The sequence below is a fragment of the Arenibacter arenosicollis genome (genome assembly GCF_014397245.1).
Classification (GTDB): Bacteria; Bacteroidota; Bacteroidia; order Flavobacteriales; family Flavobacteriaceae; genus Arenibacter; species Arenibacter arenosicollis.
In genome coordinates, this window is sequence record NZ_JACLHY010000016.1 from 57,672 (window position 1) to 115,342 (window position 57,671).

Annotated in this window: 55 protein-coding genes (2 of these 55 cut by a window edge); 45 read left to right on the forward strand and 10 right to left on the reverse strand. The window is 38.9% G+C overall.

Features of this window, described 5'->3' with window-relative positions:
* Nucleotides 1–450, reverse strand: partial view of an NAD-dependent epimerase/dehydratase family protein gene (locus H4O18_RS14950; protein ID WP_187585968.1) — the 5' portion only. It extends 525 nt beyond the left edge of the window; the window shows 450 of its 975 coding nt (coding positions 1–450); the start codon lies at nucleotides 448–450; its stop codon lies off the left edge, out of view.
* Between the two features lie 182 nt (nucleotides 451–632).
* Between H4O18_RS14950 and H4O18_RS14955 the strand changes: the two genes are divergently transcribed.
* Both H4O18_RS14955 and H4O18_RS14960 read left to right on the forward strand, forming a co-directional pair.
* Complete coding sequence (locus H4O18_RS14955; RefSeq protein ID WP_187585970.1) at nucleotides 633–1,094, forward strand: Lrp/AsnC family transcriptional regulator; 462 nt, start codon at nucleotides 633–635, stop codon at nucleotides 1,092–1,094.
* A gap of 83 nt (nucleotides 1,095–1,177) precedes the next feature.
* Entirely contained in the window at nucleotides 1,178–2,170 is a 993-nt protein-coding gene (locus H4O18_RS14960) for a 2-hydroxyacid dehydrogenase (protein WP_187585972.1), read from the forward strand.
* A 20-nt stretch (nucleotides 2,171–2,190) separates the two neighbouring features.
* On the opposite strand, the gene H4O18_RS14965 is transcribed toward H4O18_RS14960, so the two are convergent.
* Genes H4O18_RS14965 through H4O18_RS14975 form a run of 3 tightly spaced genes read right to left on the reverse strand, consistent with a single transcriptional unit; the run spans nucleotide 2,191 to nucleotide 6,346 of the window.
* Nucleotides 2,191–2,481, reverse strand: coding sequence for a Dabb family protein (locus tag H4O18_RS14965; protein WP_187585974.1), 291 nt, complete (start codon nucleotides 2,479–2,481; stop codon nucleotides 2,191–2,193).
* 40 nt (nucleotides 2,482–2,521) lie between these two features.
* On the reverse strand, nucleotides 2,522–4,132 hold the full coding sequence (locus H4O18_RS14970) for a hypothetical protein (RefSeq protein WP_222942427.1): 1,611 nt from the start codon (nucleotides 4,130–4,132) through the stop codon (nucleotides 2,522–2,524).
* Nucleotides 4,133–4,162: 30 nt separating this feature from the next.
* Nucleotides 4,163–6,346, reverse strand: coding sequence for an alpha/beta hydrolase family protein (locus H4O18_RS14975; protein WP_187585976.1), 2,184 nt, complete (start codon nucleotides 6,344–6,346; stop codon nucleotides 4,163–4,165).
* Nucleotides 6,347–6,557: 211 nt separating this feature from the next.
* On the opposite strand from H4O18_RS14975, the gene H4O18_RS14980 reads away from it, so the two are divergent.
* The 14 genes from H4O18_RS14980 to H4O18_RS15045 all read left to right on the forward strand — a co-directional run bounded on the left by H4O18_RS14980 (nucleotide 6,558) and on the right by H4O18_RS15045 (nucleotide 19,451).
* Nucleotides 6,558–7,484 carry a hypothetical protein gene (locus H4O18_RS14980; RefSeq protein WP_187585978.1) on the forward strand — a complete coding sequence of 309 codons (927 nt, stop codon included), beginning with the start codon at nucleotides 6,558–6,560 and terminating at the stop codon, nucleotides 7,482–7,484.
* 4 nt (nucleotides 7,485–7,488) lie between these two features.
* The gene (locus tag H4O18_RS14985; protein WP_187585980.1) at nucleotides 7,489–9,537 is read left to right on the forward strand and encodes a heparinase II/III family protein; all 2,049 of its coding nucleotides are present in this window, start codon (nucleotides 7,489–7,491) and stop codon (nucleotides 9,535–9,537) included.
* 92 nt (nucleotides 9,538–9,629) lie between these two features.
* A complete protein-coding gene (locus H4O18_RS14990; RefSeq protein ID WP_187585982.1) occupies nucleotides 9,630–10,007 on the forward strand; it encodes a nuclear transport factor 2 family protein in 378 nt (125 codons plus the stop codon).
* A gap of 51 nt (nucleotides 10,008–10,058) precedes the next feature.
* The gene (locus tag H4O18_RS14995) at nucleotides 10,059–10,304 is read left to right on the forward strand and encodes a hypothetical protein (protein WP_187585984.1); all 246 of its coding nucleotides are present in this window, start codon (nucleotides 10,059–10,061) and stop codon (nucleotides 10,302–10,304) included.
* Between the two features lie 386 nt (nucleotides 10,305–10,690).
* A complete protein-coding gene (gene yiaK, locus H4O18_RS15000) occupies nucleotides 10,691–11,710 on the forward strand; it encodes a 3-dehydro-L-gulonate 2-dehydrogenase (protein WP_222942428.1) in 1,020 nt (339 codons plus the stop codon).
* A 26-nt stretch (nucleotides 11,711–11,736) separates the two neighbouring features.
* Nucleotides 11,737–12,834: a family 10 glycosylhydrolase gene (locus tag H4O18_RS15005; RefSeq protein ID WP_187585986.1), complete on the forward strand. Its 1,098-nt coding sequence runs from the start codon at nucleotides 11,737–11,739 to the stop codon at nucleotides 12,832–12,834.
* Nucleotides 12,835–12,940: 106 nt separating this feature from the next.
* Nucleotides 12,941–13,705 (forward strand): helix-turn-helix domain-containing protein, encoded by a 765-nt coding sequence (locus tag H4O18_RS15010; protein WP_187585988.1) that lies wholly within the window; start codon nucleotides 12,941–12,943, stop codon nucleotides 13,703–13,705.
* Nucleotides 13,706–13,848: 143 nt separating this feature from the next.
* A complete protein-coding gene (locus tag H4O18_RS15015; protein WP_187585990.1) occupies nucleotides 13,849–14,256 on the forward strand; it encodes a DUF1398 domain-containing protein in 408 nt (135 codons plus the stop codon).
* Between the two features lie 364 nt (nucleotides 14,257–14,620).
* A complete protein-coding gene (locus tag H4O18_RS15020; protein ID WP_246474313.1) occupies nucleotides 14,621–15,259 on the forward strand; it encodes an SRPBCC family protein in 639 nt (212 codons plus the stop codon).
* A gap of 310 nt (nucleotides 15,260–15,569) precedes the next feature.
* Entirely contained in the window at nucleotides 15,570–16,271 is a 702-nt protein-coding gene (locus H4O18_RS15025; protein WP_187585992.1) for a DNA alkylation repair protein, read from the forward strand.
* A gap of 377 nt (nucleotides 16,272–16,648) precedes the next feature.
* Nucleotides 16,649–16,906, forward strand: a complete 258-nt coding sequence (locus tag H4O18_RS15030; RefSeq protein WP_187585995.1) for a hypothetical protein — start codon at nucleotides 16,649–16,651, stop codon at nucleotides 16,904–16,906.
* Between the two features lie 134 nt (nucleotides 16,907–17,040).
* A complete protein-coding gene (locus H4O18_RS15035; protein WP_187585998.1) occupies nucleotides 17,041–18,528 on the forward strand; it encodes a pyridoxal phosphate-dependent decarboxylase family protein in 1,488 nt (495 codons plus the stop codon).
* A 62-nt stretch (nucleotides 18,529–18,590) separates the two neighbouring features.
* A complete protein-coding gene (locus tag H4O18_RS15040) occupies nucleotides 18,591–19,055 on the forward strand; it encodes a hypothetical protein (RefSeq protein ID WP_187586000.1) in 465 nt (154 codons plus the stop codon).
* Between the two features lie 30 nt (nucleotides 19,056–19,085).
* Nucleotides 19,086–19,451, forward strand: coding sequence for a DUF2200 domain-containing protein (locus H4O18_RS15045; RefSeq protein WP_187586002.1), 366 nt, complete (start codon nucleotides 19,086–19,088; stop codon nucleotides 19,449–19,451).
* A 44-nt stretch (nucleotides 19,452–19,495) separates the two neighbouring features.
* Here the strand turns inward: H4O18_RS15045 and H4O18_RS15050 are convergent, their stop codons facing one another.
* Both H4O18_RS15050 and H4O18_RS15055 read right to left on the reverse strand, forming a co-directional pair.
* Nucleotides 19,496–19,717, reverse strand: a complete 222-nt coding sequence (locus H4O18_RS15050) for a hypothetical protein (protein WP_187586004.1) — start codon at nucleotides 19,715–19,717, stop codon at nucleotides 19,496–19,498.
* A 36-nt stretch (nucleotides 19,718–19,753) separates the two neighbouring features.
* Complete coding sequence (locus H4O18_RS15055) at nucleotides 19,754–20,347, reverse strand: lipocalin family protein (protein ID WP_187586006.1); 594 nt, start codon at nucleotides 20,345–20,347, stop codon at nucleotides 19,754–19,756.
* A gap of 539 nt (nucleotides 20,348–20,886) precedes the next feature.
* Between H4O18_RS15055 and H4O18_RS15060 the strand changes: the two genes are divergently transcribed.
* The 7 genes from H4O18_RS15060 to H4O18_RS15090 all read left to right on the forward strand — a co-directional run bounded on the left by H4O18_RS15060 (nucleotide 20,887) and on the right by H4O18_RS15090 (nucleotide 27,811).
* Entirely contained in the window at nucleotides 20,887–21,348 is a 462-nt protein-coding gene (locus H4O18_RS15060; protein ID WP_187586009.1) for a (2Fe-2S)-binding protein, read from the forward strand.
* 1 nt (nucleotide 21,349) lies between these two features.
* Nucleotides 21,350–23,614 (forward strand): xanthine dehydrogenase family protein molybdopterin-binding subunit, encoded by a 2,265-nt coding sequence (locus H4O18_RS15065; RefSeq protein ID WP_222942429.1) that lies wholly within the window; start codon nucleotides 21,350–21,352, stop codon nucleotides 23,612–23,614.
* Between the two features lie 1,001 nt (nucleotides 23,615–24,615).
* Nucleotides 24,616–24,876 (forward strand): hypothetical protein, encoded by a 261-nt coding sequence (locus H4O18_RS15070; protein ID WP_187586013.1) that lies wholly within the window; start codon nucleotides 24,616–24,618, stop codon nucleotides 24,874–24,876.
* A gap of 30 nt (nucleotides 24,877–24,906) precedes the next feature.
* Nucleotides 24,907–25,188: a hypothetical protein gene (locus tag H4O18_RS15075; RefSeq protein ID WP_187586015.1), complete on the forward strand. Its 282-nt coding sequence runs from the start codon at nucleotides 24,907–24,909 to the stop codon at nucleotides 25,186–25,188.
* A gap of 136 nt (nucleotides 25,189–25,324) precedes the next feature.
* Nucleotides 25,325–25,789: a DUF4019 domain-containing protein gene (locus H4O18_RS15080; protein WP_187586017.1), complete on the forward strand. Its 465-nt coding sequence runs from the start codon at nucleotides 25,325–25,327 to the stop codon at nucleotides 25,787–25,789.
* A gap of 94 nt (nucleotides 25,790–25,883) precedes the next feature.
* Complete coding sequence (locus tag H4O18_RS15085) at nucleotides 25,884–26,213, forward strand: hypothetical protein (protein ID WP_187586020.1); 330 nt, start codon at nucleotides 25,884–25,886, stop codon at nucleotides 26,211–26,213.
* Nucleotides 26,210–27,811 (forward strand): sulfatase family protein, encoded by a 1,602-nt coding sequence (locus H4O18_RS15090; protein WP_187586022.1) that lies wholly within the window; start codon nucleotides 26,210–26,212, stop codon nucleotides 27,809–27,811. The genes H4O18_RS15085 and H4O18_RS15090 overlap by 4 nt, the downstream gene beginning before the upstream one ends.
* A 652-nt stretch (nucleotides 27,812–28,463) precedes the next feature.
* On the opposite strand, the gene H4O18_RS15095 is transcribed toward H4O18_RS15090, so the two are convergent.
* Entirely contained in the window at nucleotides 28,464–29,276 is an 813-nt protein-coding gene (locus H4O18_RS15095) for a nickel-binding protein (protein ID WP_187586023.1), read from the reverse strand.
* A gap of 817 nt (nucleotides 29,277–30,093) precedes the next feature.
* On the reverse strand, nucleotides 30,094–31,608 hold the full coding sequence (locus H4O18_RS15100; protein WP_187586025.1) for a Gfo/Idh/MocA family protein: 1,515 nt from the start codon (nucleotides 31,606–31,608) through the stop codon (nucleotides 30,094–30,096).
* Between the two features lie 471 nt (nucleotides 31,609–32,079).
* On the opposite strand from H4O18_RS15100, the gene H4O18_RS15105 reads away from it, so the two are divergent.
* From H4O18_RS15105 to H4O18_RS15135, 7 genes are all read left to right on the forward strand, one after another.
* Complete coding sequence (locus tag H4O18_RS15105) at nucleotides 32,080–32,814, forward strand: DUF2490 domain-containing protein (RefSeq protein WP_187586027.1); 735 nt, start codon at nucleotides 32,080–32,082, stop codon at nucleotides 32,812–32,814.
* Between the two features lie 4 nt (nucleotides 32,815–32,818).
* A complete protein-coding gene (locus H4O18_RS15110; protein WP_187586029.1) occupies nucleotides 32,819–33,838 on the forward strand; it encodes an inorganic phosphate transporter in 1,020 nt (339 codons plus the stop codon).
* Between the two features lie 160 nt (nucleotides 33,839–33,998).
* The gene (locus H4O18_RS15115; RefSeq protein WP_187586031.1) at nucleotides 33,999–34,349 is read left to right on the forward strand and encodes a ribose-5-phosphate isomerase; all 351 of its coding nucleotides are present in this window, start codon (nucleotides 33,999–34,001) and stop codon (nucleotides 34,347–34,349) included.
* Between the two features lie 54 nt (nucleotides 34,350–34,403).
* A complete protein-coding gene (locus H4O18_RS15120) occupies nucleotides 34,404–35,192 on the forward strand; it encodes a polysaccharide deacetylase family protein (protein ID WP_187586033.1) in 789 nt (262 codons plus the stop codon).
* Nucleotides 35,193–35,506: 314 nt separating this feature from the next.
* A complete protein-coding gene (locus H4O18_RS15125) occupies nucleotides 35,507–36,364 on the forward strand; it encodes a mechanosensitive ion channel family protein (RefSeq protein WP_187586035.1) in 858 nt (285 codons plus the stop codon).
* Nucleotides 36,365–36,424: 60 nt separating this feature from the next.
* Nucleotides 36,425–37,489 carry a magnesium/cobalt transporter CorA gene (corA, locus tag H4O18_RS15130; RefSeq protein ID WP_187586037.1) on the forward strand — a complete coding sequence of 355 codons (1,065 nt, stop codon included), beginning with the start codon at nucleotides 36,425–36,427 and terminating at the stop codon, nucleotides 37,487–37,489.
* Between the two features lie 139 nt (nucleotides 37,490–37,628).
* On the forward strand, nucleotides 37,629–40,307 hold the full coding sequence (locus H4O18_RS15135; RefSeq protein ID WP_187586039.1) for a PQQ-dependent sugar dehydrogenase: 2,679 nt from the start codon (nucleotides 37,629–37,631) through the stop codon (nucleotides 40,305–40,307).
* A gap of 27 nt (nucleotides 40,308–40,334) precedes the next feature.
* On the opposite strand, the gene H4O18_RS15140 is transcribed toward H4O18_RS15135, so the two are convergent.
* Complete coding sequence (locus H4O18_RS15140) at nucleotides 40,335–41,048, reverse strand: 3-keto-disaccharide hydrolase (protein ID WP_187586041.1); 714 nt, start codon at nucleotides 41,046–41,048, stop codon at nucleotides 40,335–40,337.
* A 329-nt stretch (nucleotides 41,049–41,377) separates the two neighbouring features.
* On the opposite strand from H4O18_RS15140, the gene H4O18_RS15145 reads away from it, so the two are divergent.
* From H4O18_RS15145 to H4O18_RS15195, 11 genes are all read left to right on the forward strand, one after another.
* Nucleotides 41,378–42,640 carry a hypothetical protein gene (locus H4O18_RS15145; protein ID WP_187586043.1) on the forward strand — a complete coding sequence of 421 codons (1,263 nt, stop codon included), beginning with the start codon at nucleotides 41,378–41,380 and terminating at the stop codon, nucleotides 42,638–42,640.
* Nucleotides 42,641–42,739: 99 nt separating this feature from the next.
* Nucleotides 42,740–43,180: a DUF4174 domain-containing protein gene (locus H4O18_RS15150; RefSeq protein ID WP_187586045.1), complete on the forward strand. Its 441-nt coding sequence runs from the start codon at nucleotides 42,740–42,742 to the stop codon at nucleotides 43,178–43,180.
* A 108-nt stretch (nucleotides 43,181–43,288) separates the two neighbouring features.
* The gene (locus H4O18_RS15155; RefSeq protein WP_187586047.1) at nucleotides 43,289–44,800 is read left to right on the forward strand and encodes a hypothetical protein; all 1,512 of its coding nucleotides are present in this window, start codon (nucleotides 43,289–43,291) and stop codon (nucleotides 44,798–44,800) included.
* 174 nt (nucleotides 44,801–44,974) lie between these two features.
* The gene (locus H4O18_RS15160) at nucleotides 44,975–46,624 is read left to right on the forward strand and encodes a SulP family inorganic anion transporter (protein WP_187586049.1); all 1,650 of its coding nucleotides are present in this window, start codon (nucleotides 44,975–44,977) and stop codon (nucleotides 46,622–46,624) included.
* Nucleotides 46,625–47,199: 575 nt separating this feature from the next.
* Nucleotides 47,200–48,159, forward strand: coding sequence for a c-type cytochrome (locus tag H4O18_RS15165; protein WP_246474315.1), 960 nt, complete (start codon nucleotides 47,200–47,202; stop codon nucleotides 48,157–48,159).
* Nucleotides 48,160–48,335: 176 nt separating this feature from the next.
* The gene (locus H4O18_RS15170) at nucleotides 48,336–48,806 is read left to right on the forward strand and encodes a YybH family protein (protein WP_187586050.1); all 471 of its coding nucleotides are present in this window, start codon (nucleotides 48,336–48,338) and stop codon (nucleotides 48,804–48,806) included.
* A 145-nt stretch (nucleotides 48,807–48,951) separates the two neighbouring features.
* Entirely contained in the window at nucleotides 48,952–50,625 is a 1,674-nt protein-coding gene (locus H4O18_RS15175) for a glycoside hydrolase family 32 protein (protein ID WP_187586053.1), read from the forward strand.
* A gap of 72 nt (nucleotides 50,626–50,697) precedes the next feature.
* The gene (locus tag H4O18_RS15180) at nucleotides 50,698–51,228 is read left to right on the forward strand and encodes a CIA30 family protein (protein ID WP_246474318.1); all 531 of its coding nucleotides are present in this window, start codon (nucleotides 50,698–50,700) and stop codon (nucleotides 51,226–51,228) included.
* Nucleotides 51,229–51,306: 78 nt separating this feature from the next.
* Nucleotides 51,307–51,693, forward strand: coding sequence for a hypothetical protein (locus H4O18_RS15185; protein WP_187586055.1), 387 nt, complete (start codon nucleotides 51,307–51,309; stop codon nucleotides 51,691–51,693).
* A 184-nt stretch (nucleotides 51,694–51,877) separates the two neighbouring features.
* On the forward strand, nucleotides 51,878–53,281 hold the full coding sequence (locus tag H4O18_RS15190; protein ID WP_222942430.1) for a sialate O-acetylesterase: 1,404 nt from the start codon (nucleotides 51,878–51,880) through the stop codon (nucleotides 53,279–53,281).
* A gap of 87 nt (nucleotides 53,282–53,368) precedes the next feature.
* Entirely contained in the window at nucleotides 53,369–54,289 is a 921-nt protein-coding gene (locus tag H4O18_RS15195; RefSeq protein ID WP_187586057.1) for a carbon-nitrogen hydrolase family protein, read from the forward strand.
* 338 nt (nucleotides 54,290–54,627) lie between these two features.
* Here H4O18_RS15195 and H4O18_RS15200 read toward each other — a convergent pair whose 3' ends face one another.
* Complete coding sequence (locus tag H4O18_RS15200; RefSeq protein ID WP_187586059.1) at nucleotides 54,628–55,011, reverse strand: SRPBCC domain-containing protein; 384 nt, start codon at nucleotides 55,009–55,011, stop codon at nucleotides 54,628–54,630.
* A gap of 243 nt (nucleotides 55,012–55,254) precedes the next feature.
* Here H4O18_RS15200 and rlmF point away from each other — a divergent pair, with 243 nt between their 5' ends.
* From rlmF to H4O18_RS15215, 4 genes are all read left to right on the forward strand, one after another.
* The gene (gene rlmF, locus H4O18_RS15205; RefSeq protein WP_187586061.1) at nucleotides 55,255–56,100 is read left to right on the forward strand and encodes a 23S rRNA (adenine(1618)-N(6))-methyltransferase RlmF; all 846 of its coding nucleotides are present in this window, start codon (nucleotides 55,255–55,257) and stop codon (nucleotides 56,098–56,100) included.
* Nucleotides 56,101–56,282: 182 nt separating this feature from the next.
* Entirely contained in the window at nucleotides 56,283–56,405 is a 123-nt protein-coding gene (locus H4O18_RS22395) for a hypothetical protein (protein WP_281387352.1), read from the forward strand.
* A 3-nt stretch (nucleotides 56,406–56,408) separates the two neighbouring features.
* On the forward strand, nucleotides 56,409–56,717 hold the full coding sequence (locus tag H4O18_RS15210) for a nuclear transport factor 2 family protein (protein WP_187586063.1): 309 nt from the start codon (nucleotides 56,409–56,411) through the stop codon (nucleotides 56,715–56,717).
* Between the two features lie 196 nt (nucleotides 56,718–56,913).
* On the forward strand, nucleotides 56,914–57,671 hold the 5' portion of the coding sequence (locus H4O18_RS15215; RefSeq protein ID WP_187586065.1) for a serine hydrolase domain-containing protein. The gene runs 574 nt beyond the window's last position; the window shows 758 of its 1,332 coding nt (coding positions 1–758); the start codon lies at nucleotides 56,914–56,916; its stop codon lies off the right edge, out of view.

Consider the following 57,671-nt stretch of genomic DNA (forward strand, 5'->3'; position numbering starts at 1 on the left):
CCAGTTTTCTCCTGCGGCCTTGCTCATCCCATAAACAGTTGCAGGGTTAAGAAAGGCATTGTTAGGAGTGTTCACCCAAGGAGCGTCTTCACCAAAAACGGCAATGGAACTCGGAAAAAATACCTTATCCAATCCGTTGATCCTAGATACTTCCAAAACATTAAATAGCATGTTCATGTTAATATCCCAAGTGGCTAACGGATTTGCTTCTCCCTTGGCAGACAAAATTGCCGCCAAATGATAAACCTGTGTAATGGTATGTTTAGATACTACATCTTGAATTTGATTCCTGTCAGTGGCGTCCAGCACCTCAAATAAACCATAAAAATTAGGTGCTTCCTGAATATCTGAAGCAATTACATTGTCCAAACCAAACTTATTTTGCAGCGCTTTTGTAAGCACTGATCCCAATTGCCCATTGGCTCCGATAACAAGAATTTTTGCACTCATAATTTTCCGTTTATCTAAAATTAACAAAAGTGTTAATTACTATCAAAATTACAAATAAGGAGTCAATCATTTAAATTATCCTCACATTTAAGTAATTATACCTTAATTATATTACTTTTAAAGCTTATTTTACTTTTATCAATAAAAAATAAACTATTTTAAAGTAATTTTTTAGTCACTTTATGGAGCAACTTGATCAAACTGATATTACCATTCTGAGGATTTTACAAAAAGATTCAAAAAAAACAGCAAAGGAAATTGCAGCCATTCTTAACCTTACCCCCTCCCCTGTATACGAAAGAGTCAGGCGGTTGGAGAAACAAGGGGTCATTAAAAAGTATGTGGCCATTCTGGATAAAAAGCAAATAGACCGGTCTATAACTGTCATATGCCAGGTATCCATGAGATATCACAATGAAGCCTTCATAGAGAAATTTGAGGCACAGGTACAGCATTTGGAAGAAGTACAGGAGTGTTACCATTTGGCAGGTCAGGTAGATTTTATCCTAAAAATCCACACCAAAAGTCTTGAGGAATACCATGACTTTGTAAAGACCAAACTCTCCAAGATCGAAAATATTGGAGTACTAAACAGTACATTCGTATTGAAGGAAATAAAACAATCATCGGAATACTACATTTAATTCCTAGTGCATTTCTGCTATATTTGTTTTAACCAATAATTCGCCAATTTAAGGAAACCAACCATTGCCGATTGTAACATAATATGAAAATAGTAAGAACCGATATGGAGCTCGAAACTCCACTCGTAGACAAAACTCTTAGGGAACAAGGACATAATTTAGTTTTACTCCCCGATGGGGTATCCGAAGCGATACTTACTAAAGAAGTAATGGATTGCGATATTCTATTAATGTGCTACACCCCTATTACCAAAAAAATCATCGATTCGGCAAAAAAACTCAAAGCCATAATAAAGTACGGAGTAGGAATAGATGCCATAGATATCCCTGCTGCTTATGAACGCGGTATTGTGGTAGTCAATATCCCCGAATATGCGGAAGAGACGGTTGCCGAAGGTGCCTTTGCCATGCTCATTGCGCTGGCCAAAAAATTGCCCATACTACAAAAGCAAATGAACAGCAACGCTTGGATATGGCCAAGTCAAGAATGGTTGGGACTTGATATTGCCGAAAAAACGCTTGGCATAATAGGGTGTGGTAAAATTGGTACCAGTATGGCCAGAATGGCGGGTCTGGGTTTTAGGGCGAGGGTTATAGGATACGACCCTAGCAAGACAAAGGAGGAATTGGCAAAAAAGGGGATTCAGAAATATGATGACCTCGCCGAAATGCTTAAGGAGTGCGATTTTATTTCCCTACATGCTGTTTTAAATAAGGAAACCAAACATCTTATTGGTGAAAAGGAATTTTTGGTGATGAAGAAAACCGCTATTATTATTAATTCCGCCAGAGGGGCATTGATTGATGAAATGGCCCTTTTGGAGGCCTTGGATAAAAAACGAATTGCCGGTGCCGGCCTTGATGTCTACAGCCAGGAGCCATTGAACAAAACGGACCATCCGTTAAAAAAGCTTTACGAAATGGACAATGTGATCCTACTGCCCCACTTAACTTTTTACACTAAGGAAGCCATGCATAGGCTTGAAGTGGAGACCATGGAGAGAATTACAGAGGTCATGGAAAATAGGCCAGCTACTATTAAATCCAAAGACCCGCGGCTTCAAAATCAGAAATAGTGTTCTCGTTTACCTCCGAACTAAATTTTCTCGTAATCCAATTCCAAAAATTTCTCTACATACTTGGCCCAATAAGTGGATACAAACTTAGTGTGGTCGGGATGTGAATTATAGGCCTCATAATCCGCTATATTGTCAAATTCCATTGACAAACCATAATCAAAATCATTCTTCTTCCCTATTTGTCGCAAGGATTGAAAATTATGGACTCCAGGTATCAAGGCCAATTTGGCTGCTGCGGAAAGAAACTCTTTTTCTTCAGGCGAGCCTTTTGGGTATTTTAACTTCAGGACTACGGAATGCTGGATCATAAACTGGAATTTAGATTTCTATTTAGGTAAATTTAAGCCGCTAATACACTATTATTCTTTTGTAATGCTCTAATTCAATATCAATGCCACCTATTAGGTGATTGCCTTGGTAATGAGAAGGTCCAGACTGGTCATAATCCACCAATGTATATTCCCGATCCTTATCTGCCGTAAACCACTCGGGAAATTGATTGATTCTGGCCCAATCCATAGGCAATTTCATATTCGCCTTATGTCTAGGTTTATCAAAATATAGCTTTCCTTTCCAAGGTAGTTCAGATTTGATAGAGATCAACAAAGAATCCCCTTTTTGCTCCGCTCCAAGAAACAGGTCATCTCTCCAAGGCTTTACATACAAGCCCTTGCTTTTCCATAAATTATACATAATGGTGGTTCGGGCAAAGTTGCCATCGCCATGCCAGCCTTCTATAATTCCATTTTCCTGCTGCATGGCCCACATTACTTTTATTTCACTGTCCATCCATTTGGCAACGGAGGGATCCGGAATTCGGTTGTACAAATTTAGGGCTCCTTCAATGGCGTCCGCATACCCATCGGCACTGCCATTTTCCCAGTCAAAGTTGGTATATTTATTTAAATTAGAATATATTTTCAATATGGCTTCCTTATATTTCGGATCCTTATCCAATAAATAAACGGCATAAAAGCCGTTAAGTGTATACCCCCAATTATCGGCAGGACGTTCCTGTACAATTTCTCCTGTTTTGGGATTTATGGCGTCATAAAATAATCCATTCCCATTTCTACCCACTTCCAGAATCCTGTCCATCATCTCGTGCAACGGCTTTCTGTAGGCTTCCCTTTTGTTTGGCCTGGCAAAGCTTGTAGAAACGTACAATTCACATAAGCCAGATATCAACTCACACCCATGGTCCCGTAATCTAAGGTAATCCAAGTCCTTTGTGGGGTGGTGGTCGCCCAGCAGATAATAATCTCCAATAGCTACGGCCCAGTCCAAGAACTTTTCATCGCCGGTCATCCAGTATACTCGGGAAAGGGTCTGTAGCAATTCGCCATTCACTTCTTCCCGCGATGCATTGGAACCATCCCTGGATATACCATCGGCTACATTTACTTCATTCTTCATGTCGTACAGCATCTCCATCATTCTTTCAGACCACGGACTTTTCCCTAACCATTCTGTAAGGGGCAGCAAGCCATCCTTAATATATTCCGAAGTCCCAAAAATAATTTCAGCCATATCCAATTTTTCATTTTGAAAATCCTTTTTAGAAAAGGAATAGGTATCCGGAAGGGTGTTGACCCTGGAAGTGAGTTTTTTTTCGGCATATAGCATATCCAACATTGTTCCATCAAATAAATCCTGATCTGTGAAAAAAGAAGTGAGTACCATAAACGGATAATTATCGGCGGCAGCATCTTTCGCATTCCATATGTCCGTATCAGCTTCAAGGTTTCTCGGAATTAGGCCAGATTCGGGATCAGCCTCCTGCAACCAACCATGAACGAAGTCTGCACTCCTATTAAAACCCTCATTGGCTAAAATGGCATTATCATCTGCTTTGGCAAATAGTATACTATCCTCTTCGGACATCTGTATAACGGGATGAGAATCTTTGCAGGCTACTATACACAAAATTCCCAGGGTAAGAAATAAATTTATTTTCATGATACTATTGATTATTTTATGGACAAACCGTTACAGGTCGGATATAAATTTATCTACGGCCTCCATTGCTCCCTCCTCAGAATTTATTTTTTCAACAGAAATGCTATTGGCCTTGTTCATGGATTTATAATGTTCCTTTACAAAATCATATGATTGCAAGTACCCAGAATCCTGGGTTTCGCCATCCGTCCCCAGAACCAGCATTAATTTTCTTGGGGCAAAGGTTGCCGACAAGTCTGGTAGGTCATAATGTGGTAAGGCCCCGGCAACGGTAAAAGGTATTAGGGCAGGGTCATAGTCTTTGTTGGAAACAATGGTTTCAAAGGAAAGCATTGGATCCAAAAGCAACATGCTAGAAAAATTCACTCCTGAAACAGCAGCGTGCAAGAGACTGGAATTAAAGCCCCCTTTAGATATTCCCATAAATTTTTTATCGTCCAAATTCAAATCGGCTTTACATACTTCCAACAGCGTTACTATAGCCTCCACATGCAAGGCAACCGTACTTTTCCCGTTCAATATCCCTGCAAACCATTGATTGTAGGAGGTATTTTCAAAATAGGCATCACCCTTTAAATACCCAGGTCCCAATTCACCGTAGCCAGGCATATCTGGGATAATTACGGTAATACCTTTTTTGACCATTTGTATGGGAATGGCATAAGCCTCGTCCGACTCCTTATTCTCCATATTATCCAAATAAAGTGCCGAGCCACCCATGGATTGTTTGGGTACAAAGGTTACAAACGGAATTATATTATCCCCTTCTTCAACTATCAGATATTTATTTAAAAAAAAGGTTTCAAATTCTGTTTGTCCGGAAAATATCAATTTTGCCTTCTTGGCATTTTCTGAATAACCCGAAATTGCTTGTACTTTTTGTTTTAAATCGATTAAATGTTGGTCCATATTCTGCCTGCTCCCCTTCAATACCTCCATATTTTTCTTGGTCAGATCACTATTCACGTCGAACAAAAATTTGCTCCCAACCGATGTTGAAAGTTGACCCGTTTCCGTAACATACAATTCTTCTACCGGAAAAATAACCACTTCCTCATCCTTGGAATCTCCCGGATTATCTAAATGCTTTTGAAAAAAAGCATACATGGCTTCCCTATTTTTTAGGGTAGATTGATGCCCAGCATTGTCCTCCACCATCATCATATTTTCTTCTTTACCAAAAGCTTTGTACGCCAATCCCGTTTCCTGATAGGTATCCCGTGCTCCCTGAATACTGAACATATCCCGTGTTGTGGTTATCATCAAAGTTGGTTTGGGAGCCCTCACCTCCAAAAGATCTGCATGGTCTAAACCAAGTTGAATACCTCTGGGAAAATTCTGCTCTGCATCCTGTGGCCCTCCAGATTTTAATTGATATTCCATTGCGGTGATATAACATTCCGGTGCTGAAGCTTTAATACGCTCATCAAAGGCCGCAATGTGGGAAGACTGGGTTCCCCCTCCGGACCTACCGGTAATACCAATACGATTGGGATCCACTTCCTTGCGGGTAAGTAAATAATCCACGGCCCTAATCCCATCCCAAATCATATATTTAGCAGTGGATTCCCCGTTGACAAACAACTGTGCCCCGGGATAGGAATGCTCACGCGTTGGACTAAAGCGTGACTTGCCCTGGTTCTGATCAAAATACTGCAATCTTTCCCCTTGTCCGTAAGGGTCAAATGCTAAGACGGCGAAACCTTTCTTAACCAAATTGAGAATAACATGTTGATAGACGTCACTTCTAAATGCCAAATCGCTATGACCACTGCAATATATTATAGTTGGTAGGTTCTTCCTTTTGCCCTGAGGAATAAAAAAAGCCGCCGTTACCTTTACCCCTGGCATAGATTCATAATATAATTTTTCTATGCTATACCCATCCTTTTTAATCCTTTTGGTAATTACAGGATTCAAAGGTGTTTTTGCTGGAAAATTCCCTAGTGACTCCTGTAGCTTTTCTTTGACCAATTGTTGTCTCAATTCCCAATCTGTTTTGGTCTGTAGCTTTGAAATGGACTCTTTTCTTTGGGCAAGAGTTTCAAACGAAATTTCACTTTGTTGCTTATAAAGTTGATTTTCAGCATCGGAATAATAGTTCCAATAATCCAGCACCGAATAATCGGTTTGGGAAAAACTGGAGAACGGACAGATTATGAACACCAGAAATATTCTAATATTAGTAAATTGACAAATGATTTTTTTAGGCATAAGTTTAATTTTATGGAGAAAACAAAAAAAGTTGATTTCAATATATGTATTTAATCGTTTAAACAATAAAAATTTGGCATATTTACAATATAAAAAGGAGAAGAATGCCATTGGATGTGCTAAAGGGTATAAATCCGGCTGTATTGCTTTGGAATTTGGCTGTAATTTCTAAAAGCCTAATATGGACAATTTAAATTAAAATATAATCTCCATGGGTCAACATCATATCTTAAAAATACTTTTTATAATAGCCATCATATGGCTAAACCCTAGTTTGGGTTTTAGTCAATATGTAGCAAATGTGCCAGAAGCCTTTAAATCCTTAAATTCCGAGCCAGAACTAATCCTAATCAACAATAAAATAAAGGTCCCAAGTGAAAGTGGCCATTTTCAAGGGGTTCAACTTATAGAAAAGAGGGGGACGGAAAAGCTTCTTGTCTCTGGGAGTTCACTTACCAAGGCCTATGTTTTACAAATAAACCTTAAAAAACGAAAAACAGATAAGCTAATTACACTAATGACTGACCCTTATCGGCATGCTGGGGGGATTCAAGTGAGTGAACCCTATATGATTGTCGGCATTGAAGACAATATCCTTAAAACCACTTCCAAGGTCTGTCTCTACTATTATAGTAACAACGCGCTTAATAAGCGCCAACCTAATATTATTATTGAACGTGAGGGCCAACCTAAACAGAAAACTGCCGGAGCAACGGGATTGTTGGCCTTAGCTAGTAATTATTTGGCAGTAGTAGCAAATTGGGACTCCCGAAACTGGGACTTTTACCAAATCGACACCGAAAAAGGGGAACATAAATTCCTGTATAGTTTTACTGCACCAAATGATTGGGGAAGCTACCAATCCATCAACCTTATTAAAGATGACTCCGCTATTTATGCCATTGGTTTTCATAAAAAAGATTTTGCTGGGAAGGCCGATTTAATTCTTGTGAGCAAACTTGAATCTTTTGAACCCATCATGGAGAAAGTTGATTCCAAATCCTTTAATTGTAAAAATGGGGTCGATTTTAATGCGGCCGTGGGCTTACAGGTAGACAGTGAGGGAAAATTAATTATCTGGAGTACCCAAGCAGATCCCGGGAGATCCATTACCGTAAACAGATTTATCCAAAAATAAAAGCATGCTAAAAATCATTAAACCATTATCACTAATTATCCTATTTTTTTGCATCACTACACAGCTCTCTGCTCAACAAAATTGGAAAAGCATAACCTCTGTAGAAGACCTAATCACCTCCTATCCTGAGACGATAGAAAATATGCTGGATCAATTCAATTTAGACTATATTGGATTGGAAAAGGTGAAATTGGCCCACAGCAATGGTAATATGCTAGAGGCATGCAACGAATTATTGGCCTATTATAAAAATGGAGCCATGGCCTCCGATCTACGTAAAGAAACTCCACTAAAAACTACGCGGGAGGTAGCCGCTGCCGATACCATTCTGACCAACGTTTTTGTGGTACAAAATGTTCGCGGAAAAGTTCCCTATCTTGAGGATGGGCATCGCGACTGGTACTACAAAGGTCCCAATAATGACAAGGAGTGGGCTTGGCTTTCCAATAGGCATAGTCAGTTAAGCCAAATATTCAATACTTATTTGGAAACAGGAAACCCCAAATATGCTGAATATATGGACTTATTCTTAAGGGATTTTATAATTAAGAGTATGCCCTACCCTGCGGTTAAAAGCGGGACTTCGGTATGGCGGGGATTGGAGGTTGCGGCCCGGGCCAAGATATGGACCAAAATATTTTACGGACTAATAAACAACGATTATATTTCCCCTGCAACAAAATTACTGTTACTCAGCAGCTTGCCCGACCATGCACATTACAATAGAAATTTTCACGCTGGCAACAATTGGCTGACCATGGAAATTTCGGCATTGGCTACTGTGGCTGCCTATTTCCCGGAATATAAAAATTCCGAAGAATGGCTGGACTATGCCATAGAGACAATGACCCAAAGCATGAAAGATCAGGTATATCCGGATGGGGTACAAACCGAACTAAGTTCGCATTACCATAACGTCTCCTTAAACAATTTTGAACTTTTCAAGGAAATCTGCGAAAGGGCCAACAGGAAGTTGCCCGACTTCTATAATAGCACCATAGAGGCAATGTACGGTTATATTGCACATATGGTAAGACCAAGTGGTTTTCGACTTATGAACAATGACGGTGATAGAGGCAGTGATCAAAGCCTAATATTGAGGGGCTCACAAAAATTTGACCATGAAGATTGGGAATATATCGTCACCAATGGAAAAACAGGCCGACAACCAGAGGACGGTCCCTCCTACTTTTATCCCTGGGCAGGGCATTTTATTTCCCGTAGTGGCTTCGATCAGGATGCCCATTGGTCTTTCTTTGATATGGGACCCTGGGGCAGTGGACATCAACACAATGATAAATTACACCTTTCCGTTTCGGCCTATGGAAAGGATTTCTTGGTAGATTCGGGAAGATTTGCGTATACCGGGGAAGTTGCTGAAAAATTCCGTCCCTATGCCAAGGGCAGTGCAGGGCATAATTTGATTTTAATAGACGGTAAAGGACAAACCAACGGCCCTACCCATACCCAGGACCCCCTAACGGATAGTCACTTTAAAATAACGGAAACTTTTGATTATGCCTCAAATTCCTTTGATCAATTTATCGATTTGGCTGGAAAGGCGAAACATGCCAGGGCTATTTTCTATGTTCGCAACGAATTTTGGGTGGTGGTAGACAGGGTTGAAACGGACAGACCACGCACCATTGAAGCCCTTTGGCATTGGCATCCTGATAATAAGGTGGAAAAAGAAAAATCTATTGTGAAGACCACTAATGAGAGGGGAAACCTCACAATTATTCCTGTAGGTAAGCAAAAAATTAATCCAAAATTTATCAAAGGTCAGGAAAATCCTGAAATCCAAGGTTGGTATAGTCCTGAATACAATATCTATGGGCCCAATATTACCAGTTCATATACTATCGAGATTGGCACCAATACCACTTTTGTGTGGTTGCTTTTTCCTTCTGAAAAGGAAATACCGAAAATAAAGGCGAAAATCGAATCGGAAAATGAGCAGGAAATTACCGTTGGTGTGACCTCAGAGGGTAAAAAATGGCAGCTTACTATTCCCTTTAACAATAGTAGCAAAGCAAAATTAATCACACCCTAAAACTGTTAGGTTATCTTTAAATCTATGGATATCCACTCTCCTATTTTTAATAGGTGATTATGAATCTATAATTTTATCTTCAAAACAACGTAATGGACTTAGAAAAAAATAAGAACAATGCCATAGCTTTTTACAGGGCGGCCTATGAAGGCAATGCCAAAATTGCCATTGAAAAATATGTTGACAAAGAATACATTCAACACAATCCACATGTAGAGGATGGAACCCAAGGTTTTATCAATTACTTTGAAAGGATGCAAAAAGAGTATCCAAATAAATCCATTGAATTTGTTCGCTGTATTGCAGAAGGGGATTTAGTGGCATTGCACACCCATCAAATATGGCCGGATAATGACCAATATGTCACCATGGATTTTTTTAGGTTTGATGAAAATGGTAAAATCTGTGAACACTGGGATGCCATACAACAGATACCAAAGAAGGCTGCCAACCCAAATAGCATGTATTAAATCTGAATTGGATTTTAAAATTTTGTATTAAGTCACATCTTTGTGCCTCTTATGAAGAAAACCATACTATTTATTTTAGCGTTATCCGGAATATTCGCTAGCGCACAGGAACTGGATTGCACGGACTTTTCAAATGGCACCTTTTTGGTCCACACCAGTGGGGCCACCCCTGTAACATGGAGATTGGTTAGGGAAGGGAATTTGCAAACAGAATATAAGGAAGAAATTCAAGGAAACGAGCAGGGCACGACAGATCCTAAAATGGAATATTCCAAAATTGAATGGATAAATGACTGAACTTTTCGCCTAACCTATGACGAATCCAAATCAGAACTTACGGTAGTCCAAAAATATATAAATCAAATTAATGGTATTTTAATGGAAGTAATAAAAATAGAGGGGAATTGTTTTACCTATAAATCTACCATGACCGTTAATGGTAAGGAAGTAGTTAGTGAAGGAAAAATGTACAAACAGTAATACCCGTTTCAAAATACCATAAAATAAATACCGGAGTATTGGGCTCAATAAATTATTGGATTTACAAAAGACATTCTTCAAACCAACATCCCACAGATTAATTCCAATAAAAAGTTTTCGTACATTTAATCGTGAAGGGTCCCATGATGAATATGATATAGGTCAGAAATCGCACCTTTTAACAAATCAATAACCAATTTTAAATGAACAAAACAATGCAGATCTCGTCCCAACAAATGCAGGATGTACTTTACGAACTTTTTGTAAAATATAAATTCACTACAGACAAGGCCAGGTTATTGTCCAAAACCTATACTGAAAGTACCTTGGCCGGAGTAAATTCACACGGAATTAATCGCGTTCCCCTTTTTTTGGAATATGTGGAAAACGGTTCCGTAAAGATTGATGCCGAGGCAGAAAAAGTGGAATCCTTTGGAAGTATAGAACGCTGGGACGGTAATTATGGCCCGGGTATTATCAATGCCACCAAATGTATTAATAGAGCTGTAGAATTGGCCAAAAATCACGGAATGGGATTAGTAGCCTTGCGCAACAACAACCACTGGATGCGCGGCGGGACCTATGGAAAAATAGCGGCCGATGCCGGTTGCATTTCAATTCTTTTTACGAATACACAACCAAATATGCCGCCATGGGGGGCTAAGGATAGCCGAATAGGCAATAACCCTTTTATTGTTTCCATCCCCAGAAAGGAAGGGCATGTTGTATTGGATATGGCCCTTTCCCAATTTGCTTTCGGAAAGATCAACGACTATAAACTACGAGGTAAAAAGTTGCCATACCCTGGAGGTTGGGACGAAAATGACCAACTTTCCAATGACCCTGAAAAAATCACAAAGAAAGAACGTGGCCTACCCGTCGGCTATTGGAAAGGTTCTGCGCTTTCCATTGTTCTGGACATGCTGGCCACCCTATTGGCTGCCGGGAACTCTACCTATAAAATAGGTTTAAAGAAATTTGAAACGGGTATTTCACAGGTGTTTCTTTGCATTGATCCCGAGGTATTCCACGACAAGGAATTGCAAGATAGACTCTTAGACGAAATTATAGACTATACGCATGATGTGGAGCCTATGAAAGCAGGAGACCAAATTTACTATCCCGGCGAACGAAGTTCCCTCACCACCGCTGAGAATTTAAAGGAAGGAATGCCTGTTAGCGAAAGTGTTTGGGAAAAAATATTGGCATTGTCCAATAAGTAATAATAGTAGACTTTAATTAGTTGGGGATGAATACAAAGCTAAAATTCCATTTTCCGTACCTATTACTTTTTACAGTTCTTGGTTTTATTTCCTGCGGACAGGACACTACTGACTCGATCGAGATCCGGGGTATTTACGGAAACCCTAAACCCCTGTGGGACAAAGGATATCAACTAAACGAGCTTGGGGTTAATGCCATATTTGTCCATAGTGGATCGATCAACGAAGACATGATCAACAGGGCAAGGTCTGAAGGGTCCAAGGTATATGCAGAATTCGCCACACTAAATGGTAAGAATTATGTAGAAACACATCCGGAGGCATGGGCAATTAATGAGCGGGGAGAAAAGGTGGAGGCAGCCACCTGGTTTATGGGCGTTTGCCCAACCGAACCCGGTTTTAGAAAGTACCGATTTGATCAACTTCGGGATTTACTTCTGGAATATGACCTGGACGGCATTTGGATGGATTATGTTCATTGGCATGCCCAGTTTGAAGACCCGGAACCCATTTTGCCAGAAACCTGTTTTTGTAATCATTGTCTAGATAAATTCTCTAAGGATTCAAAAGTAGAGATACCTGAAGGGAGTACCGCTCAGAAAGCAAAATGGATATTGAATAACCAAGACAGGGCATGGCGCAATTGGCGCTGTAAGGTGATTTACGATTGGACCTTTGATATAAAGAGCATCATAGAGGAAATAAAACCGGGGACACTCCTGGGGCTTTATCACTGTCCCTGGAATGATGAAGAATTCAATGAAGCACGCCAACGTGTGCTTGGGCTGGACTACAACCTATTAAAAAAGACCATAGATGTGTTTTCCCCCATGGTATATCATAAAAGAATGGGCAGGGATCCCCAATGGGTCCAAGAAAACATACAATGGTTTAGCAATGAATTGGATATCCAAAAAGGCACTTTCCCCAAAATATGGCCTATTGTTCAGGCCCATAACGACCCGGGAATTATTACCACAGAGCAGTTTGAAACCGTACTTAGAGGTGGACTATCGGGTAAATCCAGTGGAGTAATGATGTTTACCACCCATTCCATGGCGGAAGACGAAGGCAAAACCGAAGTTATGAAGAAAGTGTATTCCGAGCTAAAGGACAGACATTAAAATAGACCTGATGACAACGGTATTTATTGTATTTATAATTACGGAATTTAGGTCCTTGTAACTATACTCAACTGCTGGTAACAAGCCACACTAATCATTGAGAGAAATGCGGTTCTGTAAATATTTTCCGAATGAAAGATTAAGGCCCTACATCAAATATTTTGCTGTATCGGAGAATGAAATGGAAACTGAATATAAAGTTTTTCCAACTTCAGGTTTGGTCATGGGGTTTCAATACATAGGACAGCTTGCTATCCTTACAGGAAATATAGAAAACAAACTCGGTTCATCAGGAATAACAGGAATTTCCGACAGGTATAAAATCTTTATAAACTCCGCAGGCACCGGAACAATTCTAGTATATTTTACCGAAATTGGATTCAACCATTTTACTTCCCTTCCTGCAACCGAACTGTATAATCTAAGTCTTTCACTTGACGATATTTTTAATAAGAACAATATATCTGAAGTGGAGGAAAAATTAACTTTAACCACTACCGACAAGGAACGAAACAATATAGTTGAACAGTTTTTGTTATCACAACTTAAGGATATTGAAACGGACAAATTGATTACAGAAGCTGTTAAGCTCATTTACCAGAGCAACGGAACAGTCAGAATTAAAGAACTGAACCAGAAGTTGTTTATCAGCCAAAGTCCTTTTGAAAAGCGTTTTAGAAAAGTTGTAGGGTCAAGTCCTAAAAGATTCGCTTCAATAGTACGCTTTAATGCAGTACTTGACAGTCTTAACACTGGCGATTCGCTCACAAAAATCTGCTACGACAACAATTTCTTTGACCAAGCCCATTTCATTAAAAATTTCAAACAATTTACTGGAGATACCCCTGAAAATTTTAAACGCTTCCTTTAAAAAAACGATTATTTACAATTACACTTGTTTTGGATGTTGAACCTTTGCATTGTAAACATAATTTTAAAACAGTGAGATAGCAAATAATCATTTCAACTAGCTTAAACATTATGCTTTCGTGTAATCCATTAAATCCTTTAATTATGAAAAATCAACAAAGATCATTTACGGCAGATCAAATAAAAAAAGCACACAGCAAAGTAAAATCGGGTGCAGACTTTCCAACTTATATTCAAAACCTTAAAAAATTAGGGGTTACCCACTATAAAACTTTTGTGTCGGACGGACATACGGATTATTATGGTATAAACGACTACATAGTAAGGGCGCCCGCAAAGTATGCTTCCCTGACTATTGCAAAAATATCCAACAATAAAGAATTTCAAACCCAATTAAAAGCGCATCAAGAAGGTAAAACGGATTATCCTACATTTTGCAATGACGCGTCAAAATCTGGAATTGAAAAATGGGTTGTACTTATGGAAGAAATGACCTGTACCTACTTTGACAAGGCAAACAATAGCATTTTAGTAGAGCAAATACCACATTAAAAACTAATACATTGAGTTGCTAAAACAACATTAGTTACACAAATACAGGTTTCCTCGCTCTCGATAATAGATGGACGTTGTCAACCCGTCACTTCGAGCCCGCCTATCGGCAGACAGGACCGCCAGCCAGTCGGGCAGGTGGTTTTATGAAGTGAAACGAAATAAAATTGTATCGAGAAGTAGGCGAATTACGCATAACCCGTTCTCGATACAAAATGGCTATCGCCATTTCACTCGAACTGACGATAGAACAGCTGCACAAAGTATCCCGATCATGGGCCCTCCCCTACTTCGATTTCTACTACTCTGAATTTCCGTTTAGGGTTTCGAACCGTGAATTTTGAACTTTAAATTTTCCACCCTTATGTTTCATAATAGTACAACACAAGCAAGATGCACCCGCCTTATCTATAGCGCTAAAGGACAAGCATTGAAAATAGACCCTATGACAGCGGTATTTATTATATTTATAATAACGGAATGTAGGAACTTGTACTATACTCAATTGTTGAGTGTTATTAAATATAGAGAAATGAAAGAAACTGCCAACTTTGCCCAATCTGAATTAGGAATACGTAAGCCGGTCAAAGAGGTATTTGAGGCATTTATTAATCCTGATATAACAACTAAATTTTGGTATACCCATAGTACGGGAAAACTTGAAGAAGGTGTAATATTACAGTGGAAATGGGAAATGTATAATTTAGTTATTCCTGTTAAGGTTTTTGAAATTGTAGAAAATCAAAAGATACTTATTGAATGGGGAGAAGGAATCCATAAATCAACTGTAGTCTGGGAATTTAATTCAGTTAATGATAATCTCACATTCTTGACTATTAAAAATTACAACTTCCAGGGAAATGATGATGAATTATTAAGCAAAATTAAGGATTCTACGAAGGGATTTACCTTCGTACTATCTGGATTGAAAGCTTGGTTGGAACATAAAATACAATTGCGATTGATAGAGGATGCATTTCCTAAAGAACTAATGACAAAATAATAATAGTACAGCCCGATGGCGCAAGGGTCGCGCCTGCCTGACGGCGAGGCAGGCTCGTGCCTTAACACCCAATTGTTCAGAATTGAAGGCTTATTTCAAAATTAAAAGCATGATTGCTTTTTCTTCATTATCTTTAGGATAACAGTTGGCCAAATAAAGTTTAATCCCCCCTTACATATATTTTAGAGAGTCTACCCCTTTTAAGACAGTAAGAGTAATTTACCTGTCTGCCAAAAAGTAGGCTTGCGCCAGCACTAGATACTTGTTACTATACCCAATTGTTGAGTGTAAATTTTTAAAATTAAATTTAATGGATAAAAGCGAAGTAATAAATCTTCTCGAAGCCAACCAAAACGAGCGTGGTATTCAGAATTGGAAAAAACTGAACTCACATGCAGATAGTTTAAAAAGTTTTGGTATTGGTCTTACAGTTCTTCGTAAACTATCCAAGAAAATCGGTCGTGACCATTCTTTGGCACATCAACTTTGGAAGAGCGACATCTACGATGCAAAAATTATAGCACTTCTAATCGATGACCCAAAACAAATTACGCGTGATCAAGTTGAACTGCAAGTCGACAATTTGAAACATGGATATTTAGCTCATGTATTCTCGTCATGCGATGCAACATTGGCTAAAACACCCTTTGTAGTGGATTTATTGGAAGATTGGTTAAATAGTAATGATACAATGCGTAAGCAATGTGGTTATGGCCTTCTTTATGAGGTGTCTAAGTCTAAGAAAAAGGATGCACCAGATAACGCATTCTTTTTGCAAAAGATCCAAAAAATTCATGACACATATGATAAGGAAAAAAATATTATTCTACTGTCAATGGGCGGAGCACTTCTTGGTATAGGTAAACGCAATACTATTTTAAATGTCGCAGCGCTAAAAGTGGCGAAAAAAATAGGACCTATTCCTGTTGATTCGGGCATAAGTAAATGTGAACCTTTTGATGTTGTCAAACATCTTACAAGCGATTACTTAAAGAAAAAACTTGGTATTTAAAAATTAGACAACATTGCTAGACGATTTAATTATAATATATACTCGCGCTGGCGCGAGGGTCTCGCCTGCCTGACGGCGAGGCAGGCTCGTGCCATACCAACCACTTGCTCAGAATTGAAGGCTTACAACATTATTTAAAGTATGATTATTTATTCTTTATTATCTTTAGCATGACAGTTGCAGAACTATAATTTCGATACCCTCTCGGTTAAATAGAAAAACAGAAATATGACAATAAAATTTAACGAAAAAGAAAAGTCGATTGAAATAAAAGACGGTTTAAAAACACAGTATTTATTTATTAAAATTATGCTGATTTATACCCTTACTAATTCTATCCTTTTTCCGGTTTTTGTTTTGGACAAAGAGCAATTAAAATGGATGGGTTTATCTGGATAATTATTGGATTAACATCAACGATTTTATTGATTAATCAAATTCTAAATAAATCAGCATTTGAAAAACTTAACTTCTCTGAAATTAGCTCACTGACGGAAAAGCGAGTTTTTGGACGAAAAAAATTCAGTCTGAAATTGAAAAACGGAAAGATGAGAGACTTAATGCAAATGAAAAATGAATCTGACATTTTAGAAACTAAAAAGTTGTTTAAAAATATCGGAATTGAATCTAACTGAATTATTAAACAATTTACAGCTCTATAATTAAAATTTGCTGATTTTGGGCATAACCAAAGAGCAACATGAAAATCTCCCTGCCCCTGTACCACTTATAACTTAGAGGTGGCAACACATTTACAAAAAGTAACACTATGACCAAGATAAGGAGATCATCCATTGAAATGGATAAGGAAGAGTTTCGAAAAATTGGATATCAATTAATTGATGATATTTCCAATTTCATAGATTCCATAGATCAGAAACCTGTTACTCCAAATGAAAGTCCGAGTCAATTGCAAGACTTATTGGGAAACTCATCCCTACCCGAATATGGTAGACCTGCGACTGAATTAATTGCTAAAACGACAGATTTACTTTTCAACCATTCCTTACTTAACGGACACCCTAAATTTTTAGGATATATTACATCTTCTGCGGCCCCAATTGGTGCCTTGGCCGATCTATTGGCGGCATCCGTTAATCCAAATGTTGGAGCACATATTTTAAGCCCAATGGCCACTGAAATTGAAAAACAAACTATTAAATGGCTATGCGATTTTATAGGGGTCCCATCAGACTACGGCGGGATATTGGTCAGCGGAGGCAATATGGCAAATTTTACTGCATTTTTGGCCGCAAGAACAGCAAAAGCACCTCAGAATATTAAGGAAGATGGAATTCAAAATAAATCAAATAAATTAACGGTATACTGTTCCAAAACAACTCATACCTGGATTGAAAAAGCCGTAGTTTTATTTGGGTTGGGTACAAAATCCGTTAGATGGATACCAACGGATGCTTCCAATAGGATGGACACCAAGGTATTGGAAACCACCATAAAAAAAGATTTGGAAAATCATTGTCTGCCTCTAATGATCGTTGGTACTGCCGGTGATGTTAGTACAGGAGTGGTTGATAATTTGAGTGAAATATCAGCTATTTGCAAAACATATAACCTATGGTTCCATATTGATGGGGCTTATGGCGTTCCTGCTGCAATAGTCCCTAAATTCAAACATCTGTTTGAAGGAATTAAAGAAGCCGACTCCATTGCCCTGGACCCTCATAAATGGTTGTACAGTCCGCTTGAGGCTGGTTGTACCTTGGTAAAAAATCCACAGCATTTAATCGACACTTTTAGTTCACATCCGGAATATTATAACTTTGGCAACATTGGTGATGATAAAGCTCAAAACTTTTATGAGTATGGACTTCAAAACTCCCGTGGCTTTAGAGCTTTAAAAGTTTGGCTAGCATTGCAGCAAATAGGTAGGAATGGTTATAAAGAATTGATCAGTGAAGATATTGAACTTTCAGAAATGTTATATGACTTAGCCGACAAACATCCTGAACTGGAAGCTGTATCACAGAATCTAAGCATTACTACTTTCAGATATGTCCCTTTGGAGGGCACCAAAAATAAGGAGTATCTTAATACATTAAATGAGGCCATATTGAATGAATTACAAACTGGCGGTGAAGTATTTTTATCGAACGCGATTGTTAACGGCCAATATTCTTTGAGGGCTTGCATTGTGAATTTTAGGACATCGAGAGAGGACATTAAAGAAATTATTGAAATTATCATCAGAACAGGGAGAAAGGTGCATTTGAAAATATCCCAGACAGAAGTAGAATAATTCCAACCTAAAACCCAGGGTAATTAATTTGCTTATTGAAAAATCGTTAAAAGTAAAGAACAATGAAAGTTAATGCTGTAGTATGTCAAGGTCATGGTGTTGCTTCCGGGAAGGCAAATGACCCTCGCTATCCGGATGGCACATTAAAAGCCCAATGTAAACATTTTATAGAAAAAGGCTTAGACCTAAATCAGTACTTTCTTGGGACCATCAATTTGGACATTGCACCGTATATTTTCAAAATAAAAAAACCAAAACATTTTCTTGAGAATGTAAATTGGTCCGAATACATTCCCGCGGAAAATTTTTATTTTTTTGATGTATCACTTCAATTTAATGAAACCAGTTATAAGGGGTTGATCTATATGCCAGATCCTGCCACCAAAGCAGAACATTTTCAAAACCCCACCATATTGGAACTTTTGCTTCCAAGAATTGAAGACTTAAAATATGGGGACGTAGTAATGCTTGAGGTGATTGATGCGCAAATGGAATTGATCCGCACACCATCAACAGATTACAAATAAAACAACCGGCCTAACATTAAAGTATTTAAAATGAAAACAACACCCGAACATAATGAGCGAATTTCAAAAATGACATTCTCGTCAGTATATCCGCATTATATCACAAAGGTGGAGAAAAAAGGTAGAACGAAAGAGGAATTGCATACAGTGATAGAATGGCTAACAGGATTTGATGACAACAAATTAAAGGAACTCATAGATGAGAAAGTTACATTTGAAACATTCTTCCAGATGGCAAAATTGAATCCCAATGCCCACCTCATTACGGGTGTAATCTGTGGCTATAGGATAGAGGAAATTGAAAACACACTAACGCAGCAAGTACGGTATTTGGACAAGTTAGTGGACGAATTGGCAAAGGGAAGAAAGATGGAGAAGATTCTACGTGCTGGGTAGAATTATCATTATGGCTTATGGTTAGTGTGACTGTCTCCTCGAGCCTACCTTCCGCAGGCAGGCGTAGTCGAGAGGTATAGGACAATACTAACTATTATTGAGGTCTCGACTGCGCTCGACCTGACAAACCCCAACTGAGCTGGACGGGACAACATTACCCAATTGTGGCTTTCAATCCCTTCCGTCTTATCTTCTATTGGTTGTGCATACCCCTGTATATTCATAAAAACAATTCCTCCAGTTTTATTACTGCCGTAGGCGCTCATTAATCAGCAGGTGATTAAATCTAAGCTTTTTTTGAATTAACTAGATTCTAGTATTCTTTCAAAATAATAATATACTTGCATAGGTCCGTAAAGTGAGTTTTCAAACCTCCAGTCGTATTTTAAAATTAATTCTGATTGAGATACATCAATTAAATATATATTATCATAAACATAAATATTTAATTTATTTGCTTCATTTAACTCCCATTCATCAATTTCTGAATATAGGGTGCAAGTTACATTATCGTTGTAATAGCTATTCTCGTAAACCACTCCATTATTGTTGAACTGTAAAAAGCTTAATCCGCAATCCTTATGATCGAAATCTTGAAATTCAAAATACCTTATATTCCCATCATTATTTTCATCTATACCCAGTTTGGTGATGATCCACCTACCAACTAATAAATTTGAAGAAGAACTTTCTATTGGCATATCAATATAGGTATTAGAACTACCATCACCATCTAAAAATCCAAAATACAAACCTGTTGCATAATTGTCATTTTTTTCTCCCGGATTACCACCAGAAAATACCGGTAACTTCGGCGAATTCGGAGAATCTTTTGTACAAGACACCATTACTATTAAAAACAAAATAGATAATGGCAATTCGACCAATTTTTTCATATCTATTATTATTTTAATTAACTGTCTTAAAGTTAGTTAAAAAACGATTTCGTGATTTAGAAAGGCTGACATTTTTCTACTCCTTCTGCTGGTTTTATGTAGAGCAACGAAATAAAATTGTATCGATAAGTAGACGATCTACACCTAATCTGTTCTCGATACTAAATGGCTATCGCCATTTCAATCGAACTGACGATAGAACAGCTGCACAAAGTTGCCCGATTATGAGCCCTCCCCTACTTATTAGGGCACAATGGCCGGTCCTTTTTTAGCCGGTCTGCCGAATGCAACTTTCAACCTTGAATTTTGAACCTTTAACTTTTAACCCTTCCGTTCCAAAATAGGCCAGCGAGAGCAAGATGCCTGTCCACCGAATAAATTATGCATTGCGGTCTGAACAATCAATTTATTTATTATCTTGATGCTTAATATGGGGCAAAACTATTCTAAATCAACCTTTTAGAACCACACAATTGGCATTACAAGCGTATCCAATTGCATGTCGCCATATGGTTCTTAAATTAATAATGATATTGCCCATGGAAAAATTCACCTTAAACATCAATGACCAAAAAATAACAATTGAATGCGCTCCCGACACCCCATTATTATGGGCGCTTCGTGATCAATTGAGACTGACCGGAACCAAATACGGTTGTGGAATAGCCGTATGTGGATCTTGTACGGTCCATTTGGACGGTACAGCAATAAGGTCGTGTAGCATACCTATTTCCGCAATCAACGATAAAGCTATTACCACCATTGAAGGGGTGGGAAAAGATAGACTTCACCCTGTACAAAAAGCATGGATTGCTGAGAACGTTCCCCAATGTGGATTTTGCCAAAGTGGCCAAATCATGTCGGCCATAGCATTATTGGAACAAAACGGAAATCCTTCAGACGCCGATATAGAACAAGCTATGTCCGGCAATATTTGTCGCTGTGGAACCTATATCCGAATTAGAAGTGCCATTAAGAACGCCGCCAAAAACAATGTGTAATATGAAACCAAACCCTTCCAATAATAAACTGTTTAAAGTTAGTAGAAGAGATTTCGTGAAAATTGGGGCTTTGGGCAGCACTGGTTTGTTCCTTGGCGTTCCTTTGGGGTGCAAGCAAGATAAAAATGCATTTTTAACCGGTCGGGAAGACGCTGTTTTTGCTCCTAACGTATATATCACGATTTTGGGAACAGGGGAAGTGCAGCTCATTGCCCACCGCTCGGAAATGGGCACTGGAATTAGAACAAGCCTACCCTTGGTCATGGCCGATGAAATGGAAGCCGATTGGACCAAAGTGAAAATAATACAGGCTGTTGGGGATGTGAAATATGGCGATCAAAATACGGACGGTTCCTATAGCGTTAGAATGTTTTATCAACCTTTAAGGGTAGCTGGCGCTACGGTGAAATTAATGTTGATGCAGGCAGCGGCCCAGGAATGGCAAGTAGATATCTCTGAATGTAGTGCCGTAAATCATGAAATAGTCCACAGTTCGGGAAAAAGTTTGGGTTACGGATATTTGGCCGAAAAAGCCGGTGCCTTGCCCATACCAGAGGAAAATGAAATTACTTTAAAGGACTCCAAAGATTTTAAATTTATTTCCAAGGAAACGGTTATCTATGATTTAGAGGATATCGTAACGGGGAAGGCGGTCTATGGACTGGATGTACAGATTCCAGATCTTAAGGTCGCGGTCATAAAAAGAAATCCAGAGGCTGGGGCCGGAATAAAATCGTTCAACAGCGATATGGCCACTGCTATTGAAGGTGTCTCCAAAGTATATAAAATGGAGTCAACCGCATTTCCTATGGGCTATAATGCCCCGTTGGGGGGTATTGTAGTGGTGGCCAACAATACCTGGACAGCATTAAAGGCATTGGATACGGTGGAAGTGGTTTGGGATAAGGGCATAAACGCTTCCTATGACTCCAACGCCTTTATGCAACAGATGCAACGATCCGTACAGAAAGAAGGGCAGGTGAAAAGACAACAGGGTTCGGCAACCAAAGCTTTAAAAGAAGCTACCAAGGTCATAGAGTCCGATTTTTTGGTACCACATTTGGCCCATTCCCCTATGGAAACCCCTTGTGCCGTTGCACGCTGCAATGCAGATGGAACATGTGAAATATGGGCGCCGGTGCAGTCGCCACAATGGGTAAGGCAGGCAATTGCCGAAGCCTTGGGCATTGAGGAATCCGAAGTTACCATTAACGTTACCCTATTGGGAAGTGCCTTTGGCCGTAAATCCAAACCCGATTTTGTAGTGGAAGCTGCCTTGATCTCAAAAGAAATGAATACCCCCATAAAATTGTTATGGACCAGGGAAGACGATATTCAGCATGATTTTTACCATTCCAATTGCGCACAACATATAAAAGTTGGTATCGACAAAAACAATAAGGTCACTTCCTGGGTGCACCGTACGGCTTTTCCATCCATTTCAGGTACGGCCAACGCCGATGCCAAAGGGCCTTCATCGGACGAATTGTGCATGGGCGTTTTGGACATGCCTTTCGAAATTGATAATATATCCTGTGAATCCTTGGATGCAAAAGCGCAGATCAGAATTGGATGGCTGCGATCTGTCCACAATATCAACCATGCGTTTGCCATTGGTTCTATAGTAGATCAGGTGGCCCAGGCCAGAGAGATGGATCCCATAGACAATATGATGGATCTATTGGGCAGCGATCGTAAAATAGATTTTACCGCCCTTATGGAAGGGTTCAACAACTACAACGTAAAATTGGAAGACTACCCATATGACACCCATCGCCTTAAGCAGGTAATACAATTGGTAAAAGAAAAATCAGGTTGGGGCAAAAGCCTTCCAGAAGGCAAAGGAATGGGGTTTGCTGCACATCGAAGCTTTCTTACTTATGTAGCCTGCGTAGTGGAAGTGGAGGTTGATGACAACAACAATATTAAAATACCAATGGTTCACTTTGCTATCGATTGTGGAGTACCAGTCAATCCGGATAGGATAAGGGCCCAATTTGAGGGAGGTGCTGCCTTTGGTGCCAGTTTGGCCTTGAAAAGTGAGATAAATGTGAAAAATGGGGCCGTTATAGAGGACAATTTCAACAACTATCTTGTGGCCCGTATTACAGATGCACCCATCAATACAGCTGTACATTTTGTGGAAAATGAAGAGAAACCCACAGGAGTTGGAGAACCCCCTGTTCCCCCGTTTATACCGGCACTTTGCAATGCCATTTTTATGGCGACCGGAAAAAGGATCACGAGATTGCCAATAAAGTTATAGGTTTATAAGTTGTCATATTGAATGGAATCAAGAGCGCCTAACCACAAGTGTTAAGAAACTCGTCCTGTTTGGGCGGCTACCATCTTTTGGCTATTGGCTTTTAACGCTAGACCCGTTCTCGATACTAAATGGCTCTAGCCTGCCCGTCACTTCAAGCCTGCCTATCGGCAGACAGGCCCGTCACGACGTCACTTCGAGTGATTTTATGAAGAGCAACGAAATAAAATTGTATCCAGAAGTATACTAAGTACACATGACAAGTTCTATATACAAAATGGATATCGCCATTTCACTCGAACTGATGATAGAACAGCTGTTCAAAGGCGCCCTGCTGGCGCGAGTGTCTCGCTCGTGCCAAAACAGTCATTTGTTCGGTATAAATTATTTATAGTACGATTGTTTTTCCCATAAATCTTTAGTGCAACCGTAATTAATCTAGTGAGATTTTTATAGACCCTCCGCCATATTCTTTAGGTGTTCATCCTTAATAGCAATACTCCACAATAGGACGGTACGAACATGATGCTTGTCTTCCGATAGGAGACAAGCTCCAGCGATGTATTTGAAGCCTATGTTATAGATATGTATTTTTTGTATACTTTAATAAACTCAAAAAAAAGAGACAATCAAGTCACAATTAGTTTAGGTCAAAATAAAATATATAGTATGTGACTTAGCGAACAATTATACAATTATGAAAAAATCAATGTACAAATACCTTGTCTTTTTAGTTTTTACCGGCCCCATGCTGGCGCGAGCGTCACGTTCGTGCCATAACAGGGTTACTCATAAATATAGTACGAATATTAATTCTCTATATATTTAGAGCAACCGTAGTTGTCTCAGTATAGTTCTAATACGCCTTCTGGCAATTCCTTAAATTCGTCTTCCCTGATGGCAAAGTAATACAATAGGAAGGCACGAGCAAGATGCTCGCGCAAGCGATGAATAAAACTACATATAAAAGACTGGTGCAACGCATAACTGAACAACAAATACGAATGAACAAAATCGTAATTCTAACCTTACTATTAATAATCGGATTCATTTGCTGTAAAAATTCTGGAAAGGATATTGACAAACTTGAAATTGCTAAAAAATATTATAGGGCTCTGGACAATTCCGATAATACAGAAATAGCTCTTTTATTGACCGATAGCCTTGTGACAAAAGAAACCCAATATAATTATGAACAGACATTTTCTCTGGAAGAATACATGGAATGGTTGAAATGGGATTCTGTATTTGATCCAACATACTAAATCCTTGAAATAAAGCAAGAGGTTGAAATTGTGAAAGCAAAGATTTCAAAAATCGACAAAAGAATTTCATTTCTTCACCAAGAACCAAATGTCACCAATCAAGTTATCCGATTTGATAATGGTAAAATAATCAGTATTGAAACCACAGAATATGTTATTTTTAATGATTGGACATTTATTAAAAACAGAGATGGTATTGTAAGTTGGATTGACGAAAATCATCCTGAATTGAATGGTTTCATACACGACCAAACAGAGACTGGAGGCTTGAAATATTTAAAAGCAATTGAATTGTATAAAAACAAAAAATAACGTGCTACAAAACCAAATCCTGTGATAAACACCTATCCACCCCAAAAGTCATTACGTCATTAAAGCAAATTTTCTTCAATCCATAATATATATCTTGAGCTGTTGAATTGTTACCCCATAAAAAAATAATATATTCATGAAAAAATCAATGTACAAATACCTTGTCTTTTTAGTTTTTACCGGCCTTTTATCCTGTAAATCCGACCCGAAAAACGAAAAAGTGGAAAGTGTCCATCCCGCGGCAACAGTTTCCAATGACATAAAACAGGAAGTAACCCAGGATGCCACAGCATGGCTGGGATTGATTTATGACCAAAATTATTCCCAAAGTTGGGATAATGCGGCTTCCCTTTTTCAAAAAGCGGTTACAAAAGAACAATGGACGCAACAATTAAGTGGTATTGTGCCGCCCTTGGGAAAAGTGATCAGCAGGGATGTAATTTCATCGGAATACCATACCACACTACCAGGAGCACCGGATGGGGAATATATAGTTATTCAATTTAAAACCTCCTTTGAAAATAAAAATGAAAGTATTGAGACCGTCACCCAAATGAAGGATGGTGACCAATGGAAGGTATCCGGGTATTTTATAAAATAAGCCACACCCCAATCCTTGTGAGACAATAAAAATAAAGCCCATTATTAGGGTGATTCGTTAAAGTCCACCTTTACCATTAAATCCTAAATAGAACATGAACGAAACAATTACTTTAAGAAATAGCCCAAAATTGGATATTAGACTTCAAAAAGATATGTTTGAAATAGTGGACCAAATAACTCCCAATAATAATGGCAGCTATAACTATGATAGTTTAAAGGCGGTCCGATTAAAGAAAGGTTGGTTGCTTACCTTGCTAAGTTATATTCCATTTTTCTGGACAGTCCCATTTGAACCAGCATTTAGAAACAGAACACATCTTAATGTTAAATTGGCCGAAAAGACGCTAAGAATATGGTTGGTGGGTTCGGACTTGTACAAAGCGGCTAGTGTAAAGCGGGAATTGAACATGAAAAAAGTATGATAAGAATAGCATTTTGTTTTACGGTATTATTATATATAGGCTTGGGGTTTAACGCTTCTGCACAAAACCGTCCCAATATTCTTTTTACCATTAGTGATGATCAATCATTTTTCCACACTGGATATGGAGGTTCCAACTTTATTAAAACACCAGCCTTTGATAGGGTTGCCCGTGAGGGCGTATATTTTTCCAACGCTTATGCCGGTTCTCCAGGATGCGCACCTTCCAGAAGCGCCATTATTACGGGCAGACATCATTGGCAAAATGAACAGGCCGGACAACATGCCTCAGCATGGTTAAAGAAGTATGTGCCCTTTGTGGATCTGCTTGAACAAAATGGATATGCCACAGGAAGAACAGGAAAAGGCGTTGGCCCTTTCCAATATGCCCGTACAGAAGAGGATTCACTTTGGCGAAAAAACGATGCTGCAGGAGTTTCGCATAGTAATCTTAAATATGAAGAGCAAAACGATGAGCGATTTGCCCAAGGAATTAGCAATACCAATTACTTTGGGAATTTTAGATATTTTGTAGAGAATATTAAAAAGGATAAACCATTTTTTTTCTGGTATGGGGGTTATGAACCACATAGAACCTACGAAAAAGGTTCGTGGAAAAATATGTCCAAGAAATTGGAAGATGTAGAGGTGCCCGAATTCCTACCCGATAATGAGGAAATACGGGGAGACCTATTGGATTATGCGGTTGAAATTGAGTGGTTTGATCTTCATCTTCAAAGAATGCTCGAATATTTGGAGGAAATTGGAGAATTGGAAAACACCATTGTAATCGTAACTGCCGATAATGGTATGCCATTTCCACGTGCCAAGGCCAATAGCTATGAATACGGAGTGCATGTTCCCTTTGCTGTGAGGTACCCAAAGGAATTTCCGGGAAATAGGGTTGTAGACGATCCCATTGGATTTATTGATTTGGCACCTACCATTCTCGAAATTACCAACACCTCCACCAAAGGAATGCTCCCCATTACTGGGAAAAGTATCCTTAATTTGTTACAATCCAAAGAAAGTGGTGTCTTGTCAAAAACTGAAAAAGCAGCATATTCTGGAAGGGAACGCCACTCCTCGTCCAGATATTTAAATTGGGGATATCCTCAAAGGTCTGTACGAAAAGGGGATTATCTTTTTATATGGAACATGAAACCCGAAAGGTGGCCAGCCGGTGCTCCTCAGAAGTTTGCTGAAAATGACAGCTCGCAATTGCTTCCTATGTACGGACTGGACAAAAACAATACCTACATTAATGGCGGTGCTTATACCGATATTGATGATTGCCCAACAAAAACCTTTCTTATAGAGCATCATGAGGAAGACATCATTGCACCCTATTTCGATTTAGCCGTTGACAAACGTCCAGAATTTGAACTTTACAATGCGGAGAAGGATCCTTCTTGTTTAAAAAACTTATCGGGAACACCATCAATCAAAAAGATTGAAGAGGCTTTAAAGACCGAACTATTGAGCGAATTGAAAAAATCCAGTGACCCGCGTATTGTAGGCCCGAATACGGAAATATTTGATAGCTATAAGCGTTATTCCCCAATGAGAAAGTTCCCAAAACCCGGTTCAGTCAATTGATGAGAATAACAATTGAGATAGACGCATGGGAAACTAGAACTCTTTGCTACTAGAACTCAGATACTAGACCGCTGAACTCTTGGCTCCAAACTATTGGCTAATGCCACTTACTTTTTGCCAACTGACTAAGGAATAAGGAATAAGTAATTAGACACTTCGCACTAGAACCTAGATACTAGACTTTTTTTTGTCTTGGCTCTAGTCTCTAAACTCTTGGTTCCATACTATTGGCTAATGGCTATTGCCTTTTGGCTCTGACTACTGAAAACTTAATACTGAATTCTGTCCACTGACTCTTGGCTCTTGCCTTTAGATTCCTGTCCCCATACTATTGGCTAATGGCTATTGCCTTTTGCCAAATGACTAAGAAATAAGGAATAAGTAGCTAGACAACTTCGCTACTAGAACCTAGATACTAAACTTTTTTTTGTGCGGGCTCTAGTCTCTAGACTCTTGATTCCATACTATTGGCTAATGCCTCTTGCCTTTTGCCTACTGATTAAGAATCAGAAGCTAGACCACTTCGCTACAAGAACCTAGATACTAGACTTTTTTTTGTCTTGGCTCTAGTCTCTAAACTCTTGGTTCCATAATATTGGCTAATGCCTCTTGCCTTTTGCCTACCGAAAACTATTTACTGCTGAACAGCATCTCACCATTCAATAAGTTCCAGATCGATCGGCTCATCAAAGCCCTTTAGCATCTGAGGGCCGAGTGACTTAAAAGAAACATCTTTTCCTCTACAAAGGTCTTTTACCACCTTCGCACTAATAATCTGACCCGACCCCCCATAACTACATATACGTGCAACGAGATTTACGGTGGAGCCAAATAGTGCATCACCATCCTGTACCGGCTCCCCTGCCCCGATACCTATTCTGGCCTGCAGCAAAATTCCGTCCTCACGTGATTCGTTGTATTTGTATAATTGGCGCTGAATTTCCACTGCACAGACCGAAGCGGTATAGGCTGATCTGAAACTAGTCAGGAATCCATCTCCCGCCCTATCAACTTCACGGCCACCGTGATCCACTAGGGCTTTCCTTACTATATTCCTATAGGTATGTACAAGGACAAGGGCCTTAGTATCTCCCAAGGCTTGGGTAATATCCGTGGAACTCACCATATCAATAAACATAATTGCCCTAAACGGACTCTCGGTCATGGGGCTACCGTCCTCCTTGTCGGGGTCAATTACCCGGCCCAGAAATTGGGCAACCGCCGCTCCGTCCACTTCAATGATCTGGTTAGGTATAAGACCGTGTGCTTCTTTATGCATCCCTCGTACGGCAGCGGCAGATGGAGCTTCTATAAGACAAAAAGCCATGCCCTTGTCTTCATCATGCCAATAGGTCAAAGCCTTGCAATGATGCCTCGATTGAATTTTCATGTCCTCATGATGCGCCTTTGCAACCTCTTCAGGAGTGGCCCCTTCAATATAATGTCTGTCCATAAATAGTGGCATAATCTCTGTGTTTTAGTATAGGGGGGTAAAAATTGGTCAAAGCTGGGTAAAAGTACAGGTATAGGGACTTATCAAAGGCCATATTACCATGACCACCAGCCTCTTAAAGATACCAATTTATTGGTTATAAAAATTGGAAAAAGGCAAATCATTCGCATTGGCCTTCAAAAATGATGAGCAAGGGCATCCTTGTGGATATAAAAAGGAATTAGAAAATAGACCGCTTCGCTAATAGAACCTAGATACTAGACTTTTTTTTGTCTCAACTCTAGTCTCTAGACTCTTGGTTCCATATTATTGGCTAATGGCTCTTGCCTATTGGCTCTGACTACTGTAAACTGAATACTGAATTAACTGCTAATAACAAGAACAATAATGGAATCAGAAACTAGACCGCTTCGCTAATAGAACCTAGATACTAGACTTTTTTTGTCTTAACTCTAGTCTCTAGACTCTTGGTTCCATATTATTGGCTAAAGGCTCTTGCCTATTGGCTCTGACTACTGTAAACTGAATACTGAATTAACCGCTAATAACAAGAACAATAATGGAATCAGAAACTAGACTGCTTCGCTACTAGAACCTAGATACTAGAGTTTTTTTTGTCTCAACTCTAGACTCTTGGCTCCATCAATTGACTACTGTTCACTGATTACTAACTACTAACTCTTGGCTCTTTTATCCTTTCTCTTTTCTCTATTCTTTTCTCTTTTCTCTTTTCTCTATTCTTTTTTCTCTTGATTCTAGCCTATTGCCTAATAAAAAAGGGTACCAGCTTTCGCCCATTCCCTTTTCTATCTAATATAAATTTTACTTTCTATGCCGGCATATCCGGTAATTTCCAACCTTCCCTATAGGTATGATTTATAAGTTCTTTGGCGAAGGCATTGGCGTCAACGGGGTCTGTCCATTCCTTTTCGAATTGTGGGCGACCGTCCTTCATCACAAAATTATCCCTGATGACGGTTTTAATGGTCTCATTGTTGCCAATATTGGTAAAGCGCATATTCTCGCCATCCCAATTAAGTATTTTATCCAAGGACTGTAAGCGTACTGCCAAAACACCCATGACCACCATTTCGTTAAAAGGTCCGGCTTCGGCAAAATCGGACGTACAAGGTTTGCGATTCTCTGCACTTTCCTTACATGCCCGTACCCAGTCCATCTCATGAGCGCCTCTGTTCCAAGCCTTTCCGATCTCTTTTTCCACTCTACGCTCTGTCTCTGCCACCTTAGGAAGGTCCCTTCCCAAAATTTCTGGCTCCACCCCATAACAACCGGTATGCATAATACCTTTGGTACCGTAAAAGAAGGTACCTCCACCAGATTTGTTGGGATTCTTGCCACTAGGCCAATTGGCAGGAAGATTGGGCTTAATACCACCATCATACCAATTAATCTCTACTTCTGGCAATTTAATCTTCCCTTTCCTGCCACGTTCCGGGAAAGTCATTTGTACGGATTGTGCCGTTGGTGCACTGTCCCTTAATAGTAGTGAGGAACTCCCTTGTACCCTGGTAGGATAGCCCAATTTTAAGGCTTCAAATACGGGGTGAAGAATATGGCAGGCCATATCTCCAAGAGCTCCGGTACCATAATTCCACCAACCTCTCCAATTCCATGGATGGTACACCTGATTGTAAGGTATTAGTTCTGCAGGACCGGTAAATAGATCCCAATCCAAGGTATCCGGTACCCATTGTCCTTGTGTCGGTGGATTCAGGCCTTGTGGCCATATAGGCCTATTGGTAAAGGATTCCACCTTGGTTATATCACCAATGGCACCACTCCAAATTAGTTCGCAGGTTTTTGCCACTCCTTCTCCGGAGGCCCCTTGATTCCCCATCTGTGTGGCCACATTGTGTTTCTTGGCAAGCTTGGTCAATAATCTTGATTCGTATACCGAATGGGTAAGCGGCTTTTGCACATAAACATGTTTTCCGCGAATAATGGCCTCTGCCGCTACAATGGCATGGGTATGATCGGCCGTAGCTACCAAAACTGCATCGAATTCATTGGCCATCTCATCGAACATCACCCTAAAATCCTTGTATTTCTTAGCCTTGGGAAAGTGATCGAAACAATCTTTTGCATATTTCCAATCCACATCACAGAGTCCGACAATGTTTTCGCTCTGTAAATTTCTTAGGTTGCCAAACCCCATACTTCCCACTCCTACTCCAACAATATTCAATTTATCACTGGGAGCCTTATACCCCATTCCCGAAATTACATTGCTCGGGAGAATAGTAATACCGGCAGCGGCTACCCCCGTTTTACTGATAAAAGATCTACGTGTAATTGGTAAGGGTTTGTTTGGTTCTTTTTTCATTGTAAAGATTGCTTTTGATTGTTTACTATTTCTATGATTTGCATTTAATGCTCTCTAAATTCGGAAAAATATTGTTCTTTTTGGTTCAATTAGGAAAAAATGATCAAAATATCTGGGAGTTGCCATTATTAAATCAAGTATCCCATTGCCGCCGATATCCATAATGTTCAATTGACTTATGGTCTATTACCTCAGGACACGCCCATGAGACATTGGAAGAAAACTACTGATAAGTTTCGGCCAAAGATCTGAGAATTTAAATTGCACTAAGTGTTCTGATAGCGGTCAATGGCATCTTGAAAGAATATAAAACTTATAATCCCATATCAATTACCGGCATTTGTTATGGGCTATACTTAGGCAAACAGCCAAGAATTACATCAAACAAAACAACCTAAATAATTATTAACCTAGTTAATCTATAGATTTAATATTATTAATTATATTCGCTGTCGATTAACTGGGAGTCCAATGGCAATATATTATAAACTATTACTGTACCTATTCGTGTACCACCTAGGGGTAATGAACCTATACTCACAAAAAAACGTTGAGTCACAGCAATTACTATGGACACGCTATAATCTCAAAATAAATATCAACGACACCTACTCTCTAAAGCAAGAACTGGAAGAAAGAACCTATTGGTTTCCCTGGCGCCAACATCAGTTTATTTCGCGTACCCAATTGGATAGGAAACTGGGAAAGGGTTGGAATGCTGGCATTGGGGTTGCTTCTTTTTTACAATCGCTTCCACACGACCCAGAAATCCCGATTGCAGAAACTAAGTCAGAACTACGGCCAATGTTGGAAATTGGGTATTGGTCCCCTATTTCAAAAAAAATTGGTCTACATCACCGTTATTGGTCCGAATTTAGGTTTTTTGAACAAACAAATGGGTCCTTCGATTTTGCAAACAACAGAACTAGATACAAACTAGAACTGCGATATGCTGCCACTCCTCAGATAAACTTTAAAGCATTTGATGAAATTCTATTGAACATTGGCGGCGAAATAGTGCAAAATGTATTCGACCAAAATCGCTATGGTGCCAGCATTCAATATATGCCCTTTGATAAGCTTGGATTTGAAGTGGGTTATATCAATTGGTTTCAACAGCAAAAATCAGGGGTAGATTTATACAACCGACATATAATAAGATTAACGATCCACCAAAACATAAATTTAAAATCCCATAAAAAATAGTACGATGTCAGAATTATTAAACCTATTGACCATCCCCTTTCTTTTAGCCATGTTTTTGGCCATCAATATGGGCGGAAGTGGAACCGCTCCAACTTTTTCGGCCGCTTATGGTGCCGATGTCATAAAACGAACTATGATTCCGGGATTGTTCGGAATAATGGTACTTGCAGGAGCTTTGATAGCCGGCAAAGAGGTCTCTCTTACCCTGGGCACGGGCCTATTGGAGCAATCCTTTTTTACCCCGATCAACACTTCGGCAATATTGCTTTCAATAGGACTTTCCTTGCTTATAGCCAACCTGATCGGCGTACCACAATCCACCAGTCAGGCAAGTGTATTGTCCATTGCAGGAGCTGCAACCGCTTTGGATGGACTAAATACAACAAAACTATTTTATGAAATAATTCCAACTTGGGTTATACTTCCCATAATTTCCTTTCTAATAATACTAGTGGTACACAAGTGGATTTTTCCCTTGCTAAAGGACAAGGTTTTTACCACTGATTATTCACATCTAAAAGAACATAAGGTGTTAAAAGCCTTACTGATACTTTCTTCCCTTTATGTGGCTTTTTCAATTGGCGCCAACAATGTGGCCAATGCAGCAGCGCCCATAGCTTCACTGACAGCAAATGAAATAGGGATAGACACCTTACAAAACTTTCAACCGATCATAATTTTATCCGTCTTGATCGTAGCACCATGTCTTGCCATTGGGAGTTCCCTTTTGGGGCACAAAGTAACCCAAAAAACAGGTAAGGAAATAGTAGAGGTCAGCCCCTTTTATGCAACAGTTATTGCCGTAATAGTTGCCAGTCTTTTGTTGTTCGCTTCCCTTTCAAAAGGAATTCCAACTTCTTTGGTCCAACTTAATGCCGCCGGGTTTATTGCTTTGAGCGTTAGTAAAAATGGATTTAAGAATACGTTTGCCAATAAAACGGTAAAACGCTTTTTTACGGTTTGGGCAGTGGCACCAATATTTGCATTTATTTTGACCTATGCATTAATAACACTATTGAATTAAAACGGACATAACACACATTGACCAAATATTCCCACTTTTTTCAGCAAGTACACAAATCATCATTTATATGCCCACTGCTGAAACAATAAAACGCGATATGGAAAAGTGGATAATTTATGCGATTTTTGCTTAGTTTAAGCTCTTATATTTTAGATCAACCATGTCCAAAGCACTGTACCGAGTTTATGTTGTGGAATTATCCAAGCGTGTTTTTACTGAAAATGCAAAGTTCAGGGCTGCCAATCCTCAGTTTAACGGTGTTTTGGAATGTCTTTATGTAGGTATGACCTCTAAGCTTCCCAAAGAACGTTTTAAACAACATAAGACAGGTTACAGAAACAAGAAGGGCCACAAGTTATCCTCCAACATAGTTGAAAAATACGGTCTGTATTTAAGGCCCAGTCTGTACAATCATATAGATCCCGTGTTGACCAGGGCCGAGGCATTGGAAATAGAGGAAGGATTGGCCTTGGAATTAAGACGGGAGCGGTATGCTGTCTGGTATAATTGAAAATTCATCCAACTCGTTCAAAATTTCCTAAATTTAGCCAAGCCATAATTTTTCATGATAAAAAACATCCTAGTCCTAATTGCCCTTAGTCTTTTTTTACAAGGGCAATCGCAAATCCTAAAACAAGAAATACCCGATAAATTGGTGGTACTCACGTTTGATGATGCTCCGGCAAGTCAATATTCGGTAGTAGCCCCAATGTTAAAAGAGTTCGGTTTTGGAGCTACTTTTTTTGTGTGCGAATTTCCTCCGAATTATAAGGACAGTACCCTATACATGAATTGGCGACAGATCAAGGCTCTGGATAAAATGGGATTTGAAGTTGCCAATCACACCCGCACCCATGCCAATGTTGGCAAACTCTCCCAAATGGAGTTTAATACCGAGTTGGAATACATTGAAAATAAATGCGATTCCTTGCGAATTGCCAAACCTAAAAATTTTGCCTATCCCGGTTATGGATTAAATGCCCTTGCCTTGGAATTTCTACAAAAAAAAGATTACAACTTCGCTCGCGCAGGAGGTAGCAGGGCTTATGACCCCTTAGTTGATCATCCCTATCTAATACCCAGTTGGGCAACCGATGCTGAAAACAAAAATGAAATTATGTCTTCCCTGGACCAAGCCAAAAATGGAAAAATTGTGATGCTTACCATACACGGTGTACCCGATATTGAGCACCCCTGGGTAAATACGCCACCTGCACTCTTTAGGGAATATCTTCAGTATCTGTCCGACCATAATTATAAGGTGATTTCACTCCGGGATTTGGAAGCCTACATTGATGTGGATGAGGCCAAAAGAAAAATTGTTCCCGATTTCAACAAAAAACTTAAGAACTAATTCCGTCAATAGCCGTTTCAATTCTTGTTTGTATCCGGATCCAATTAATGCGTGTGGCCAAAAATTCTATATTGGTCTACAAGGAAGCACTAACAATTTAAGATCCGGAACCTTATACCGCCCTCTTACAAAAAAGCTTCTTTTTAAGTCTTCAATAGGTCTAAAACTAAAATAGGAGGTCCCAGTCCACCAAATTTTAGAAGAAAAGTTCAGGGGATTTCACTATATTTCAAAGGAAAACACCAACGCACCTACCCTCCCCTTTACAAGTGGAATCCATTATGGAAAGGCATCCGGTGGTCCAAAAGATTGAAATGGAAACACTAAGTAGAATATTGGATTTTAATCTAATCAGTATTGGCGATTATAAAATTAAAGTGTACAGCATTGTCATTATACTTTTAATTTTACTTATCACCAAGGTGATAGTGCAGTTAATAAAAAAAGCCCTGTTTCGTCGTTACAAAGGGGTACATTTTGATACGGGAAATACCTATGCGCTCTATCAAATTATTAAATATGTGATATGGGTCATTGCCATTGGTTTTATTTTGGAATCCGTTGGTATTAAGTTGACCTTATTCTTGGCTGGTTCGGCGGCACTTTTGGTTGGGGTTGGATTGGGATTACAGCAAACCTTCAATGATATTATTTCGGGCATAATATTGCTTTCCGAGAAGTCGATCAAAATTAACGACATCCTTGAAATAGATGGGGATATTGTTGAAATCCAAGAAATAGGGCTGCGAACCTCCAGGGGGCTCAACAGGAACGATATTTCTATAATTATTCCAAATTCATTGATTACCACCAACAAGGTTATAAATTGGAGCCACCAGAAAAAAAAGACCCGATTCAGGATCAGTGTTGGGGTTGCCTATGGAAGTGATGTTGACTTGGTGATTAAAATATTGGAGGAAAGCGTTTTGGAACATCCAGATTTTGAGGATAGCAAAACGATAGAGGGACGCTTCATGAATTTTGGAAACTCTTCTTTGGATTTTGAAGTGTTGTTTTTTAGTGAAAACGTGTTCCGAATTGAAAAGGTGAAAAGTGATATCAGAAAAATTATTAATCGGAAATTCAGTGAAAACAAAATTGTAATACCATTCCCCCAAATGGACCTGCACTTTAAGTCGGGCCACACAGAAATAATACCGAAAAATGAATAATTGGGGCAATTAACAACCGCCAAACTAACAATAAATGTTGTGCGCAAAAAAACACTATATATGGGTAGATTCTTAAAAAAATCTAAAGAAGAAATTGGAGTTTCACCGGATGAACTCATATTCCGAGGGGAAAAGAAAATAAACGAAGTACTGCTTCGCATAATCGATTTTGATGCCAATAGTCTAGCCGAAGAAACCATTAAGACGGTTAAGGAGGTTATAAAATATCAGGAAAAAGACACAGTAACCTGGTTTAATATAGATGGTCTGCACAATACGGGGGTAATTGAAGGAATTGCCAATGAATTCAACTTTGATAAACTTGTTCTGGCCGATGTCATGAATACCCAGGCCAGGCCAACGATCAAGGAGTACGACAATTGCATTTATATATCCATTAAAATGTTGCAGCAACAGCCCAACTCGGATACCATACATGTTGAAAACCTAAGTTTGATCTTGACCGAATCTATCCTAATCTCCTTTCAGGAAACCAAAGGCGATGTCTTTGAACCTGTTCGGGAGCGCATTCGAAAACAAAAAAGAAGAATTAGAAACGGCGGCACGGATTACCTGTTATTTGCCTTGCTGGATATTGTTATTGATAACTATATATACATCATTGGGGTATTGGGGGAAAAAATTGAAACCCTGGAGGAAAGCCTGCTCCTGGAACCCAGGCAAGAGATTATAGGGGAAATCAATTCCTATAAACGGGAGTTGAATTTTTTAAGAAAGAATATTAAACCTGCCAAGGAAATAATATTGAGCCTTGCTAAAATGGAATCGGATTATATTACGGAAAGTACCGAAATGCATTTTAAGGAACTACAGGACAATATTAATCATGCCAGTGATTCCTCCGACAGTTACAGGGAGATACTATCCGACCAATTGAACATTTATCACACCACCATAAGTAGTAAGTTGAACGATATCATGAAATTCCTGACGGTATTTTCAGTGATCTTTATACCACTTACATTTATTGCCGGAATCTATGGAACCAACTTTGATGTAGTCCCGGAACTTCATTACAAGTATAGCTATTTTATCATGTGGGGCGTTATCATTGTTATTGCCATTGGCATGCTGATTTATTTTAGAAAGAAGAAATGGCTCTGACAACCAAGCCATGACCTTACATATTAAATATGCCAGAGTACCTCAAAAATTTTAAAACCTAGACTCAAAAGTGATTCCTCATTGTCCAATAACATTTACCAATAGCTTAAAAACCATTGGTAGGAATTCGATTAAGGCAATGTTGCTCGGCTTCTTGGGCATATCGCTCAGCTTTTGCCATAGGCCATTGGAAATAGTGGAGATACCGGATGAACACCGATTTAGAAAAGTTGTGCTTACAGAGGAAACTATGGATCCAACAGCTTTATCTGTCGCCTATGATGGTAAAGTATATTTTGCCGAGGATATTGGTACTATCAAAGTTTATAATCCCAATTCAAATTCAGTTTCCATTGTTGGGCAATTGAAGGTGTTTAGCTGCGGGGAAGAAGGATTGATAGGCATGACACTAGACCCCGATTTTGAAATTAATGGTTGGCTGTACGTAAATCGTACTGTGTCCGATTTTATGGACATGCCATGTGGGGAAGTGTATAAAAACCCGGAAATACGTTTTGAAGATCCCACTTCCAATCAATTAATTTCACGCTTCACAGTAATCAATGATACCTTGGATATGTCCTCGGAGAAGGTACTGCTCAAAGCTCCCAATCAACACATGCGGCATATTGGCGGTTCCTTGGCTTTTGATGGTGACGGAAATTTATATATTTCCATAGGCGAAAACACTCATCCAGGATTTCTTAATCCCTATGCCCCCTTGGATGAACGTCCGGGAAGAAAGAATTATGACACTCAGAGAACTTCTGCGAATACAATGGATTATAGAGGGAAAATATTGAGAATCCACCCAGAGGATGATGGCACTTATAGCATCCCCTCGGGAAATCTATTTGAAAAAAACGATCCTTTAGCCCTCCCTGAGATTTATGTTATGGGCTGTAGAAACCCATTTAGGATATCGGTTGATAAGGAAACCAATACCCTGTATTGGGGAGAGGTTGGTCCTGATGCCTATGCAGATATCCCTAGAGGTCCTAGAGGTTACGATGAGATTAATGCCACCACAGAAGGGGGATTTTTCGGGTGGCCTTATTTCATAGCCAATAACTTAGCATATGCAAAATATGATTATGACACGGAAAAGGCAGGCAAGCTTTTTGATACAAACAGACCAGAAAATACTTCGCCCAACAATACTGGAAAAAAAATACTTCCACCGGCCAAGCCTGCACTTATATGGTACCCCTATGCCGCTTCGGAGGAATATCCCGAATTGGGTGAAGGTGGAAGAACGGCCATGGCCGGACCTGTTTATCATTACAACTCCAACAACAATTCCATTTTAAAATTCCCGTCTTATTTCGATAAGGCCCTGTTTATTTACGACTGGATGCGCGGATGGATCAAAGTTGTTAGAATTGATGAAAACGGGAAGCTTATAAAGATCGAAGACTTTATGCCCTCTACTCGGTTCATTAGCCCTATTGACATGCAATTTGGTCCCGATGGATCCTTATATGTACTGGAATTCGGTACCACTTGGGGTGCTAACCCAGATGCCCGGCTAATTAAAATTGAATATATCCAGGGTAATAGACCTCCGCATATAGAAATTGCGGCCAATAAATCTGTAGGCACTACTCCCCTTACCATACACTTTAAGAGCGAAGGTACTGTGGCTTACGACAAGGATGACAATTTAAAATACGAGTGGAAATTTAATTCCAAGGAGGTTCAATCCTCAGAGAGGAATCCAACTTTTACTTTCAAGGACCCAGGTATTTACCAGGTGACCCTTACAGTAACGGATAATGAAGGAGCTACAGCCACAGCCGATTTGCAGATCAAAGCAGGCAACGATGCCCCACAATTAACGATAGACATGCCATCACGAGGTAGCTTTTATTGGGACAAGGATAAAATACCTTATCGTATCCTTTTAACGGACAAAGAGGATGGGAGTTTGGCAAATGGGGATATAGACCCTTCAAAAGTCCAAGTGAGCTTGGAATGGATGAAAGGAAACTACACTTTGGAAACATCTACCAATGGTATGGGAACATTAAAAAGTCAGGGTGAAAAATTAATAGGAGAAAGTGATTGTAGAAGTTGCCACAAGACAAGCGAGAGGGCTATTGGGCCGTCATTTTTGGAGGTGGCCAAAAAATACAAAGACGATTTGGACGCCACGGACTATATTGCCCAAAAAATTCTTTCTGGTGGTAGTGGAGTTTGGGGCGATATAAGTATGAGTGCCCATCCTCTGTTTTCTAAGGCGGATACGCGCAGAATGGCCGATTATATTTTATCTTTGGCCAAAGAAAAGACCAACATCAAAGAAATGGGAGTGGAAGGTATTATTGACATCTCCAATACCCATGGGAAGGAGGATATAACTTTTGTCCTAAAAGCCTCCTACACAGATCTAGGTGCTTCCGGAATGGAACCCATTACCGTATCGGCAATAAAAATGCTGCAACCCCCAAAATTGGAAGCTGAGAACTTTTCAACCCAACGCGATGCGTTAAGCGAAGTAGGTGATAATGGTGTATCCATGGGTTTTGCATCGACTTATATTTCCTTTAAAAATATAGATTTAACGGCCGTTGATTCCATTACCTTTGGTTATAGCTATAAGGGACCGGAATGTTTTATCACTATCAGAACGGGTTCCCCTGATGGTGAGATCATTGGTAAAGCTCGGTTCACCAACATACCTAAATCCAAAAATAAACTTACCATTCCAATAAAAGAAACCTCTGGTTCACAGGAGATATTCTTCCTTCACGATAAAGCTCCCGATATCCATGAGGAAATCTACTTGGATTGGATCAGCTTTCACAAAAGGGAGTAATTGCAATACAATTCCCTATAAAAACATTTATAACGGCTTAACCCGAATATTCCTCCATTTCACATTTAGAGGTTTTTCACTGTCCGTGGCGTGCACCTGCAGGCCAATGAAGCCCGTAGCTGTCATGGAATCTACATAATCCGCAGCGGGTATCCCGTTTACCCAAGTTCTGATCGAAGGACCATCGGCCACTACTCTAAAAGAATTCCATTCACCTAGTTTAAATGCCTTTTTAGCAGCAGGATTATCACTTAAATCGTGCACCCAACCTCGTCTTCCTTCATCATAGATTCCTCCGCTTCGTGCCGTCGTATCCAAATCTATTTCCACCTGGTATCCATGGACCAGGCCATTGTAAAAGTCAGGTAGGCTATTACTTCTTATCTGTACCCCGGAATTATGATATTTGCCAGGGGCCTGGTCCAAAATCACTTCAAATTCCAGAATAAAATTGTCGTAAAATTTATTGGTCGCCAGAAAAGTATTACTAGTATCTGTTACAGGTGCAGTAGTACCTACTATCATATCTCCTTCAACATGATAAGTGGCCTCCCCTCCCATTTTTTTCCAGCCATCCAAGTTCTTTCCATTAAACGGGTATTCCCATTCGGCATCTTGGGCGTTCATTAATTGTACATTCTCTGGCTGATCGGCAGAAGTATCAGTAGATTTTCGGTTTCCACAATTGGAGAATAACAGGCAAAAAAGTGCTAGGCACAAAAGCGGTTTTAAGTATGTCATGGTAATTGTTTAATATTAGTTTCGACCGGTAGTTAAGAATGACACAAATAGGTAAGCTTTTCCTACACCGGGAAATAAACTCCCTTAAATGTAATAAAATCAATTAATTAAACATTGTAGCGTCTTAAAAAAAAAAGGGGCATCACAATGATTAATTTTACCGGATCGTGTCTGTTTTCAAAATAGGGTTACACTAATAAAAGAAGAACAAAATTCCATACTTTTAACAAAACCATTACTCGTGGCTATATATGATCAACAAAAAAATTCTCTTCCCAGTTATTTCAATATTCCTCTTTTTTTGTCATCAGTTATTATGTCAAAGCGTAATGGACCTAGGGAATAAAAGGGAATTGTTTTTGGATCATTATTTGTTGGACACCATAGTGAATCTGGAGTTACTATTAAATACCCCCCAAGAGGTACCAAGCACAAACATCCCCAATGGATATTATCAAACTATTATTAAAACGGATAGTCTATACCGAATTTATTACAGGGATAAATTGGATTTTTGGAAAGGTGAATTGTATGACGGCAATCCTGGAGAAATTACAAAGAGTGCCATTAGTAGGGATGGCTACCATTGGCAGGAAGAAGCCACACAAATAAATGACAGTATAAAAAATTACATATTTTACGAGCCACCCTTCAGTCACAATTTCACTCCCTTCAAAGATGTAAACCCCAATTCCGAATATAAATACAGGGCTCTATCCGGAACCAATGATACTGATGGACTGTTCCATTTTTTTTCGAATGATGGAATTAAATTTAAAAAATTCAAAAATAAACCTGTAATTAAACATGACCCCAACTATTATGAATTTGATTCCCAAAATATTGCCTTTTGGTCGGAAACAGAAAACCAATACGTTTGTTACTTTAGAAGGCTCATCATTGGATTAAGATCCTTCTCTAGAACTACTTCAAAAGATTTTGAGAATTGGAGCAAACCCATCAACATATTTCCAAATTTTGAGGGGGAACATTTATATACCTCGGGGATTCAACCCTATTTTAGGGCACCCCATATTTATATAGGACTGCCCACAAGGTTTTTCCCTGAAAACGGTAATTCTACCGATATTGTGATGATCAGTTCTAGGGATGGAGTTATATTTAACAGGACTTTCCCAGAAGCCTTTATAAGACCAGGACTCAAAACGGAGAGATGGGGAAACAGATCCAATTATATAACCTTAAATCTTGTTCCATTAGACGAAACCCATATGGGAATCTATGCACGAAATACCTTGTATAAAATTAGAATGGACGGATTTTCTTCCGTAAATTCTAAATCCAAGGAAGGTTTTTTTATTACCAAACCTTTTAGGTTTAATGGAGATAAATTGGAGGTAAACTATTCCACCAGCGCTGGGGGTTTTATCAAAATCGAAATATTGGATGAAAATAATAAGCCCTCAATAAATGGTGTAAGTTATAGTACGGAAAAAATAATAGGCGATGAAATTGCCGGAAAGGTGATCTGGCAGAATTCATTGGACCTTGGCCCTATTAAGGATAAAATCATAAAACTGCGAGTAAGCATGAAGGAAGCGGATTTATATTCCTTTAAATTCAATGATTAAATTTAGGGAATGCCTAATCTTACCGTCATTTATTTGGCGTGACTAAAAATCCTAAAACCTTGAATTAGTACTTAGCTAGTCGTCATAAATTAATAAAGCATGCGAATACTGTTAATGACAATTGGAATTTTAATGATAAATCATGCTACCTCACAGGATTTAAAAGAACACCAATGGGAAAATCGAGTCGTTCTAATCGTATCCCAAAATGAGGATTCCATGGAATTTCAACACCAAATCGCCGAATTTAATAGACTTCCCAAGGAACTCATGACAAGAAAAATGCTTATATATGAAGTTTTACCGGGGCGGTATAGAATAATGAATAACCAGATTAAAGGAAAAGAGAACGAGTGGATTACTTCCACTACCCTTTTTGATAAGTTTGCAAACAAAGAGGAGGACTTTAAGGTGGTTTTGATAGGATTGGATGGTGGAATAAAACTTGAAAAGACCGAAGTCCTTACAACAACAGAACTTTTTGGGACAATAGACGCCATGCCGATGAGACGAGCGGAAATGAAAAATAAAAACAGGTAAATAAAATATTAATTGAACTATTATTGGGATGGTAAAACCTTATATCTTTATTAATAAAAGGGATATAGTCCATAGAAATCCAACTGATCATATAAATAAATCCATACCATGGAAATAACCAAAACTTCCAAATACTACCTTTTGTTACTTTTAGTGGTAATGCTCGGTAGTTGTAAAGAAGAATCCAAAAAAAAACCAACCAGAACAAATACCGGAGGATTAGTATTTAATTCTTCCAATAAAGAATTGGACAAGGCTTTCAGCTGGGCCAAAAACAAAGCCCTGTCCTATGCCCATGACAATGAGGACCCTGTTGGGTACTGGTATGAGGCTGCACTACCCGACCGTGAAGCATTTTGTATGCGAGACGTATCGCATCAGGCCATTGGGGCAGAAATTTTGGGATTGGGAAAACACAATTATAATATGTTCCTAAAATTCGCCCAAAACATTGGCAAGGGCAAGGATTTTTGTAGCTATTGGGAAATTAACCGTTACAACAAACCTGCTCCTGTAGATTACGAAAACGATCAAGATTTTTGGTATAACCTGCCTGCCAACTTTGATGTAACCTATAACGCATACCGACTATATAAGTGGACGGGAAATAAGGAATACCTGAATAATCCTGATCTCATTAATTTTTATGAACTGAGTCTTAATGAATACGTAGACCATTGGGAATTGGGTTCGGACCAAATCCTATATCGAAATAGATCCCTACATGCACCCGAGAATCCTGAAAAAAGCAGGTTTGGAAACAAGCGGGGTATACCTACTTATAACGAAGGTGGTCGTGGAGAAACTTTGCTAGGAATAGATATGTCCGCCTCTTTAGTAGCCGCCTATAAAGCCTACTCTGAGATGTTAAAGCATAGAAATGATTTGCTACAGTCTGAAAAATATGCCGAAAAAGCCCATCAAGAGCAGGAATTCCTAGATGAATTTTGGTGGGATACCGAAAGGCAAGAATACCGTTCCATTCTTTATGGGGATGGTAACTTCGATTATTTTATGGTAGGGGAAGATCAGGCTTTTCTACATTATCTTTTTTATTTTGATGCCATCCAGGACGATTCCAAAATATTGGATTTGGTAGAGAAATACGAGACCAATTTCGGTAAATTAATTGTTGAACTAAAATCTTATTTACCCATCATTTTCTATGAAAACAATAAATCTGCAATGGCCAACAGGATGATCATTAATTTGTGCAGTCCCCTAAATGCTAGACGGGCCTATCCAGAGAATTCCTATACCGTAATTGAGCATATTACCAGAGGTTTAATGGGGATAGATGCAGATGCTTCTATAAATGGATTTATGAGCCTATCGCGCCTTGATAAGAAAAATGATTGGGCAGAAATTATGAACGTTCCCCTACTCTCCAATAAAATTAGTGTAAAACATTATGGAAAAACCAAAACAACGGCCCATAATGTTAATGGCGGTACTATAAAATGGATTGCCAAAATACCGGGTGTTCATGAGTTTCTCTTTGTAAATGGGGAAAAAACAACTTGTACCATAGAGAATAATGGCCTACAATCTTATTCTTATCTTGACATAGATTTGAAAAAAGACGAAAAGGCTACGGTCTCTGCAACGCCCCAATCCTAAAGAAAAATAGAACTGCCTAATATTGTTTATGTGATGCAACAATGATATAATATGACAATTGTCATATTTCAAAAGAAAAAATCACCCTAGGTTTATCCTCGTTTATTACTATCATAAAATGTAATATACCTTGAAAACCTCACTGAATACCCTTGACTACCATTTGATTCTAATATGAACAAAGAGTTTATTCCCAAGTTGTTCTCTCTTCTAAAAGAGGGAATTTCCAAAGAAACCATTACAAAAGATATACTTTCCGGATTTATCGTTGGTATAGTTGCACTGCCCTTAGCCATTGCCTTTGCCATAGCCTCTGGGGTTTCCCCAGAAAAAGGAATAATAACGGCCATTATTGCCGGAATAATAATTTCTGTCTTAGGAGGTAGTCGTGTACAAATTGGAGGCCCTACCGGAGCATTTATCGTTATTGTCTATGGTATTGTTCAGGAATATGGAATAAACGGATTGACCGTAGCCACCTTCATGGCCGGATTTATTATCATAGGTTTAGGGTTGGCACGCCTGGGGAATTTATTGAAATTTATACCTTACTCCTTGATCGTAGGATTCACCAGTGGTATAGCACTGATCATTTTTTCCTCCCAGATCAATGATTTTTTTGGACTTCACATAGCTAAAGTTCCAGCTGATTTCATTGATAAATGGGTCGTATATTTTGAAAATATGGACAAGATCAACTGGTATGCCATCGCTATCGCTTTTGCGACGGTAATAGTTACTTTATATTTTCAAAAGCTGATAAAAAAGATTCCCGGGTCAATCGTTGCCATACTATTGTCCACCATAGTGGTAAAGGTTTTTGATATTCCTGTAGATACTATTGAAAGTAATTTTGGGGAAATCCCAAATCAATTAAGCATGCCCTCCATTCCAGAGGTAGATTATGCAACCGTAAAATCTTTGATACAACCCGCTTTTGCAATTGCCTTGTTGGGCAGTATAGAATCGCTGCTTTCTGCCGTGGTTTCCGATTCCATGATCGGGGGAAAACATCGCTCCAATATGGAACTGATAGCACAGGGAACGGCCAATATATTCTCGGCCCTTTTCGGCGGAATTCCCGCCACTGGAGCCATTGCAAGAACGGCCACCAATGTAAAGAATGGTGGTAGAACTCCCATTGCGGGTATAGTACACGCCGTGGTTCTACTGTCCATAATGCTTTTATTTGCTCCGTATGCTAAGTTGATACCCCTTTCCTGTTTGGCTGGAATATTAATGGTTGTGGCCTATCATATGAGCGAATGGAGGCAATTTAAATCTATTTTAAAGGGAAATAGAATGGATATCATCATCCTACTAACCACATTCTTCCTTACCGTAATCTTCGATCTTGTTATAGCCATCGAAATTGGAATAGTACTCTCCAGTTTTATGTTCATGAAAAGAATGAGTGAATCTGTCCTAATTGAAAATATATCGACAGACACTATAAATGGCGAACATTTATTTGACGAAGAAATACTGGACCTCCCAAAAGATGTATTGTTATACGAAATTAATGGCCCCTTGTTTTTTGGAGCCGCCAGACAATTTCAGGAAACCATAACCAACACTCATTTACAGCCCAAGGTCATTATTATTAGAATGCGTTATGTTCCCATGATAGATGCCACAGGATACCAAAGTTTAAAAGAGATCATAAAATCCTATAAAACAAAAAAAATAAAAGTAATCCTCTCTGGAATTAATGAAGAAACCAGTAAGGATTTCAAAAAGAATGGAGTGTTCATGTTATTGGACAAGGAGTATATATTTAAAAATATTCATGAGGCCTTGGAAAAGGCCAATTCCTACAATTAAACTTCTATAAATATTATAGATTTAAGACTTGCTTATTTGCAATTCTATTCTAAAATTCCTTTCTAGATTCAGTAGCACCTTGGTAACACAACCTGTGGTATAATGACGTAAATCCCGCAAAAAATTAAACGGAATATTAGGTGGATTATCTATTTACAAAATAAAAGACCCATTAGTATTTCCTTGAGTTTAGTTTCACCTAGCCCGTACTCAAATAAAGGGGAGGATTACAATCGAAAAGCTTAATCACTCCAACTACCTGATTAAAAATAGATTGTTAAAAACACTTTATTGTATTAAGCAAAAAATTTATTAATTTTAGAACAGACCAAGGAGAAATACCATTTCTATCTCCAACAATTAAGCCTACCAAATAACCAAAGACCAACCAATGAAAAGATTGTTTCGTAAAATTAATCCCCAACATTTTAGAATTAAATATGGTACGGTTGCAACGGTGTATTCCTTAAAATAATACCGATGTAAATAATCTTGGCATAGTCTTGTAAATAGAGATTTAAAAAAATAAAACGTTCCCACATATTGAGTACACTTTTGTTTAATTAAAAATAATTATGATGAAAAAAGTATTTAAAATTATAGGTGTCGGCCTAGGAGTTATTGTTCTATTAATTGCCGTTGCCTTGATCTTTATTAGTGCCAACGATATTCCTTCGTATGAGGTAGAGAAAATCGACTTCAAGGCAAAAAGTAGTCCGGAGGCCATTGCAAGGGGTGAAAAATTGGCCGTTATGTTATGCGCCAGTTGCCATTTAAATCACCAAACCAACAAACTTACCGGACAAAAAATGATGGATGCCCCGCCGGAATTTGGGGAAATATATTCACAGAACATCACCCAGGACAAAACCTATGGTATTGGGGATTGGACAGATGGGGAATTGGTATATCTCCTTAGAACGGGAATTAAAAGGGATGGAAAATACAGTCCACCCTATATGGCAAAATTGCCCCATATGGCGGATGAGGATATCAATGCCATAATATCGTTTTTAAGGTCGGACCATCCGATGGTCAAAGCCGACCCAACTCCCGATACTCCTCCTAATCCCTCACTACTGACAAAAATACTCTGTAGGCTTGCCTTTAAACCCCTTCCAATGCCCACGGAGGCAATTCCTTTGCCTAATGGGGACAACGCCGTGGAATTGGGCAAATACCTGGCCCATAATCTGGATTGCTTTTCCTGCCACTCGGCCGACTTTAAAACAAACGATTTTTTAAATCCGGAATTAAGTGCCGGGTATTTTGCAGGGGGCAACAAACCTTTGGATATGGAGGGACGTGTAATGCTCACCTCCAACCTTACACCCGACAAGGAAACTGGGATTGGCAACTGGACCAAGGAAGAATTTGTTAATGCAGTTAAGTATGGGCAAAAAAAGGGTGAAAAGGCTCTAACCTACCCCATGCTGCCCTACCCTCAACTTACCGATTCCGAAGCTGGGGCCATTTTTGAATACCTGCAGACCATACCTCCTATTAAAAATAAAGTGGAAAGATCGATATATTAAAAACAAAATATTCATTGACATTTAAAAGAGAATACTTCATATGAATACATTGGACTTTACAATCTTTAATGGACAGATGCTTTCTGGTTATAATTATAGTAGGAAAAGGTTACTTTTTCAACTACGATAAGAACCCTTATAATAGTAATAAACTTTGATTATAAATCTCTTGAAATATGAAAACCATTGAAATTTTTAAAATCGGGATTATTTTATCACTTTTTCTCACAAATTCAAGTTGCGAGGAAAAAAAACTGGATTTGGAGGTAGAAGAGAAAAACCTGATGCAAGCCAGCCGTGAATGGTCCCGTGCCGCATCGGAAAGGGATGTAGAAAAAGTATTGGACTATTGGAACGAAGACGCCATTGTAATCTCGGCAGGGCAACCTGATTTAAAGGGTAAAGAAGCTATTCGTGGGATGGTGGAAGGTTCCATGAACGACCCCAATTTTAGCATTGGTTGGGAGCCGATCAGTGCTGAAATAGCCGAAAGTGGGGATATGGGCTATTTATTGGAAAATGCGAAAATCACCATGACCGATTCCACCGGTACCAAGCAAATTCAGAATTTAAAATCGGTCACCATTTGGAAGAAGCAAGACGATGGGTCTTGGAAAAATGTTGTAGACGTAATGATTCCTAAATAAATCTATAAGGACTCCAACTAACCCAATTTTCCTTTGGACCCTCAAATCGTACCTCTTAAAAACCAGACCGTTGAGGTGTAACGATAAGTTACTAAACCCAGATACCTTAAAGCTCCAGACTCTTCAGTAAAGTAAAAATATTATTATGATTAAAAACTTTCCTCTGTTTTTTAGCTTATGCTGTTTTGTTACATTCACCGTTGTCTCCCAAGTAGACACTATTCCAACATTGGTGCAGGCCAATAAGGATATCCCCAAAGAAATTATAAGATCAACTACTGATTTTAGGGAACGTCTATTGGCAGACCCCTATAGGCCTGCCTATCATTTTTGCATCCCTGAGGACAAGGGATACCCGTTTGATCCCAATGGAGCCTTTTATCATAACGGACTATATCATTTAATGTATTTGTATGAGCGTAGTGGCCAGGGATTTTCCTGGGGTCATGTTTCAAGTACGGATATGTTACATTGGAGACGCCATCCAGATGCTTTGACTCCCGGCAATGGTGATGAAGGGGTTTTTAGCGGTGGTGCCTTCGTAGACGATGATGGTTCTGCAGTATTATCCTATTGGATGCTATGGGGAGCCAAGGGCATCGGATTGGCAAAAAACTCGAACCTCCTCTTTAACACATGGGATAAATTTGACAATAATCCCGTAATTAAATCCACTGAATGGGGCATTACCGATATAAAAAACAAACAAGAAAAGGATATTCATATAGGTTCGGCAGACCCGTCCAATATTTGGAAAAAAGATGGTCGCTATTATATGCTGACAGGTAATTTACTGGTACTCAGAAAATATGGTTCCAGGGGGAAAGACTTGCCCGCCAATATGGAAAAACCGGAACTTCCAAAAGATTCGCTGGATTACCAGGGTGACAGACTCTATCTATATGCTTCGGACAATCTAAAGGATTGGAATTATATGCATGAGTTTTATGAATCCGATCGAAAATGGACAGACAAAACGGAGGATAATATGTGTCCAAGTTTTTTGCCTTTGCCCTCCTCCCCCGACGGGGGACCACCCAGCAACAAGCATCTTTTGCTCTTTATTAGCCATAATAAAGGTAGTCAGTATTACATAGGGGACTACAAAGATGACAGATTTTTCCCAACAGTACACGGACGAATGACCTGGAAGGATAACGCTTATTTTGCTCCCGAAGCCCTAGTTGATGGCAAGGGGAGACAGATTATGTGGTCGTGGATTTTTGATGACCGACCCGATTCCGTAAAAACTTATTACGGCTGGACCGGTACTTACGGACTTCCCAGATCCCTTTGGCTTGGGATAGACGGCACGTTACGCATGAGGCCCATTAAAGAATTGAAAGCATTGCGGAGGAACCAAAAAATACTTTCCAACATAACCGTGAAATCGGGCACTGAGGTACCCCTAAAAGACTTGGGAAGTGAATTAATGGAACTTGAAATAACCGTCGAACCCAGTACAGCTAGGGAATATGGCGTAAAAATAGGTATGTCCGAAGATGGTCATGAAGAAACTCTGGTCTACTTTGATCAAAAAAACAGTAAACTTAAGATCGATACAAGAAAATCCGGTTTAGATTTTGGTCGTAAAATTATTGAAGAAGCCCCTCTGGAACTTTCGGAGGGAGAACCCCTGGTTTTGAGAATTTTTTTGGACAAATCCATTATTGAAGTATATGCCAACGATAAACAGGCCATAGCCCGTAGAATTTATCCAACCCTGGGAGGTAAAGGCATTTCTCTATTTTCAACCGGTGGTGATATAAACGTAAAATCAGCAAAGGCTTGGGAAATGATACCATCCAACCCGTATTAATATTATTCCTAAACTCTCTAATTATGCATGGCCTTTAGCTTAAGTTGTCGTAAATTACCCTAAAGGTTTAATATGAAGTTTCTTTTGGCCACCTTACTTTTTATGACGCTTATGACCTCAAAAATAATTTTCGATTTCAATAAAGATTCCAACATCAAGGAATGGAGAATTGTGAATGATGGAGTTATGGGTGGCTTGTCTGTAGGCAGCTTTAGCTTGAGTCCGAATGGACATGGATTGTTTGAAGGAGAAATATCATTGGAAAACAATGGTGGATTCTCTTCCGTCCGGTACCGATTTGATAAGCTACAGGTAACCAAAGACAGTTACATTATCATATTGCTCAAAGGCGACGGCAAGGACTATCAATTTAGGGTAAAGGACAATTCCAGTAATTATTATTCCTATATCACTACCTTCCCGACTACAGGGGAATGGGAAGAAATCAAAATTTCACTCAAGGATATGTATCCTTCTTTTCGCGGTAGGAAATTGGACCAACCCAATTTTTCAAAAGATTATATTGAGGAAATTGTTTTCCTGATCGGAAACAAAAGAACCGAAAACTTTAAATTATTGATTGATAGAATAGACTTGAATTGATTTGGAAAAATAATCCCTTTACCCATTTATTTAATGTTCTGATTCGCACGAGAGAACACATTAAACAATAATTTCAGTATGACCCTTATAGCCAAATTTATTGTAATACTTTTTGGTGTTTACCTAATTGCCGTTGGCTTTTTAATGCTCTTATATCCAAAAAAAGCAAGGGAATATTTGAGGATGGCGGGCAGCACCAACATTATAAACTATGCTGAACTGACTATCAGAATAATTCCAGCGTCGGCTTTGATCCTATATGCCGAAATATCAAAATACCCAGTAGTTTTTGAAGTTTTAGGTTGGTTTATGATAGCCACTTCCATAGTGCTTTATTTTGTGCCCCGAAAAATACATCACAACTATGCCCTTTGGTGCGCCAAAATCCTAAAGACAATTTATATCCGGTGCATATCTCCCTTTTCCATACTTTTCGGAATTTTGCTCATTTATGCTACCATGTGAGCAGAAACCAATATAAATGATATCATTTTAAGCTTTTTAGCCTCATAAAATACCCCACTACTTTAGGCCGTATAAAAAATTCCATACATTTAACGGAGGTATATTTCCCAAAGGCAAATTCACACGACTTTGGTGGAGGGAGATACCGTCAAATACTTTGTAAAACCGAAAACTCTTCACACCTATGAAACCAATTAAAACTTATCTATTAAGCTTATTGTTGTGTACTGCCACAATCTCCTACGCTCAAATTAAATTACCAGCTTTTTTTGGCGATCATATGGTATTACAGCAAAAAGACAATGTTTCCATTTGGGGAACAGATAAACCAGGAAGCAAAATTATTATAAAAGGAAGTTGGGGACAGGAATCTACGGCAACAGCCAATAGTCAGGGACAGTGGAAGTTGAAGATAAATACCCCATCCTATGGTGGACCCTACAAACTTGTTATAAAAGGCAGCAATGAAGTGACGCTCAACAATGTAATGGTCGGGGAAGTTTGGCTTTGTTCCGGTCAGTCCAACATGGAAATGCCCGTAAAAGGATTTAACAACCAGCCGATCGATGGTAGTGGAGAGGCCATTTTAAACTCCAAAAACAACCAGATACGTTTATTTACCGTAAAAAGAGCATCAAGCCTAGAACCTTTGGATAATCTGGAAGGCCAATGGGCCGAGGCCAGTCCGGCAAGTGTGAGGGACTTTAGTGCTACCGCTTACTTTTTTGGAAAAAAATTGAATGCCCTATTAAACGTTCCCATTGGTTTGATACATACCTCCTGGGGCGGGTCCAGTGAGGAAGCCTGGATGGACAAGGAGACGCTTGCAGAATTCAACACCATAGAGTTGCCCAAAAAACTTCCAGAAGGTGCACCACAGCGCACCCCTACCCTACTGTACAATGCCATGATCAACCCATTGGTGGGTTATGGTATTAAGGGAGCAATCTGGTACCAGGGTGAATCCAACAGAGGCAGGGCCGAGGAATACAGTCGACTGTTCCCTTCCATGATCAAAACGTGGAGAAAAAAATGGCAGCAGGGGGAGTTTCCTTTTTATTTTGTACAAATTGCCCCTTATGGTTATAGCGATGGTAATGCCGGCTTTGTTAGGGAGGCACAATTGCACACCATGAAAACTGTTGAAAATACCGGGATGGCGGTAACCATGGACATTGGGGATTGTGATTATATCCACCCAAGGGAGAAAAAATTGGTAGGCGATAGGTTGGCACTTTGGGCACTATCCAAGGATTACGGCATGGAAGGATTTGCCTATAGTGGTTCAGTATACAAAGAAATAGAAGAAATTAAAGAGGGCAAGGTAAAGTTGTCCTTTGATTATAATGAGAACGGTCTCTCCAGTTACGGTCGGCCATTGACAGGATTTGAAATTGCGGGAGCGGATAAAGTTTTTCATCCTGCGGAGGCCACTATTAATGGAGATAAGAGCCTTAGTGTTTGGTCTAGCAAGGTATCGCAACCTGTTGCGGTTAGATATGCATTTAGCAATTGCGAGGCAGGCAGCCTGTTCAATACAGAGGGCTTACCGGCCTCCTCGTTTAGGACGGATACTTGGGAGGAGTAACAGGCTCAATAAAGGCCAGCAGGGTTTTAGAAGGCTATATGTTTTCTACTATGCCTAAAGATTATTAAGTAATAAATAAGAACCCACATGAACACAAAAATTACGGTAGCTGTCGCACAGCTTTCGCCAGTATTCCTGAACAAGAAAAAAACAGTTGACAAAGCCTGTTCAGCTATTCTGGAAGCAGGCGAAAAAGGAGCCGAATTGATTGTTTTTCCTGAAGTGTTTATTTCGGGCTATCCGGACTGGGTATGGCTAATCCCCAATAGTAAAGGGTCCGACTTGAACCAACTTTATATTAAACTGGTTGAAAATGCTGTTTCAGTTCCTGATGAAACCTGCGATAAGCTTTGTAAAGCTGCGAAAAAGGCTGGTATAAATGTCGTTATAGGAATGAACGAACGTAATACTGAAACGAGCAATGCCAGTTTATTCAACAGTTTGCTTTTCATTGATAAAAAGGGTGCTATATTGGGGAAACATAGGAAGATGATTCCAACTGGTGGTGAGCGACTTATATGGTCACAGGGAGATGGTAGTACATTGCGTTCGTACAATACTACTGCAGGGAAAATTGCGGGACTTATTTGTTGGGAAAACTATATGCCACTTGCCCGAACCGCCATTTACGAAAGTGGCACCCAAATATTGGCAGCGCCAACTTGGGATAAAAGCCCAAATTGGCTTCTATCTATGCAGCACATCGCCAGGGAAGGCGGACTATTTGTTATTAGTGCATGTATGACTTTTAAAATAGATGATATCCCCAAGGAATATGGGTTTAAAAATCTTTATCCCGAAGGAAGAGAATGGATAAATATTGGCAATAGCTGTATTATCGGCCCCAATGGAAAATATTTGGTAGACCCCCTTGAAGCTGAAGAAAGTATTTTTTATGCTGATATTGATTTGCAACAAATATTGGGTGCCAAGCGCATGTTCGATGTAGTAGGTCATTATTCCAGACCGGACGTATTTAACTTTAGTATTAACAAAGGAAATAGCTAATAACCTCTATTATTTGTTGGTAACATTCCTTATGAAATATTTCAGAGCACAACTCTAACCCTTTTCAAGGATGTTAGGCTATTTATTACATATTGTGGTCCTAATTCCAAAAACAGAATATCTATTGTTGGACATTGACAAGTGAGACATTTTTATCTATCTTATTTTGGCAATATGTCAATCTAATAGGCATTGTACCCCTTTTCTTTCTTTAAAACGGATACTTGGGAGAAATAAAAGGCTAAGGAAAATTATTGGGTGCAAGAAAACATATTATTTTCTTGCACCCAATATTCTATAGGAATCAGCAAGAAATATCAGGTCCCTTTCCTTAAACATTAAAACTCAAAGTACGCTTTCATAGGTTCAAAATAATGTTCCTGCCATCCCTGAATATAGTGTTCCCCATCTTCCGGAACATTCCTATGTATCAAGGTCAATTCGGTTACGCCGTCTGATTCTGAAAGTATAACCTCAATTTGCGAATCTTCCTCATTTTCTTTAAAATTATCACTCCTCCACGATTGCACAATTTTATGGTAGGGTTCCAAAATTAGATTCTCTCCCTTAATATACCCGTCCCAGGCCATAAATGGATCACCGACCTTATCGGAAACGAAGGCCTCACCTCCGGTCATTTTGGTGTGTCCCTGGGTACTAAGCCATGCCTTATAAATTTGTTTTGCTGTGGTATTAAATGTCGTTTTTAAGGTAAATTCCATAGATGTGGTTTTTTGGTGTGATTATATTGTTATCTCAATTCTTAAATTTACTAAATATTTTTTCGCAAGTTTACTTCAATTGGACATTAATTAACCACTGCCATTTATTGTGATCCTAAACCAATGCAGATGGTATATATTCTGAGTCTTGTACTATTACACATTTTGAATAAAAGGGACCATAGGGAAGAAATGTCGATTTAGATTAGCTTTTGCTAACTTTGCCCATTAAGAGCTATACCCGTGCACCCAAAAAATCCTTTTGCCAAAGACTACGATTTTGATTTCCTTATTCAGCATTACCCAAGCCTGAAGGATTTTGTTTTTGTAAATGACTATGGAAACAAGACTATAAAGTTTGCTGACAAACAGTCCGTTAAGGCTTTGAACGCTGCGCTATTAAAGGCGCATTACAGCCTGGACTACTGGGATATTCCGGAGCACAACCTATGTCCTCCCATTCCGGGCCGATTGGACTATCTGTTACATATAGCGGATCTGATTCCGAAGGCAGAACTACGGTTATTGGACATTGGCACAGGAGCCAATTTGATCTACCCAATTTTGGCAAGCTGCCATTTTGGGTGGCAATGTTCCGCCTCTGAAGTAGATAAGGATGCTTTAAAAAATGCCCAAGAAATTATTGACAGAAACCCTGTATTGGCAGACATAGACCTAAGGCAGCAAGGTTTCAAAAACAGCATATTGGAACATCTAATTCAACCCGGAGATTATTTTGACGTGGTGGTCTGCAATCCCCCATTTTTTAAGAACCGTAGTGACGCACAACAAAGGAATCAACGCAAGGTACGCAACCTTCAACTTCAGGAAAAAGAGACCTTGAATTTTGGAGGCCAGGCCAACGAATTGTGGTACAAGGGCGGTGAAGAGGCTTTTGTAAAAAAGATGGCACTAGAAAGTGTGCAATTTAAGGACCAAGCACATTGGTTTACCTCGCTGGTATCCCAAAAAGAAAATCTAAAAAATATTAAAAGGGCCATTAACAAGACGCAGCCTACAGCAGTCAAGGTGATAGATATGGAACAGGGCAATAAAAAGAGCAGGTTTGTGGCCTGGACTTTTCGCTAGTAAAATTATTGCGTTCTAAAATAATATTGATCTACTATAGTAAGTAATTATAATTGGGAGTTGAGAAGGTAATAGGTTATTTTTATATATTAACCTTTAATTACATACATATATGTATGTATATATGTGTGTTGTGTGCATTAAGCCAAAACGAATAAACAAACCCACCAAAAATGAATCATATGAAACAATTGTCAATTTTACTTCTGACCCAGATTATGCCATTTAGTTCTTGTCAAGAAGAAAAAACTGATAATCCTGAACAATTAAAGTCCGTTTTAATTGGATATTTTAACGGAATTTAAACAATGGATTTTAAAAAAATGCGAGATTTGACAACTGACGACTTTATTATATATGAAGATGGAGTAGTTTTTAACAATGACAGTATTTTCAAAATGATGAAGAGTTTTCCAAAATATACAGCTGAATATGAATTTGAAAATCTGAGAATTAACGTGGATAACAATTCTGGTAATATCAATTATTTTAATCACGCAAACTTTGTTTTTAATGACACAACTAAAGTTAAATTTGACTGGTTAGAAAGTGCTACTTTTAAAAAGATTGACGGAAAATGGAAAATGGACTTTTTACATTCAACAGTAAGAAAGTAAAAAAATACTGCACACAATACCGTGTATAATTCATTGCTAGTACTCGCTTACTTACGAAAATCCACCCAGGCCCAAAAGCGTGGCAGGACGGATTTTCTATTCGGTTTGTATTTGCTGAATTAGTTGCTGAAACACGCAACGAAATCATACACAAACACGTTATGTGCTATTACTAGAAACCAACCTCTAAACTAAAATGAAAAGTAAAATACTTATATCAATTCTTATATCAGGATTTTCAATTGGGACAGCTTATTCGCAAAACTTAAACAAACCAAAACTTGACAGTTTATTTGATATTCTTAAGTCAAAAGATAAAGCAATGGGAAGTTTAACAATTTCAAAAAATGGAACTCAACTTTATAGCAGAGCTATTGGTTTCAGTTCTATTTCTAAAACTGATACAGTTCTTGCAACTCTAAACACGAAATACCGCATTGGTTCAATTTCAAAAATGTTCACCGCAACAATGATATTTCAGCTTATTGAGGAGGGAAAGTTAAACCTGAACACAACACTGGATGACTTTTTCCCTAATCTCCCAAATGCTAATAAAATTACAATTAGCAACTTACTTAATCATAGAAGCGGACTATATAATTTTACTAATGACCCAGATTATTTGGCTTGGATGACACAACCCAAAACAAAAGATGAAATGCTCTCACTCATTTCTAAATATAAAGTTGATTTTAAACCAAATAAGAAAGCATCATACAGTAATTCAAATTATGTCGTTTTAGGATATGTAATTGAACACATTACAAATCAATCTTATTCTAGTAACCTAGGTGAAAGAATTACTTCTAAAATTGGACTTTCTAATACTTATGTTGGTAATAAAACCAACATTAATCACAACGAAAGTTACTCTTACCAATTCATAAATAATTGGGAACAAGAATTGGAAACAGATATGAGTATTCCAGGTGGCGCAGGCTCAATTTTATCAAC

What these genes read in the sequence shown, in the direction of transcription:
- H4O18_RS15090 (WP_187586022.1), top strand. Translation starts at nt 26,210, where the DNA reads ATGATAAGAATAGCATTTTGTTTTACGGTATTATTATATATAGGCTTG.
- H4O18_RS15045 (WP_187586002.1), top strand. Translation starts at nt 19,086, where the DNA reads ATGAAAACAACACCCGAACATAATGAGCGAATTTCAAAAATGACATTC.
- H4O18_RS14965 (WP_187585974.1), bottom strand. Translation starts at nt 2,481, where the DNA reads ATGATCCAGCATTCCGTAGTCCTGAAGTTAAAATACCCAAAAGGCTCG.
- H4O18_RS15005 (WP_187585986.1), top strand. Translation starts at nt 11,737, where the DNA reads ATGAATACAAAGCTAAAATTCCATTTTCCGTACCTATTACTTTTTACA.
- H4O18_RS15150 (WP_187586045.1), top strand. Translation starts at nt 42,740, where the DNA reads ATGCGAATACTGTTAATGACAATTGGAATTTTAATGATAAATCATGCT.
- H4O18_RS15155 (WP_187586047.1), top strand. Translation starts at nt 43,289, where the DNA reads ATGGAAATAACCAAAACTTCCAAATACTACCTTTTGTTACTTTTAGTG.
- H4O18_RS14955 (WP_187585970.1), top strand. Translation starts at nt 633, where the DNA reads ATGGAGCAACTTGATCAAACTGATATTACCATTCTGAGGATTTTACAA.
- H4O18_RS15035 (WP_187585998.1), top strand. Translation starts at nt 17,041, where the DNA reads ATGACCAAGATAAGGAGATCATCCATTGAAATGGATAAGGAAGAGTTT.
- H4O18_RS15180 (WP_246474318.1), top strand. Translation starts at nt 50,698, where the DNA reads ATGAAGTTTCTTTTGGCCACCTTACTTTTTATGACGCTTATGACCTCA.
- corA (WP_187586037.1), top strand. Translation starts at nt 36,425, where the DNA reads ATGGGTAGATTCTTAAAAAAATCTAAAGAAGAAATTGGAGTTTCACCG.
- H4O18_RS15200 (WP_187586059.1), bottom strand. Translation starts at nt 55,011, where the DNA reads ATGGAATTTACCTTAAAAACGACATTTAATACCACAGCAAAACAAATT.
- H4O18_RS15125 (WP_187586035.1), top strand. Translation starts at nt 35,507, where the DNA reads ATGGAAACACTAAGTAGAATATTGGATTTTAATCTAATCAGTATTGGC.
- H4O18_RS15055 (WP_187586006.1), bottom strand. Translation starts at nt 20,347, where the DNA reads ATGAAAAAATTGGTCGAATTGCCATTATCTATTTTGTTTTTAATAGTA.
- H4O18_RS15100 (WP_187586025.1), bottom strand. Translation starts at nt 31,608, where the DNA reads ATGAAAAAAGAACCAAACAAACCCTTACCAATTACACGTAGATCTTTT.
- H4O18_RS15040 (WP_187586000.1), top strand. Translation starts at nt 18,591, where the DNA reads ATGAAAGTTAATGCTGTAGTATGTCAAGGTCATGGTGTTGCTTCCGGG.
- H4O18_RS15190 (WP_222942430.1), top strand. Translation starts at nt 51,878, where the DNA reads ATGAAACCAATTAAAACTTATCTATTAAGCTTATTGTTGTGTACTGCC.
- H4O18_RS15160 (WP_187586049.1), top strand. Translation starts at nt 44,975, where the DNA reads ATGAACAAAGAGTTTATTCCCAAGTTGTTCTCTCTTCTAAAAGAGGGA.
- H4O18_RS15115 (WP_187586031.1), top strand. Translation starts at nt 33,999, where the DNA reads ATGTCCAAAGCACTGTACCGAGTTTATGTTGTGGAATTATCCAAGCGT.
- H4O18_RS15085 (WP_187586020.1), top strand. Translation starts at nt 25,884, where the DNA reads ATGAACGAAACAATTACTTTAAGAAATAGCCCAAAATTGGATATTAGA.
- H4O18_RS15105 (WP_187586027.1), top strand. Translation starts at nt 32,080, where the DNA reads ATGGCAATATATTATAAACTATTACTGTACCTATTCGTGTACCACCTA.
- H4O18_RS15065 (WP_222942429.1), top strand. Translation starts at nt 21,350, where the DNA reads ATGAAACCAAACCCTTCCAATAATAAACTGTTTAAAGTTAGTAGAAGA.
- yiaK (WP_222942428.1), top strand. Translation starts at nt 10,691, where the DNA reads ATGAACAAAACAATGCAGATCTCGTCCCAACAAATGCAGGATGTACTT.
- H4O18_RS15060 (WP_187586009.1), top strand. Translation starts at nt 20,887, where the DNA reads ATGGAAAAATTCACCTTAAACATCAATGACCAAAAAATAACAATTGAA.
- H4O18_RS15185 (WP_187586055.1), top strand. Translation starts at nt 51,307, where the DNA reads ATGACCCTTATAGCCAAATTTATTGTAATACTTTTTGGTGTTTACCTA.
- H4O18_RS22395 (WP_281387352.1), top strand. Translation starts at nt 56,283, where the DNA reads ATGAAACAATTGTCAATTTTACTTCTGACCCAGATTATGCCATTTAGT.
- H4O18_RS15070 (WP_187586013.1), top strand. Translation starts at nt 24,616, where the DNA reads ATGAACAAAATCGTAATTCTAACCTTACTATTAATAATCGGATTCATT.
- H4O18_RS14990 (WP_187585982.1), top strand. Translation starts at nt 9,630, where the DNA reads ATGGACTTAGAAAAAAATAAGAACAATGCCATAGCTTTTTACAGGGCG.
- H4O18_RS15095 (WP_187586023.1), bottom strand. Translation starts at nt 29,276, where the DNA reads ATGCCACTATTTATGGACAGACATTATATTGAAGGGGCCACTCCTGAA.
- H4O18_RS15050 (WP_187586004.1), bottom strand. Translation starts at nt 19,717, where the DNA reads ATGAGCGCCTACGGCAGTAATAAAACTGGAGGAATTGTTTTTATGAAT.
- H4O18_RS15110 (WP_187586029.1), top strand. Translation starts at nt 32,819, where the DNA reads ATGTCAGAATTATTAAACCTATTGACCATCCCCTTTCTTTTAGCCATG.
- H4O18_RS15135 (WP_187586039.1), top strand. Translation starts at nt 37,629, where the DNA reads ATGTTGCTCGGCTTCTTGGGCATATCGCTCAGCTTTTGCCATAGGCCA.
- H4O18_RS15015 (WP_187585990.1), top strand. Translation starts at nt 13,849, where the DNA reads ATGAAAAATCAACAAAGATCATTTACGGCAGATCAAATAAAAAAAGCA.
- H4O18_RS15195 (WP_187586057.1), top strand. Translation starts at nt 53,369, where the DNA reads ATGAACACAAAAATTACGGTAGCTGTCGCACAGCTTTCGCCAGTATTC.
- H4O18_RS15020 (WP_246474313.1), top strand. Translation starts at nt 14,621, where the DNA reads ATGTTTCATAATAGTACAACACAAGCAAGATGCACCCGCCTTATCTAT.
- H4O18_RS14960 (WP_187585972.1), top strand. Translation starts at nt 1,178, where the DNA reads ATGAAAATAGTAAGAACCGATATGGAGCTCGAAACTCCACTCGTAGAC.
- H4O18_RS15170 (WP_187586050.1), top strand. Translation starts at nt 48,336, where the DNA reads ATGAAAACCATTGAAATTTTTAAAATCGGGATTATTTTATCACTTTTT.
- H4O18_RS14995 (WP_187585984.1), top strand. Translation starts at nt 10,059, where the DNA reads ATGAAGAAAACCATACTATTTATTTTAGCGTTATCCGGAATATTCGCT.
- H4O18_RS15145 (WP_187586043.1), top strand. Translation starts at nt 41,378, where the DNA reads ATGGACCTAGGGAATAAAAGGGAATTGTTTTTGGATCATTATTTGTTG.
- H4O18_RS15025 (WP_187585992.1), top strand. Translation starts at nt 15,570, where the DNA reads ATGGATAAAAGCGAAGTAATAAATCTTCTCGAAGCCAACCAAAACGAG.
- H4O18_RS15120 (WP_187586033.1), top strand. Translation starts at nt 34,404, where the DNA reads ATGATAAAAAACATCCTAGTCCTAATTGCCCTTAGTCTTTTTTTACAA.
- H4O18_RS15165 (WP_246474315.1), top strand. Translation starts at nt 47,200, where the DNA reads ATGATGAAAAAAGTATTTAAAATTATAGGTGTCGGCCTAGGAGTTATT.
- H4O18_RS15080 (WP_187586017.1), top strand. Translation starts at nt 25,325, where the DNA reads ATGAAAAAATCAATGTACAAATACCTTGTCTTTTTAGTTTTTACCGGC.
- H4O18_RS15140 (WP_187586041.1), bottom strand. Translation starts at nt 41,048, where the DNA reads ATGACATACTTAAAACCGCTTTTGTGCCTAGCACTTTTTTGCCTGTTA.
- H4O18_RS14985 (WP_187585980.1), top strand. Translation starts at nt 7,489, where the DNA reads ATGCTAAAAATCATTAAACCATTATCACTAATTATCCTATTTTTTTGC.
- H4O18_RS14975 (WP_187585976.1), bottom strand. Translation starts at nt 6,346, where the DNA reads ATGCCTAAAAAAATCATTTGTCAATTTACTAATATTAGAATATTTCTG.
- H4O18_RS15175 (WP_187586053.1), top strand. Translation starts at nt 48,952, where the DNA reads ATGATTAAAAACTTTCCTCTGTTTTTTAGCTTATGCTGTTTTGTTACA.
- H4O18_RS15210 (WP_187586063.1), top strand. Translation starts at nt 56,409, where the DNA reads ATGGATTTTAAAAAAATGCGAGATTTGACAACTGACGACTTTATTATA.
- H4O18_RS15030 (WP_187585995.1), top strand. Translation starts at nt 16,649, where the DNA reads ATGGATGGGTTTATCTGGATAATTATTGGATTAACATCAACGATTTTA.
- H4O18_RS15010 (WP_187585988.1), top strand. Translation starts at nt 12,941, where the DNA reads ATGCGGTTCTGTAAATATTTTCCGAATGAAAGATTAAGGCCCTACATC.
- H4O18_RS14970 (WP_222942427.1), bottom strand. Translation starts at nt 4,132, where the DNA reads ATGAAAATAAATTTATTTCTTACCCTGGGAATTTTGTGTATAGTAGCC.
- H4O18_RS14980 (WP_187585978.1), top strand. Translation starts at nt 6,558, where the DNA reads ATGGGTCAACATCATATCTTAAAAATACTTTTTATAATAGCCATCATA.